The 57,671-nt window shown below is 43.9% G+C and carries 45 protein-coding genes (2 of these 45 only partly in view); 16 read left to right on the plus strand and 29 right to left on the minus strand.

The window, feature by feature from the left end; genetic code table 11:
• Positions 1–1,224 carry the start of a PEP/pyruvate-binding domain-containing protein gene (locus K429_RS0104130; protein ID WP_007217272.1) on the minus strand. 1,746 nt of this gene lie to the left of the window's left edge, so the window shows 1,224 of its 2,970 coding nt (coding positions 1–1,224); it begins with the start codon at positions 1,222–1,224; its stop codon lies beyond the left edge, outside the window.
• A gap of 149 nt (positions 1,225–1,373) precedes the next feature.
• Between K429_RS0104130 and K429_RS0104135 the strand changes: the two genes are divergently transcribed.
• The 5 genes from K429_RS0104135 (at position 1,374) to K429_RS0104155 (ending at position 10,083) form a co-directional block, all read left to right on the plus strand.
• Complete coding sequence (locus K429_RS0104135; RefSeq protein ID WP_231501805.1) at positions 1,374–5,255, plus strand: hybrid sensor histidine kinase/response regulator transcription factor; 3,882 nt, start codon at positions 1,374–1,376, stop codon at positions 5,253–5,255.
• Positions 5,256–5,383: 128 nt separating this feature from the next.
• Positions 5,384–6,325, plus strand: coding sequence for an ROK family protein (locus K429_RS0104140; protein ID WP_007214966.1), 942 nt, complete (start codon positions 5,384–5,386; stop codon positions 6,323–6,325).
• 50 nt (positions 6,326–6,375) lie between these two features.
• Positions 6,376–7,086: a 6-phosphogluconolactonase gene (locus tag K429_RS0104145; RefSeq protein ID WP_007217275.1), complete on the plus strand. Its 711-nt coding sequence runs from the start codon at positions 6,376–6,378 to the stop codon at positions 7,084–7,086.
• A 4-nt stretch (positions 7,087–7,090) separates the two neighbouring features.
• Positions 7,091–8,350 carry an MFS transporter gene (locus K429_RS0104150; RefSeq protein WP_007214964.1) on the plus strand — a complete coding sequence of 420 codons (1,260 nt, stop codon included), beginning with the start codon at positions 7,091–7,093 and terminating at the stop codon, positions 8,348–8,350.
• Between the two features lie 11 nt (positions 8,351–8,361).
• Positions 8,362–10,083, plus strand: a complete 1,722-nt coding sequence (locus K429_RS0104155; RefSeq protein ID WP_007217277.1) for a glycosyl hydrolase family 18 protein — start codon at positions 8,362–8,364, stop codon at positions 10,081–10,083.
• A gap of 161 nt (positions 10,084–10,244) precedes the next feature.
• Here K429_RS0104155 and K429_RS0104160 read toward each other — a convergent pair whose 3' ends face one another.
• The 16 genes from K429_RS0104160 to K429_RS0104225 all read right to left on the minus strand — a co-directional run bounded on the left by K429_RS0104160 (position 10,245) and on the right by K429_RS0104225 (position 25,221).
• Entirely contained in the window at positions 10,245–11,327 is a 1,083-nt protein-coding gene (locus K429_RS0104160; RefSeq protein WP_025726129.1) for a DUF1972 domain-containing protein, read from the minus strand.
• 112 nt (positions 11,328–11,439) lie between these two features.
• The gene (locus K429_RS0104165) at positions 11,440–12,531 is read right to left on the minus strand and encodes a glycosyltransferase family 4 protein (protein WP_025726130.1); all 1,092 of its coding nucleotides are present in this window, start codon (positions 12,529–12,531) and stop codon (positions 11,440–11,442) included.
• A 2-nt stretch (positions 12,532–12,533) separates the two neighbouring features.
• Positions 12,534–13,778: a glycosyltransferase family 4 protein gene (locus tag K429_RS28405; protein ID WP_007214959.1), complete on the minus strand. Its 1,245-nt coding sequence runs from the start codon at positions 13,776–13,778 to the stop codon at positions 12,534–12,536.
• Entirely contained in the window at positions 13,775–14,977 is a 1,203-nt protein-coding gene (locus K429_RS0104175) for a hypothetical protein (protein ID WP_025726131.1), read from the minus strand. The genes K429_RS28405 and K429_RS0104175 overlap by 4 nt, the downstream gene beginning before the upstream one ends.
• Positions 14,974–15,981, minus strand: a complete 1,008-nt coding sequence (locus K429_RS0104180) for a glycosyltransferase family 4 protein (protein WP_007214956.1) — start codon at positions 15,979–15,981, stop codon at positions 14,974–14,976. Before K429_RS0104180 ends, K429_RS0104175 begins: the two co-directional genes overlap by 4 nt.
• Positions 15,974–16,504, minus strand: coding sequence for a hypothetical protein (locus tag K429_RS0104185; protein WP_230324599.1), 531 nt, complete (start codon positions 16,502–16,504; stop codon positions 15,974–15,976). The genes K429_RS0104180 and K429_RS0104185 overlap by 8 nt, the downstream gene beginning before the upstream one ends.
• Positions 16,505–16,760: 256 nt before the next feature.
• Positions 16,761–17,423 carry an acyltransferase family protein gene (locus tag K429_RS30795; protein WP_231501806.1) on the minus strand — a complete coding sequence of 221 codons (663 nt, stop codon included), beginning with the start codon at positions 17,421–17,423 and terminating at the stop codon, positions 16,761–16,763.
• Positions 17,401–17,781 carry an acyltransferase family protein gene (locus K429_RS31260; protein ID WP_369796054.1) on the minus strand — a complete coding sequence of 127 codons (381 nt, stop codon included), beginning with the start codon at positions 17,779–17,781 and terminating at the stop codon, positions 17,401–17,403. Before K429_RS31260 ends, K429_RS30795 begins: the two co-directional genes overlap by 23 nt.
• A 7-nt stretch (positions 17,782–17,788) precedes the next feature.
• Complete coding sequence (locus tag K429_RS0104195; protein WP_044096345.1) at positions 17,789–18,748, minus strand: glycosyltransferase family 2 protein; 960 nt, start codon at positions 18,746–18,748, stop codon at positions 17,789–17,791.
• Positions 18,700–19,833: a Coenzyme F420 hydrogenase/dehydrogenase, beta subunit C-terminal domain gene (locus K429_RS0104200; protein WP_369796055.1), complete on the minus strand. Its 1,134-nt coding sequence runs from the start codon at positions 19,831–19,833 to the stop codon at positions 18,700–18,702. Before K429_RS0104200 ends, K429_RS0104195 begins: the two co-directional genes overlap by 49 nt.
• Positions 19,834–19,836: 3 nt before the next feature.
• On the minus strand, positions 19,837–20,940 hold the full coding sequence (locus K429_RS0104205) for a polysaccharide pyruvyl transferase family protein (RefSeq protein ID WP_025726136.1): 1,104 nt from the start codon (positions 20,938–20,940) through the stop codon (positions 19,837–19,839).
• A 152-nt stretch (positions 20,941–21,092) separates the two neighbouring features.
• Positions 21,093–21,239, minus strand: coding sequence for a glycosyltransferase (locus K429_RS29715; RefSeq protein WP_230324597.1), 147 nt, complete (start codon positions 21,237–21,239; stop codon positions 21,093–21,095).
• A gap of 7 nt (positions 21,240–21,246) precedes the next feature.
• A complete protein-coding gene (locus K429_RS0104210; RefSeq protein ID WP_007214950.1) occupies positions 21,247–22,356 on the minus strand; it encodes a glycosyltransferase family 1 protein in 1,110 nt (369 codons plus the stop codon).
• On the minus strand, positions 22,353–23,912 hold the full coding sequence (locus K429_RS0104215; RefSeq protein ID WP_025726137.1) for a lipopolysaccharide biosynthesis protein: 1,560 nt from the start codon (positions 23,910–23,912) through the stop codon (positions 22,353–22,355). The genes K429_RS0104210 and K429_RS0104215 overlap by 4 nt, the downstream gene beginning before the upstream one ends.
• A 231-nt stretch (positions 23,913–24,143) precedes the next feature.
• On the minus strand, positions 24,144–24,716 hold the full coding sequence (rfbC, locus tag K429_RS0104220; protein ID WP_025726138.1) for a dTDP-4-dehydrorhamnose 3,5-epimerase: 573 nt from the start codon (positions 24,714–24,716) through the stop codon (positions 24,144–24,146).
• A 55-nt stretch (positions 24,717–24,771) separates the two neighbouring features.
• Positions 24,772–25,221, minus strand: a complete 450-nt coding sequence (locus K429_RS0104225; protein WP_007217292.1) for a hypothetical protein — start codon at positions 25,219–25,221, stop codon at positions 24,772–24,774.
• Positions 25,222–25,384: 163 nt separating this feature from the next.
• On the opposite strand from K429_RS0104225, the gene K429_RS0104230 reads away from it, so the two are divergent.
• The 6 genes from K429_RS0104230 (at position 25,385) to K429_RS29720 (ending at position 29,851) form a co-directional block, all read left to right on the plus strand.
• Positions 25,385–25,945: a BT4734/BF3469 family protein gene (locus K429_RS0104230; protein ID WP_025726140.1), complete on the plus strand. Its 561-nt coding sequence runs from the start codon at positions 25,385–25,387 to the stop codon at positions 25,943–25,945.
• Positions 25,946–25,996: 51 nt separating this feature from the next.
• The gene (locus K429_RS0104235; RefSeq protein WP_025726141.1) at positions 25,997–27,796 is read left to right on the plus strand and encodes a DUF3987 domain-containing protein; all 1,800 of its coding nucleotides are present in this window, start codon (positions 25,997–25,999) and stop codon (positions 27,794–27,796) included.
• Positions 27,797–27,995: 199 nt separating this feature from the next.
• Positions 27,996–28,211, plus strand: coding sequence for a DUF4248 domain-containing protein (locus tag K429_RS0104245; protein ID WP_022210886.1), 216 nt, complete (start codon positions 27,996–27,998; stop codon positions 28,209–28,211).
• Between the two features lie 353 nt (positions 28,212–28,564).
• Positions 28,565–29,068, plus strand: a complete 504-nt coding sequence (locus K429_RS0104250; RefSeq protein WP_007214933.1) for a hypothetical protein — start codon at positions 28,565–28,567, stop codon at positions 29,066–29,068.
• 133 nt (positions 29,069–29,201) lie between these two features.
• Entirely contained in the window at positions 29,202–29,336 is a 135-nt protein-coding gene (locus tag K429_RS30180; RefSeq protein ID WP_007217297.1) for a smalltalk protein, read from the plus strand.
• Entirely contained in the window at positions 29,333–29,851 is a 519-nt protein-coding gene (locus K429_RS29720; protein WP_081750829.1) for an N-acetylmuramoyl-L-alanine amidase, read from the plus strand. The genes K429_RS30180 and K429_RS29720 overlap by 4 nt, the downstream gene beginning before the upstream one ends.
• Here the strand turns inward: K429_RS29720 and K429_RS0104260 are convergent.
• The 6 genes from K429_RS0104260 to K429_RS0104285 form a co-directional block, all read right to left on the minus strand.
• Positions 29,766–30,515, minus strand: a complete 750-nt coding sequence (locus tag K429_RS0104260) for a tyrosine-protein phosphatase (protein ID WP_007217299.1) — start codon at positions 30,513–30,515, stop codon at positions 29,766–29,768. The two genes, K429_RS29720 and K429_RS0104260, sit on opposite strands and share 86 nt — an antisense overlap.
• A 5-nt stretch (positions 30,516–30,520) precedes the next feature.
• On the minus strand, positions 30,521–32,908 hold the full coding sequence (locus K429_RS0104265) for a polysaccharide biosynthesis tyrosine autokinase (protein ID WP_025726144.1): 2,388 nt from the start codon (positions 32,906–32,908) through the stop codon (positions 30,521–30,523).
• A gap of 12 nt (positions 32,909–32,920) precedes the next feature.
• A complete protein-coding gene (locus K429_RS0104270) occupies positions 32,921–33,715 on the minus strand; it encodes a polysaccharide biosynthesis/export family protein (protein ID WP_007214929.1) in 795 nt (264 codons plus the stop codon).
• Between the two features lie 49 nt (positions 33,716–33,764).
• Complete coding sequence (locus tag K429_RS0104275; protein WP_025726145.1) at positions 33,765–34,868, minus strand: MraY family glycosyltransferase; 1,104 nt, start codon at positions 34,866–34,868, stop codon at positions 33,765–33,767.
• A 45-nt stretch (positions 34,869–34,913) separates the two neighbouring features.
• Positions 34,914–35,450 (minus strand): UpxY family transcription antiterminator, encoded by a 537-nt coding sequence (locus tag K429_RS0104280; RefSeq protein ID WP_007214926.1) that lies wholly within the window; start codon positions 35,448–35,450, stop codon positions 34,914–34,916.
• A 504-nt stretch (positions 35,451–35,954) separates the two neighbouring features.
• Positions 35,955–37,181, minus strand: a complete 1,227-nt coding sequence (locus tag K429_RS0104285; protein ID WP_025726146.1) for a site-specific integrase — start codon at positions 37,179–37,181, stop codon at positions 35,955–35,957.
• Between the two features lie 334 nt (positions 37,182–37,515).
• On the opposite strand from K429_RS0104285, the gene K429_RS29725 reads away from it, so the two are divergent.
• Complete coding sequence (locus K429_RS29725; RefSeq protein ID WP_081593086.1) at positions 37,516–37,650, plus strand: type II toxin-antitoxin system HicA family toxin; 135 nt, start codon at positions 37,516–37,518, stop codon at positions 37,648–37,650.
• A gap of 58 nt (positions 37,651–37,708) precedes the next feature.
• On the plus strand, positions 37,709–38,119 hold the full coding sequence (locus tag K429_RS0104290) for a type II toxin-antitoxin system HicB family antitoxin (RefSeq protein ID WP_007214923.1): 411 nt from the start codon (positions 37,709–37,711) through the stop codon (positions 38,117–38,119).
• An 82-nt stretch (positions 38,120–38,201) separates the two neighbouring features.
• Here K429_RS0104290 and K429_RS0104295 read toward each other — a convergent pair whose 3' ends face one another.
• Genes K429_RS0104295 through K429_RS0104310 form a run of 4 tightly spaced genes read right to left on the minus strand, consistent with a single transcriptional unit; the run spans position 38,202 to position 46,324 of the window.
• Positions 38,202–39,749 carry a RagB/SusD family nutrient uptake outer membrane protein gene (locus tag K429_RS0104295; protein ID WP_025726147.1) on the minus strand — a complete coding sequence of 516 codons (1,548 nt, stop codon included), beginning with the start codon at positions 39,747–39,749 and terminating at the stop codon, positions 38,202–38,204.
• 20 nt (positions 39,750–39,769) lie between these two features.
• Positions 39,770–42,961, minus strand: a complete 3,192-nt coding sequence (locus K429_RS0104300; protein ID WP_025726148.1) for a TonB-dependent receptor — start codon at positions 42,959–42,961, stop codon at positions 39,770–39,772.
• A gap of 47 nt (positions 42,962–43,008) precedes the next feature.
• Positions 43,009–43,821 (minus strand): ThuA domain-containing protein, encoded by an 813-nt coding sequence (locus K429_RS0104305; protein WP_025726149.1) that lies wholly within the window; start codon positions 43,819–43,821, stop codon positions 43,009–43,011.
• A 37-nt stretch (positions 43,822–43,858) separates the two neighbouring features.
• Entirely contained in the window at positions 43,859–46,324 is a 2,466-nt protein-coding gene (locus K429_RS0104310; RefSeq protein WP_025726150.1) for a glycoside hydrolase family 9 protein, read from the minus strand.
• A 460-nt stretch (positions 46,325–46,784) separates the two neighbouring features.
• On the opposite strand from K429_RS0104310, the gene K429_RS0104315 reads away from it, so the two are divergent.
• The 3 genes from K429_RS0104315 to K429_RS0104325 all read left to right on the plus strand — a co-directional run bounded on the left by K429_RS0104315 (position 46,785) and on the right by K429_RS0104325 (position 51,835).
• Positions 46,785–48,896: a prolyl oligopeptidase family protein gene (locus K429_RS0104315; RefSeq protein WP_025726151.1), complete on the plus strand. Its 2,112-nt coding sequence runs from the start codon at positions 46,785–46,787 to the stop codon at positions 48,894–48,896.
• 231 nt (positions 48,897–49,127) lie between these two features.
• On the plus strand, positions 49,128–50,465 hold the full coding sequence (gene gdhA, locus K429_RS0104320) for an NADP-specific glutamate dehydrogenase (protein WP_025726152.1): 1,338 nt from the start codon (positions 49,128–49,130) through the stop codon (positions 50,463–50,465).
• Between the two features lie 209 nt (positions 50,466–50,674).
• Positions 50,675–51,835 (plus strand): Xaa-Pro peptidase family protein, encoded by a 1,161-nt coding sequence (locus tag K429_RS0104325; RefSeq protein ID WP_007214914.1) that lies wholly within the window; start codon positions 50,675–50,677, stop codon positions 51,833–51,835.
• Positions 51,836–51,911: 76 nt separating this feature from the next.
• Here the strand turns inward: K429_RS0104325 and K429_RS0104330 are convergent, their stop codons facing one another.
• Positions 51,912–52,913 carry a DUF3843 family protein gene (locus K429_RS0104330; protein ID WP_007214913.1) on the minus strand — a complete coding sequence of 334 codons (1,002 nt, stop codon included), beginning with the start codon at positions 52,911–52,913 and terminating at the stop codon, positions 51,912–51,914.
• Between the two features lie 67 nt (positions 52,914–52,980).
• Positions 52,981–57,671, minus strand: partial view of a cell surface protein SprA gene (gene sprA, locus K429_RS0104335; RefSeq protein WP_025726153.1) — the 3' portion only. Its footprint extends 2,776 nt past the window's final position; only the last 4,691 of its 7,467 coding nucleotides appear in the window; the start codon falls outside the window, past its right edge; it ends in the stop codon at positions 52,981–52,983.

Consider the following 57,671-nt stretch of genomic DNA (forward strand, 5'->3'; position numbering starts at 1 on the left):
CTTACGGTATTTTACAATTGCTTCGAAGATGATTTTACGGTGGGCGTCCACATCCTGCAAACTGTTCCAGGTGATAGGTTTCAGAAATTCAGCTACCGGGAACATGGCGCGTGAGTAGAGCCAACGGCTGACATGGTTGCGGCTGATATGATAAAGGAATGACTCTGCCGGTACGGCAAAAAGGATGTTTTGTAATTCCTTCAGGTTCTTTACACGGGCTATCTCTTCCAGTGTGTCGGGATTGCGGAAGATAAAGTCGCCGAAACCGAAATTGTCCGATACGATGCGGCGCAGGTCTACGTCCATCTTCTTGGAATTCTTATCGATAAAGGCGGCACCATATTTTGAAGCATAAAGCGCATTCTCCGATTCGGACGACTGAATGATGAGCGGTACGAAGGGATCTTCCTTACGGATGGCAGCGCAAAGCTTGATACCGGCAAGTCCGTCCTTTTCACCACGTTCCACACGTGGAAAGCGGACATCGGTAATGACTCCTAATATATTATTTTTGTATTTCTCGTAAATGCCTATAGCTTCTTCATACGTACGGGCCAGTACAATCTTCGGACGTCCACGCATACGCAACGTGCGCTGGTGGGCGTTCAATGCTTCGGTGCTGAACTCTTGGCTCTGTTTCAATACGAACTTATAGAGGTTGGGCAATATGGATGAATAAAAACGGATACCGTCCTCCACAACCAGAATCACCTGCACACCTACTTCATTTACGTCGTGTTCCAGGTTCATCTTGTCCTCTATCAGTTTGATGATAGACACCAGTAGGTCCGTGTTTCCCAGCCAGCAGAAGATATATTCGAAAGGACTCAGGTCTTCGTTGGCGATGCGTTTGGTGATACCGTGGCTGAAAGGGGTCAGTATCACCATGGGAATATGTTCGTAAAGGCTCTTGATGTGTCGCGCCACATCGAAACTGTCGTTATCTCCCGTTCCCGGCATACAGATGATGAGATCGAACGGTACGGTAGAGAGTTGTGCCAAGGCTTCCTCGCAAGTCGATACCTGGGTAAAGCGGGGTGGATAGCGCAGAGAAAGTGAAGTATATTCATTAAAGATTTTTTCGTCAATGCGTCCGTCGTCTTCCAGCATGAAAGCGTCATAAGGATTGGCTATCAGAAGGACGTTGAAGATGCGTCGCGTCATCAGGTTAGCGAACTGCGTGTCTTTGAAATAGAGCTGGTTTAATTTAAGCTTGCTGAGCATGGCCTATCACGGTTTATTGGTTTGATGGACAAAAGTAATAGAAATCAAACCTATTTGGATAGTTTTTAAACCACTTTTTTTATATTTGTGTCTAATATTGCATCCGCGAAACCTATAAATGTGTAATGCGGACAGATAATAACGATATTATGATAAAATACATTTTCACCTTACTTATATTTCTCCTTCAATGCTTCACTTTATTTGCCGGTTCGTTTCGTCCCCTGAGTATAAAAGAAGGGTTGAGCAGCCGGCAGGTATTTCAGGTCAGTAAAGATTCTGCCGGTTTTATATGGGCCTATACCCATATGGGGGTAGACCGGTATGACGGCAATGAAATAAAACACTATCAGCTGGACGAAACGGTGGAGTCCAAAGATCATATCCTGTCTTCCACTACCATGACCTGTGATTATTCGGGGAATATCTGGATTGCCTTGAAGAACGGAAAGATATACGCGTACGATAATCGGACGGATGCTTTTCAACTGCGTGTCGATGCATCCGGATATCTTTCTTCTCCGGTCTTGAATAATATCCTTTTTGATGTGGATAACCGCCTTTGGCTGTGTATGTCAACGGGGGTTTACTGTTGGGAAGAAAAGTCCGGCTTATTGCTTGCCGGGTTGAAAGGACAATGCGTCAATTGCATTGTGCAGATAGATGATACTGAATTCTGTGCCGGAACCAATAAAGGTATCTATCGGTTGAAGCGAGCGAATAAAACCGGTTTTTCTTCAGAGGAAGCGATACCTCTTCCCGCGGAAATGCATGTCGAATCATTGTGTGCTTTCGAAGATAAATTATTTGTAGGTACCTTTTCCGACGGGGCTTTTGTCGTGGATAAATCGACAAGGAAGGTGCGGTCTTTCAAAGAGTTCATTCCCCATGTTCCCATTCGCACTTTTGCACAGGCTCCTGATAATACCTTGCTGATAGGAGCTGACGGTGCCGGTGTTTTCCAGATAGACAGAACTACGGAACGGCTTCTGAAGCATTATATCACCAATGAAGATGATGAAAGAAGTCTGAATGGCAATACCGTTTCTGATATTTGTGTAGATGAATTTGGCGGCATTTGGGTGAGTACCTCTACCAATGGCATCAGCTATTTAGACCCCAATATTCCTGATGTAAGGAGAATGAAGCATGAACAGAATAATGCTAATTCCCTGAAATCGGATCATATCAATGTCATATTTCAGGATTCTGAGGGAGATTGCTGGTATGGCACAAACAATGGAGTCAGCCTTTACCGGCACAAACAACGTCAATGGAAGCACTTTCTGGATGGTACGGAGCATGGTTCTAAAGTTGTATTGGCTCTTGCTGAAGATTCAAGAGGAAACATCTGGGTAGGTGGATATGGTATCGGTCTTTATGCTATCCATAAGGGAACAGGCAAGGTGCAAAAGATGGAAAAACGGAAAACCGGTTCGGACAAGGGTGTGGCCACCGATTACATTTATGCTATCCATGCGGAAGGTGATTATCTTTGGATAGGTGGTATTGAAGGCGAATTTACACGCTACAATATGCTGACGGATACTTATACCTATTATCCGATTGATTGTGTAGGAGACTTGAAGTCCGGTAGAGACGGTTCATTACTGATAGCAGGATGTAGTGGTCTGGCTGTTTTCGATAAAGCTACGGGAAAAGCACAGTGGCATCAGAAGTTCGGAGATATTTCCCTGCACTATCCTATCCGATGCTTATTGCAATCTTCATCCGGAGATATATGGCTTGCCACCGACGGAGAAGGATTGGTACGTTTCAACCCTGATAGAGGAGAGGCGCGTGCCTATACTACGGATGACGGTCTTGCTTCCAATTCCATTAATAGCCTGTCGGAAGATAACGATGGCCGTATCTGGTTCAGTACGGAAAAAGAACTCTATTGCCTGGACTTATCAAACGATATTCTGATCAGCGCAAACGATTTTCTGGATATCACCTGGGGATATTATAACCCTAATTCAGCCTTCAAACTGGACGACGGATGCCTTGCTTTTGGTACGGCGGAGGGAGTGATAACCTTTTCTCCTTCGCTGAACTTCGGACAGCATGGCCCTATCGAACTGATACTGACAGATTTTAAATTGCTTTATGAATCGGTGAAGGCGGGTATGAAAGGTTCCCTTTTAAAGACTAATATCAACGACACGCAGAAGATCGGCTTGAACTATAACCAGAATTCATTCTCCATTTCTTTCTCTGCCATCAATTTTACGGCTCCGCACAGAATAAGGTATGAGTATATGTTGGAGGGGCATAATGAAGAATGGGAACATTCCAATTCGGTGCGGAGCGTGAACTATATGGACCTTTCTTCCGGTACATACACATTCCGGTTACGGGCATTCGATAAATATACCGGGCAACAGATAGGGGAGCGCAGTCTGAAGGTGGTAATCAGTAGTCCTTACTGGGTTTCATGGTGGGCATTGCTGTTTTATTTTATATTGCTTTCTGTCTTTGTTTATATCTTTGTGCAGTATCGGAGGCATAAAGCCAATGAAGACCGGGTAAAGGAGAAGATACGTTCCTTTATCAGCATAGCGCATGATATACGCACCCCGATCAGCTTGATAAAGGCACCTCTGAGCGAACTTGAAGCACAGCGGGAGCTTCCGGAAGAAAGTAAGAAGACAGTGGCGGTAGCTGTGAAGAATGCCGAGAAACTGTTGAGTATGGTTACTCAGTTGTTGGACTTACAGAAAACGGAACTGCATGCCGAATGTCTGAAAGTCTCTCCTTACGATATCAAAGCTTATCTGGAAGAAAAGATAGCGGAGTTCCACATGGCCGTCCTGCAAAAGGGAGTGGAAATTCAGTTGAAGGCAGAGGCGGACATGCCGCAGGTGTGGATGGACCGGGATAAGATGGATCATATTGTGGACAATCTCCTTTCGAATGCCTTGAAATATACGGAGAAAGGGATTATCTATATTACGGTAAGAACAACGAAGAAGAAATGGTCGATTGAAGTAAAAGATACAGGTATCGGCATTCCAAAAGAAGAACAAAGAAATATCTTTCATGAGTATTATCGGGCACAGAATGCCATGAACTTTCAGGAAACAGGTTCAGGTATCGGGCTGATGATTACACGGAGGATTGTGAAGCAGCATCACGGTGATATTTCGTTTAGCAGTACGGAAGGTAAAGGGACGATATTTACCGTTACATTCCCGTTGAAGATAAAGTCGGGGATAGTTGTTGAGCGAAAAGAAAATACGCAGGAAATACCCACTGTTGATACCTTCCCGGAACAAGAAGATGCCGGTAAGAATGTGTTGCTTCTGGCTGAGGATGATAAAGATATGAGGGAGTATCTGATGAATAGTTTGTCATCAGAATATAAAGTAATCGGAGTGCCCGATGGCGGGAAGGCTTTGGAGATGGCAAGGGAGATCAATCCGGATATCATTATTTCGGATATTGTCATGCCCGTGTTAGAAGGTGATGAATTGTGCCGTATACTGAAGTCTTCTGTCGATACGAGTCATATTCCTGTGATACTATTGACGGCTCTGAGTGAAAGGGAGAATATCATATTCGGACTCGAAGCCGGGGCGAATGATTATATAATTAAACCTTTCGACCTCTCTGTCCTGAAAGTCCGGATACGGAATATCCTCCAGAACAGGCAGCATCTTCGCGATACGGTGCTGTCCATGGATACTCCACCGGAAGATACGGACTATACCAGCCAGCTGGACAAGGAGTTTATGGATAAAGTGATGGAAGTGATTGATGAAGAACTTTCTAATTCAGAATTCTCTATCAACGACTTTTGCCGTATGCTGGGCATGAGCCGTACTTCCGTTTATAATAAGATCAAGACCTTGACCGGGCAGGGACCTAATGATTTTATCCGTATTGTCCGTCTGAATAAGGCGAAAGAACTTCTGGCTTCCCGAAGATTTTCGATTGGTGAAGTATCTTCCATGGTTGGATTTTCTGATTCAAAATACTTCAGTACTTGCTTTAAAAAGCAGTTTGGTACGAGTCCCAGCAAGATTTAAAGTATTAAAGATAGCTTTTTAACCACCACGGACAGGTATCAAACCTTTTTTGTTAGATAATCAACTCCCGTTTTCCTGATAGTGCGTAATATTGTGGACAGTAAACAATATTAAAAACGCAATAAAGAATGGAAACTTATTTAGGTCTTGATTTGGGTGGAACCAAGCTACTGATTGGTGAGGTGGACAGCCATGGTAATATTTTAAGGTATAAGAAATATGACTCCGGATATTTTAACCAGCAAGCAGCTTCGGAAATCATAAAGTCGTCACTCGATGATTATATCCGTACGGTGGGTTGGTGTGACCAGAAACCTGTCGGTATGGGAGTCGGGCTGATAGGGCGTGTAGATCCTAATCAGGGCATTTGGTTACAGATTGATCCGAGTCGGACGCAACCGATAGCGCTGGCAAAGGAATTGTCGGATATTTATGGTATCCCCTGCCATATAGATAATGATGTGAAAAGTGCCACTCGCGCTGAACGTGTCTGGGGATTCGGACAAATATCCAAGAACTTTATTTATATTAATGTAGGTACAGGTATTGCCGTCGGTACGGTTATCAATGGCAGGCAGATACGTGGCAGTCACTTCAATGCGGGTGAGGTAGGGCACGTGCGTGTGGGAGTGAATCTTGGCATTAAGTGTGGTTGTGGAAGAATGGATTGTGTGGAGGCCATTGCTGCCGGTATCGGTTTTGATAATTGCGCCCGTCTTCTTCGCAACCGGTATGAAACCAATCTGCATATCCCGGCAGAAAAGGGAGAACGAGTACTGATCAGCGAAGTCTTTGCGCTAAGCCAGAAAGGAGATCCTTTGTGTGTGGCTCTGGTTGAAAATGCTTCGGAAGCTTTGGCAAATCTTATCATGAATCTGGTACGGGTTACTGATCCTGATACGGTGGTATTGGGTGGCGGCATTGTGTCCGACGGATATATTCATGAGAAAATACTGGAGAAACTTCATCCTACTACGATGCGCTTTGTAACCAATGGCGTGGTTATCACTAAACTTAACCCGGGTTTTATAGGTTTGTTGGGTGCGGGCGCAGTGGCGATGAATATGTAAATAGTGATTAATGGTTAGTGATTAATGATTAGTGATAAAAAAGTAGACTCATGAAAATAACTATAGCAAAGAGTGAAAAAGAGTTTGATTGTATCGCTGCATGGCGCATTATTGGTGAAATTCTGAATAAGCCGGAAAGTGTTATCGGACTTTCTACAGGGCGTACTACCGGCAACCTGCATCGCCTGGTTGGAGAAATCTATTCCCGATATCCTTTTGATGTTTCTTCTGTTACATTCTTCGGACTGGACGAGGTGACTAATGTACCCCGTGAGTATGCAGGTGCATGTTACACAATGCTGAAGACAGAACTGATCGATACGCTGGGCATCCAAGAAGACAACTTCCTGATGCTACCTACAGTCTCTGATGATTTTGACAAAGCCTGCAAGCTTTTCCAGCAAGAAATAGAGAGCCGTGGAGGCATTGACTTATTGATTTTGGGATTGGGTGAGAATGGCCATCTGGGTTTTAATCAACCAGGTTCTCCCTTAGGAGGAGAAACATGGGTGACTCAAATGAATACGGAACTGGAAGAACGTATCCGACGGGAAACGAATACACCACCGGAGAAAGAACTGGGTGGTGCTACTTTGGGAATCCGGAACATCATGCAGGCCCGTAAAATCGTATTGGTTGCCAAAGGTGCGAACAAGGCGGATATCGTCAGGAAAATGCTGGAGGGACCCGTTACACCGGAAGTTCCTGCATCGGTACTTCAGCTTCACCCGAATTGCGAATTTCTTTTATTTAATACATGATACTATGACACAACAAGAAAAACAAGTGAACTATATGGGGCCATTTATCACAATGGTATTCCTGTTTTTCATTGTAGGTTTCCTTACTACTGCCAATACTCAGTTCCAGGGACCGCTGAAAGAAACATTCCTTGCCGAAGTGGGTGGCCTGAAAAACACATTCGCCACATTGATTACCTTCTCCTGGTTCCTGGCTTATCCGGTCTGTGGTCGGGTAGGGTCGTCTTGGATTAGTAAATATGGCTATAAAGGTACGCTGATGCGCGGACTGTTGGTAATGGTGGTTGGTTTGGGATTATTTTTCGCTTCCTCTTATTTTACGGTTTTCTTTCCGGAAGCCAACTGGCATGCTGGAGGAAATGTTATTCCCGGTGGTTTCTTTATTTTCCTTTTGGGGTCTTTTGTGGTGGGAGCTTCTGCTACCATCTTGCAGGTGGTTATCAATCCTTATCTCACGGCTTGCCATGTGAAAGGTACGCAAGCCATTCAACGTCTTGCCATTGGTGGCTCAGCCAATTCTGTAGGAACCACTTTGGCACCTTATTTTGTTACGGGTGTTGTTTTCGGTGGCCTGGCAATGGAAGATATCCGGATAGATCAGTTAATGATTCCGTTCCTGGTGCTGATAGTGGTGATTTCTTTGATTGTTTTCCTGTTAATGAAACTATCTTTGCCGGATATACAGGGAACTCGGATAGAGAAAGGTGAGAAGCTGGAAAAGAGTATCTGGTCGTTCCGGCATCTCACTTTGGGAGTCTGTGCTATATTCTGTTATGTGGGCGTGGAAGTCTGTATAGGTGCCAATATCAATCTGTATGCCATTGAAATGAATTATGCATCTCCGGCATTAATGGCTACACTGTATTGGGGCGGGATGCTCGTGGGGCGGTTGGTAGGAAGCTCTTTGAGTAAGATTTCTCCTCGTGTGCAGTTGGTTGTAACTACGGTTTCGGCAGGAGCACTTGCTTTGTTGGCTATCCTTCTGAATAATCCGTGGTTGCTGACGGCAGTCGGATTGTTCCATTCTATTATGTGGGGAGCCATCTTTACCCTGTCCGTAGCCCATTTGGGCAAATATACATCTGTGGCTTCCGGGGTATTTATGATAGGTGTAGTGGGTGGTGCCATCCTGCCTTTGTTGCAGGGAATACTGGCTGATGTGCTCGGAAGTTGGAGATGGTCTTGGTTTATTGTACTTTTGGGCGAGATATTCATGCTCTATTACGCATTGATAGGTTCACGTATTCGTCAAACAGCTGATTAATTATAATACTTATGAAAAAGATTAGAATGATGATGGCAGCTGCTTTAGCCATATTGGCTTCATGCAGCACCACCAAGTCGGGGGAAAGCACAGCGAACCCCTTGAGTTCCAAAGTGATTGTGGCGTATGTAACTTCTTGGAGTAACATTGTGCCGGAACCCCAGTACATGACGCATATTAATTATGCTTTCGGTCATGTAAACGAAAGTTTTGATGGCGTCAGGATTGACAATGAAGAACGCTTGAAACAAATTGTGGACCTGAAGAAGCAAAATCCCGAATTGAAAGTACTTCTGTCTGTCGGCGGATGGGGGAGTGGACGTTTCAGTGAAATGGCTGCCAATGATGAATATCGCCGGGCATTTGCTAAGGATTGCGACCGGGTAGTGAAGGAATTTGATCTGGATGGCATCGATATCGATTGGGAATATCCCACGAGTTCAATGGCGAACATTTCAGCTTCACCCGATGACACGGAGAACTTTACACTTCTGATGAAAGATATCAGGGCAGCGATAGGTGATCAGAAGGAATTGACACTTGCCACTGTGGCTTCAGCGAAGTATATCGACTTCAAAGCTATTCTTCCTTTTATTAACTTTGTGAATATCATGGCTTATGACATGGCTTCTGCACCGAAACACCATTCGGCACTTTATCGGTCTGCAAACAGTGGAGGCATTACGTCGGATGAGGCTGTTACTGCGCATCTGAAAGCCGGTGTGCCACCTTCCATGCTGGTGATGGGGATGCCTTTTTATGGTCGTGGCGGAGATGGATACCCCAGTTTCCAGGATTTTAATAAAGTAGGAAGTACCGGTGGTGATTATACTGAAAAGTGGGATACGGTTGCCCAGGTTCCTTATCTGGTTAATAAAAATGATACGCTGGTATTCGGTTTTGAAAATGCCCGTTCACTGGCAATCAAGTGTCAATATATCTTGGATAGAGATTTATTGGGTGGTATGTATTGGGACTATAGTGGTGATAATGAGCAAGGAGATTTGCGTCGTACGGTGGCTGAGAATCTGCTTGGTAAGAAGCATAGAACTAAGGTGCTGGTCTTGACGGAAAGAGGTGGTCAGCATGGTGGATTTACGGATGCGGGTCTGAAGTGGCTGACTGATGAAAGTAGAAAGATGAATTTCAGCATTACCGAGATAAACAATGCCAAACCTATTACGGAGACTTATCTGTCCCAGTTCAATCTGATTATCCAGTTGGATTATCCTCCTTATACATGGCCGAAAGAAGCGGAAGATGCTTTCGTTAAATATATAGAGGAAGGTAAAGGTGGTTGGATCGGTTTCCATCATGCCACTTTGTTGGGTGAGTTTGACGGTTTTCCACTGTGGCAATGGTTTTCTGATTTTATGGGTGGTGTACGTTTCCAGAATTATATAGCGCCGCTTGCTGATGGTACGGTGCTTGTGGAGGATAAGAAACACCCGGTGATGAAGGGAGTGCAGGCTTCTTTCGTGGTGCCTGATGATGAGTGGTACACTTATGACAAGAGTCCACGTCCGAATGTGCGTGTGCTAGCCAGTGTTGATGAGGCTACCTATACGCCTGCTTCGGATATCAAGATGGGCGATCATCCTGTGGTATGGGTGAACGAAGGTAAAAAAGCGCGCAATGTTTATTTCCAGATAGGGCACAGCAAGAGGCTGTATGAGACGGAAGATTTCACGAAGATGTTCAGGAATGCTATTAACTGGACGTTAGGAAAATGATGAATGTTTTCCTTCTTATGGCTCTTCTATAAAGAAAGTGCCGGAAACAATCGCCAGGTAGGGTGATTGTTTCCGGCACTTTGCTGCTATAAATAATTCGATCAGTACGAATAGCTTATAAAATATTTTACTGATGAGTTTTCTTTTGTGAAGATGGTTAGTTATTTGGGGGATGAAAGTAATGCTTTATATTGTTGAGCTATAAAAGCCCAGGTATAATGTTGCTTTGCAATCTCCCGCATCTTGTATCCGTCCTCGGGGCTGTCATGTAGCAATTCTACCAGTTCTTCATTTGTTTTGAAGTAATGAGCTTCGTTTTCTGTTGTCTCACGATTATAAATCACGTCGTAAGCTAAAATCGGTTTGCCGAAAAACATAGCTTCCACTAACGAAGGGTTTGTGCCGCCTGCGCTATGTCCGTGGATATAGCACCTGCATTGGTTGCGCAGTGCATAGAGTATATCAAGGTCATACACAGAATCTACCATCTGTATATTTTTCCGACCACAATATTCTTCTTTGAGTTGTCGGCTGTATTCGCTCCGTTCCCAATTTCCCACAAACACCAGATTCTTTCCAGAAGTAGCAAAGGCTTTCAGGATCAGATGACAGTTGTTTTCCGGTTCAATACGGCATACACTGACAGCGTAGTTTCCGGGAGCGATTCCGTATTGCCTCAGAATTTCGTTCTGCCTTTCTTCGGTGACATTTCTTTGTGCATGATCTCCTCCATAGGCTACTAATTCGGCTTTCTTATGATACGTATTCCATACGTAGTCCTGTATTCCTTTATTATCGGCTATGATTACGTCAGCATAGCGCACGGCCATCGCTTCACTTGTTCGTAGAAACCATCTGGCAAACTTACCCCATTTGGCCCTCCGGTGTTCCAACCCGTCAATGTTCACTATTAATTGCTTCCGATACAACAGTCTGAAGACGGGCAAAAAAACACAGCCTGACACACCTAATATGATTACGGTATCATAACCTCGCAAACATCTAAGCATCGACAAAATATCATAAGGAGTGCTTTGCATCCCATTGGCATGGAATAGCGGGATGTACTTCAGTTGTGCTCCTTTGTAGGTTTTCATGCGTGTGGCATAATCCTTACCACTACAAAAAATCGTGTATTTTACCGTGTCTGCACAATTCCTGCCGATAATGTTCTCTACCAGTGTTTCAAAACCACCGTATTGAGCCGGCACTCCCTGAATGCCAACGATAGCGACGTGTTTCATATAAAAATAGTTGATTAAATTTTGAGTTTATTGAAGCTCCTGACATATTTGGCTTCCAAAAAAGAAATTGCAAATTTTCCTAATGAAAAAAGCATGAAATGTTTCAAATACTTTATTTATTGCCATACACGACGTCCTCTATGCGTTGCAACATAGCTTGCTCGTTAAATGCAGCCGAATGGCTCAACGCCTCAACAGACAAAGATAGATATAAATCGGAGTTGGTCAGCATCCGCCTTATCGTTTCCTCTATTTCATCCAGTTCCTGTACATCCATCTTAAATCCGTTAACGCCGTTCTCCACCATTTCAGCGATACCGCCTTCAGTCGGTACTATCACAGGAAGCTCGGCACTCATGGCCTCTAATGTAGTAAGACCGAATGTTTCTACCGCCAGTTGGGGATTGGTTAGACAAACCACTACCGATGCAGCATTATAGAAAGAAGTTACGTCAGCTTGTCTTGGGTAAATCGTCAGCCCCTTAATATTTGTTATTTTATTATCGGATAGGTATTTATCTATGTTCTCTTGCGTATCATTAATCACTAATACGAATTTATATTGCGGTAGCCTGTCAGCCAATTCAATGAACTCACGCGTACCTTTATATTCTTTCAAAGAAGATAGCATTAGCACCGTCTTGCGGTTAAACGCCGCTTCCGCATCAGGATGCAACCTGCTAACAAACTCTGTAGGCAACGCATTCGGTATCACCGTCACCCCTTTTTTCCTCTTCAAAAAAGAAGCCTGATAAGCCGACACACAGATTATCTCATGTGCCAACTTTTGCATACAGAAGGCCAATGCCTTATAGAACACCCCTTTAGCAAAAGCATTTTCATGGTAATGATACACCACTCGCTTTCCCATCAGCCTTCCGGCCAGTGCCGGACCTACGGGCAACAACGTATTGATGTAAAATACTGTGTTCTTGCAGAAGATATATCGGAAAGCATAGAAGAACGTGTAGAGTTGTACCCAGCTATATCTCAACATCGTTAGCGCCGGGTTCGTGGAGAAACGATACGAATAAGAATACCGCTTCATGTTAGGATGCGAATTAAGTTCGTCCAGCACTCCCCCTTTTGAGGTGACTAACTCTATGTTTTCCCCTTTCTCAAGTAACCCTTTCAGCACCATATTCAACACCTTTGGGCTGCCGCTGTAGTCGTTGAAGAGATGGAAACAAACTATTTGTTTCATTGCTATAGATGTATGTTATTATCTAAACGATAGATTACATCTCTAATTTGCTCCCCTTTTGTCTCCCACAGAAACTGTTTGCCTGTTCTTTGAGCTTTTTCGCCCATCAATTTACGCAATTCTATGTCGGAAGCTAATCGTATAATAGCATCAGCCAAAGACTGAATCAGTGATTCACGGTTTTGTTGAGGAAGTACCATTGCATAATCATTGTTGAAATATCGGGTATATCCACCTGTATCTACACAAATTAGTGGCTTACCGTATCGCATAGAATCGAAACTCACAGTCACCGCCCCCTCTTTTAGGCTACTATTCACCACAAAATCGCATTGAGCTATTTTCTGACGATATTCATCCATGGGGATATTTCCTAAGAAATCTACCGTCTTCTCAATACCCAACCGTGAACGCATATTAAGCAATTCTGCCTTATACATACCATTGCCCAGTATAGTAAGGTGCATTTGAGGGTTTTGTTTGTACGCGATAGCAAATGCTTCCAGCAGAAGGTCAAATCCTCGCCAAGCATCCAGCCTACCGACGGATAGAAGTTCTATTGTTTTATTGGGAGAATTGTTTGAAGAAATCGAGCAATTAGTGTCTGCATCCTCTACAGCTACATCTGTAAAAAGCACAGCTTTCTGTCGCCATTTCTCTGGGACAGCCATTCTCATTGCTTCTGTTTTGCACAGTATCAAATAAGCGTTCTTGCATCTTTGATTAAATCCGATTCGATACTTCAGACTTTTCACCATAATTCGACGAATGCTTTCTAAAATACGACTTTTAATATCATAGTGTTTAGTGAATTCTTCAGGTATTGTTTCCACTCCACCTATCGGTCCCCAAATGAACTTCTGTGTTTGACCAAATTTACTAACTGGCCAAATGGCATTTCCAAAGGTTAAGTGATGGAAGATATTAATACCATTATCTTGCATTGTTTTTTTTACTATTTTATTGGAAAGAATCGTCCAAATATAATAGTAAGTACGAACCCACTTGAAATTTCCATTTTTGAAAAATAGAGAATTAAGAGGTATGTCATAGTATATAAAATGAATAGTTTTGTTTAATCCATTTTGGATGACAAAACTTTCGATATCATCTATCTGTTCTTTATGAACTAAGACCCACAATTCAAAGTACTTTGACATCTCCAGGACCCAATGCCATCCCACTCCTGGTTCTGACCCCATATGTGGCATACAAGAAAATGCGGAAATAAATATTTTCTCTTTCATACTGAACTTTCTTTCATTTTTTTGTTTATATATAGCAACATCATTGTAGACCAAGTGATTTGAAGATTCACTCCAGACAGCAATATTGAAAAAGTCCAAAATGTGATGGTGGCTATTTTATTATCAGAGTCATAACAATACCTAAATGAAGATATGGCGAATATTAGGAATGACAGAAAACCATACTCAAGGGCATATAACATTAAGCCGCCACCAGTATATCCTTTTACAACTCCAGGAATATACCTGTACAAAAATGTACTAGTATAGTCAACTCCGTATCCGAACCACCCATTCAAAGAAGTCATATCTAAATGCTGCCAACAGATTATGGATGGAACAAAACGCAATGCACCGCTATGATCGGCTTGAAACATCTTCATAGTGTCAAAGGTAAATACTGAAAGAACCAGCTTGTATGTTCTCATAAAAGTCTCGCCTCCCATTATTGTAACAATGAATGCTAAAACAAGAACAAGGGCAAGGAGCGAAACTATGGTTTTCCTATTTAGCAATTTTGATAGTACAACCAGCAAAAATAAATAAGCACCAGCACTTACCATTGTCAGCATCACCCATAAAAAAGCACACCACAAAATCTTATCTTCATTCCATGATTCTTTGAATGACAATGCAGAACCCTTTTCTATTTCTTTCATCGTTAAAAATGAATACATAAGTAAGGCCACCATTCTGCCACTATGTTCAGGCTCTGACATCAGTGAATTCAACTTCCAAGGTTCTAAAGGAGAGTAATTGCTTACATTGAATATTGGAAATCCGAATAACACACATGTCTGTTGTATTAGCAAAACGAACAGATAAGCATATATTATCGACTTAAACAGAATCTGCATATCATTTAACTTGGCATCCGAAAAATGGAATAATCGAGTCATTGCCATAAAAAAGACACCAAACATTCCAGAATACAAAGCCGTACTCCATCGCATGGTTAAAGGATGGAATATTAGGGGGAACGAAATAGTACATAGCAAAAATAGCATCAAAGGCCAATCAACCCTCTTGTTGAATATTGGATACTGGACTAACAATAAAGGTGAAATAGCCATTGCGCCTATTAACAGCATATTTCTGGCACCTGCGCCTAATGCAAATGCCGGTGAAGTTACTAAAATGGCTATTCCAAAGAACAGCATAACTTTAGTAATATGAGAAGGAATATTATTGACTATCATTTGAGTACGAATGACAAAGTTTCTTCCAGCAAGCAGGACAATACTTTTGGCGATTTTGTTTCTTTTATCATTTTGCTCAATTGCGGCTGAAATGACTTCCCGTCAATAAACGATTTCACGGCAGTTCCTATTTCATCCGTATCATATGGATTCACCTCTAGTGCCTTTCCTGAATAATATTCTTTGGGACCGCCTAATTTTGTTATAACAATGTCGCATCCCATCGTCGCTGCATCAAGAGCCACAATGCCTACACCTTCATAGGTGGATGGTAGGGCAAAGATTTTGGCTTTAGAATAAAGCTCAATCATTCTCTCTTTCGTCACATAGCCTAAATATGAAACGTTAGGTTTACCTCTCATCCAATCTGCCAGAGTCTGTTCTTCCTCCTTGCTTCGCAATAATCCACAAAGCACTAACCGAAATTGATACTTTACAGACGCATCAATAAGTCTCTTTACATTCTTCCGCGCGTCACAAAGCAAACTGATATGAAGGCAGAAAGGCTCGCGATTATGGTTTATTTCACCAATAACTGGAATACTATATGATAAAGGTACAATCTTACATTTTTCGCCCGATATTCCAAAACCTTTCGATAAAAAACGTTTTTCGAAATTAGACCGCACTAAAAAGACTTTTATCTTGTCTTTTATTGACCGTAATGAGTGATAAGGATTAGTTAACCTGAGCTTTGAGCATCCCCATCGGGCATAACACTGTAAAGCCAATAAGCTATAGTTAGGATCTAAAATGGGTGCTACCGCAATATTGGGATTGATTGGGTAAATCCATTTTATTATATCTCGCATATACTCATTGAAGCCAAAGAAGAGGATTACATCAAACGACTTCCAATCATAATTGTTCCACATATTGACGAGTGTCACAACATGATTCAAATCTTCGAGTCCTTTTTTCCAAGTCATAGCCTGACTATATACGCCATCCGATGGCACTATATGCGGATAAGAAAAAATAAAGGCTATATTCATTTTATTCATTTTCAATAATTATGCTATCATCGTTTATATCTCTCCAGCTCCCCGATTTTTTGTATTTTGCAGGGATTCCTGCATAAAGGCCATAACTACCATGCTCCGAATAGTCTTGATTGCAAAGTGAACGTGCCGCAACTACAGAATAAGGGGGAAGCTTAGTTCCTTGCATAACAGTTACATCTGTGGCCAACCAAGTATGTGAACCTATGATGACTTCATCATAGCCACGTCCCACAAATAATCCTTGCTTATTTTTTAGGCGATGCATAGCACTGTCCATTATCTGTACATTACAACCACACCGCACTGCACCGTACAGTATTATCCTGTAGTCACAGTTTATTCTTAGGGTTGAAGAATTACCAAATCGTTCGCCAATCTCCACATAAGAATTATTGCGCAACACTGTAATTGCACTGTTGGCTCCAATGCAGGCATCTCCTTTGAACAGAATGGTGCCTTTGTTATAAAAACTGATGCCATTATTGGGATATTGGTTTGTAATGAACAATCCTAATCGTATCATTCCGAAACGAACCTTTGTTGCATTTATAATAACCTTGCCTTTTATACAGTACAATTTGGGGTTGTACAATATGATAGGTATCTTTATCGCTTGACTAAACGGTAAATACCAAAGACAAAAGAAAAGGGATATTGGCAGAGCCAATAAAGTCCTTATTTTATTCATCAAATTCATTAGGGTAATTTGCTAAAAATATAGCGTTCAAGGATTCGGGCTAAAATAGTATCTCTACATTTAATACTTTGATTCCTTTCATTTATAGTGTATTAGAAAATAATTTAATCAGAATGAGAAAATATGATGCCAACTTTTTTAATGCGACTGCTGTTGCAACAGATGCCACGAAAAAAAACAGAAAACTGATTTTCGTATTATAACGAAACATTAAATCTATTAGCATTATATGCGTAAGGTATAATTCAAGGCTGTGTTTTCCTATGTACCTTAAAGAACGACTTAAATAGGTCCCTATTTTCCGCTGTTCCATCCACCGAAATAAACTTGCCAAAGCGATAATCACCCCCGGGGCAATAAAATATAGTAAGACAAAATTAAGCCCATACGAGGTAATCACCCTACCACCTAATACCATACTTCCGATTCCTAAAATAAGATATGTCAGTAAGGAGATAAGGCATATTGTAAAGGTGTTAAATCGTATATCTGTTATCTTAGAACCCACATATAATCCACTGAAGTATATGGGAATACGTGCCAAAAACAGATGAATGCGACCAAGCGTATCCTGACACCATATTATACCCAAATAAAACAAAGAAATGTCAATCAATAAAATTAGACTTGTTATGGTTCGTGGATATTTCTTTAGTATAGGGAAAAGGGGGACAGATAACAGGTAGAATGCAAATGCCGCACTGATATACCAAAATGTTACATTACTCCCCCCCTGTAGTGCCAATAATTAGCGGGTACCAATAACTTAATGTCAAAAATTCGCCAAAATAATCTCTGAATGACCCATTAATCAACAAATAGAAAAAAGTCAGAATAATCCAATAGGCAGGTAGTATTCTACTAACCCTACGAAAAACGAAATTCATAAAAGTTGGCGACTTGGATAGTGATAATGCAATGCCAACGCCCGAAAGAAACAAAAATATTTCTACACCACCATATCCGTATGCCAACACTGGGCGAAAATAATTCAAAAAAGTCCATTGGTCAGAACAGAAAGACAGACAATGCCCACCCGTTATCCATAATGTCGCAATAGCCATAATCTCTGACCTGTATTTTAAAACCGAGCGAAAATTCATGCTTCAATCATTTATAGTAAGCAACAAAAATCAACCTCAACAATTGTTTGTAACGCAACACTTCCCCTTTATTACTCCTAATATAATAAAATAGAATGCGGAGGCAACACGCCGTAATCAGCATGATGTTTGCCAAATGGAAATAAAAGATATTTCTTGTTTTACAATAATTCTTTTTCCTCCCATCCAATTCCATGAGTTGCTTACGCTCGCTTACCTGTGAACTTTTACCTTCTAAATGTACGATTTGTGCTTGGGGCACATTCATATTCTTAAATCCTGCCTTGCGTATTCGCCAAGATAGTTCCGATTCTTCTCCATACATAAAGAAATCGGGGTCGAACATACCTACCTCTTCAATCACGCTTCGCCTAACCATAAAGTTTGCACCAGATACATTTCCAACCGGGATTGGCTTTTCTGACGTGTTATAAAAAGGATAGCTGACATATTTTCTGCTTAATCCAAAAGTAAGTTCGGATAGTTCATACGACATTATACCAAATGGTATGCGATGATAGGAATAAGTTGGTGTCATATCTGCATGGAGAAGTGAACCGCCGCAACTGCCGACTTCAGGATGCTCATCTATATAACATTTTAATATGTAGATAGCATTGTTAACCAAATAAGTATCAGTGTTGAGTAAGAATAGATTACGACCATTAGCTATTTTTATCCCTTCATTATTTGCCCGGCCGAAACCCACATTTTCTGCTAATGGAATGTAGATGACACGGCCTAAAAAGCAGTCCTTTAAAGCCTGTTCGGGGCTGGATTGGGAATTGTTGTCCACCACGATTATCTCATAAGTAAACCCTCTACTTTTATCATACACGGATTGGATGGCATTTACCAAGAGTTCTGTGGTGTTGTAATTGACAAGGATTATACTTACATCAATACCACTGTTATTGCTCAATGATTGAAGACGCTTTGAATCTTCGCCTTTAATATGCTTTTCCATAAACTTTTTCTTATTGCCTTTTTCCAACCGTATTTTTCATAGTTGTATAAGAACTGTTCTCTTTTGGGATTGCGTGTGGCGCAATTCCTAAAACTACCTCCTCCGCTTACGGCTTCATCAATTGCTCGCTCTTCTTGCTGTAATGATGATGATTTCACTTTGTCCCAAAACTTAACACCTTTATCGGAGTTAAGGGTGACCACCGAAATGTTTTGGGGAGGAGTTCCGTTATGTGATTGCAACTCTCCTAATCCTAAAAAATCTCCAATTGTTATATCTGCCACTCTTTTTCTATCTGAGTATTTGCAATGGTAGCAGCTTTCTCTAAGGGTAATTGAAGTTAAAAAGCCAGTGAGATAGTAAGAATGTACAGCCTTTTTCCCATATAAAAGCTTATCGCCATTCCATAAGGTCAGCCAATAGTTATATTTGTCATTCCCTCTAAATCTACAATTGGTAATGTTCTTCAAATGTTTTGAGGGAATAAGGCTTTTTATTTCTTTAACCAGATAGTCTTGAGGTGGCACACCATGACACAGCAAGTCACATGTAATCAGATTGGCATATTCTTTATGAAGATAGTTCTTAAGACCTGCTATTTGGCAGGGGAGTCCTATGAACAATACCGTACGTTTTTCATATAGATCCATCTTTACTTGACCATAGATATTACCTACAATTGCCTGTACATATTTTGATCCCTTTAAAGCATCCAAATGATATTCATTCGCCCGGACGAAATGTGCCTTTAACTCATCTCCCCATTCAACCCCATATCCAATTCCTTTGTACGTAGATACCACGGTTCTATATAAAGCCGCAGCCACCCCACCGGATGCTGAATATTTTCTATCGTTCAAAGATTTCTCCCATACAGCCAAGCATTTACGCGGCTCCAACCTTTCAGTATCTTGATTAACTGGACACCGATTTATACAGAGACCACAACCGACACAATTTGCCATATCAACAACAGGGTGTAACTCGCCATGTTTGTCCGACTGCATAGATATCGCTTTGTGCGGACAGACATTCATACAGGTTGCACATCCAGTACATAAATGATAATCACATATATTCATCATATATCAACAACAATCAATAATCGTTTTCAAATACTCCAAAGAATCGTTTCTGTCTTTCTCTAAAATATGATTTACTTTTATGTATTGTTCTCCTATTGGTGGAGGAAACTTTGTGCCATCGAATAAACGGTCAGATAACTGATAATGTTTGAGTAAGTCAGACAATCTGGAATTTTGCGATTGAATATCTCCGTTAGCAAAACGCATCAAAGTAACAAATTCCTTGTTTAGATTTATACTGAGAGCTGTTGCGTGGAAAGAATCAGTGCACACCATTGAAGAGTGAAGGATTAAGTAAATAAAATCTTGAATACCGGCATCCTCTATCGTTTCGCTTGATTTTTGAAAATGGCCCGGTTGCATAGGCAATACTACTATACGTTGAATGCCTGTTTCCTGTTTAATCATTTTTACTGATTCCCAATAGGTTATGTTGTCCACTATAAAGTAGCATAGGATATATGGTTTTTGGGTGTCAAATTTTCGAAGAGTATAACCATTGCTAAAAAATACCCACTCATTCATATCTAACAAGAAAGTAGGGTCAACCACTTTCTTGATAGGCTTGTTAACGATATCTTCTAATATGAATTTTGCGGTATCTTCTCGTACGGAAATATGTTCAAATGAAGACAAACAACTTTTGTACAGATAAACTTGGGCTTTCGGTATTGCTCCGACCCCTATACTGGAAGCGTAAGAGTATTTTTTAGTGTTCAAACCTTGTAACATTAAGAATGGCTCTGTGTGTGCCGGATTCCATAACTGGTCACTTCCTGATATTACTGCATTCATACTTGAAATCTGCGACTTATATAGGAAGCGTCCTAAATATCCTACACATCGACAGAACTCATTGAATGTCTCACTCTTAAAGTGTCTAATTTTCTTTGCTTTATTGAAGTTATATCCATGCAGCCGATTGTATTCTGAAGAGGTCGCAAAACTTCTAAGAATGTTACCAGCCCAGTTTCTCCATGTGAAATATTTCTTTAACAGATAGGGCTTAGCCCCCAACTTGCCAACCGCATGCGCCAATGCAAAGGCCTGTAACGAAGTTCCATAATTACTGCCTCCGTACCATGTAACAATACCAATTTTTTTCACTTCAATACAAATGTAAGTATTTCAATAATTTCATTACAAAATCTATAATACATGCATAAGGAATCGCCTTAAACAGAAAGGCGTAAAAGGATATTTAGCTTTCATTGTTCTGATTCTCAGGCGACCACATATTATATCTTTCTTGTATCATTTTATGAATTATTCCCATCCTTTGTGGCTTGGGATATATCATTTATTAGCAATAGTTCAAAATCATCGTATGATTGATTTAAGATGAAATCAATACATCTTGCGAGATATTGTGAAGAGTTGTATACTGGGACTATAACACTTACCATAATGAAATTACTGATTAAAAAGTTCGATAAATTTGCCTGCTTGCTTTTGAGGGGAATATGTTTGAATATATTCTTTAGCTATATTTTTCAGATATTCCGGCTCATATTCAGTGTTAAGTACATCTAACATTTTTCTACTCAGATGTTCTGCGGACATAGCGGGTTCATAGTAGTTGAGGAGGCCTTTTGTTGTTTCATAAAGAGCTGTTTCTTTGGTGCAAACAACTGGAACACAATGAATAGCCGCTTCTATAGGTGTAAAGCCGAAGCCTTCCATTAGCGAAGGAGAAACAAATAAGCTTGCATTACTATATAATTTATGCATCTCAGCCTCAGAATATTTATTATCAATTAGCTTTATTCTACCATCTATTCCTAACTCTTTTATTAAAGGGAGTACTTGTTCATCCCAATATGGTAATCTTTTTGCTTTGATTATTAAATTGTGACTAATTTCTTCTTTTATTAAAGCAAAGGCTTTTATAAGCGTAATTATATTCTTATACGGTTCAAGGGTGTTAACATTAAGAATGTAGGGTGAACTTGATGAAACTGTACGCTCCTGGAAATATTGAGTATTGGGAATGCTATTATATACTACACTTATTTCCACTCTAATGTAAGGGCATTTATGAAGAATATCATTTCTAACATAGTTAGAAATCGTAACCAACCTTTGCTGTCGGGTGAGTATATGTTTCAAAGTGGTTTTAAATAAAAGTCTCTTCAATCGACCATGCTTCAACTTAAATCCTTGAGTGTCATGAAATACTCCTATGCATGGGACTTTTGAAGTATACAACCCTGCTATATTGATAAATGGCGAAAAGAATTTGTCAATCTTGTTTTTTGCAATCAATCTATTCATTCTATATAGATTCAACATACCATGTATATGAGGAATCTTTGAAATATTAATATCGTCAAAAACAAGAAGCTGAAATGAATTTCCTGTCTCCTTTTTAATAGCATGAATGTTATTATGGGTACATAATAATATTATATTCTCAGTATAATGGCACTGAGCAAATCCACTTAGCAGCCTATAAATATATACACTTACACCTGCCATTACATCAGGATTTATATATGTCAAATCAACCAATATATTTTTCATGATTTAAATTTTCGAGTTACACTGCTAAGACTCAATTTCGAAGCTATTAATCTGTTTATATATTGACGTTCATTATGACTTAATCCTAAATAGTAAGAGCACAAGCATACGGAAATCATACAGAACAGCATAGATATACAAAAGTTTAGGATTGAGCTTTCTCTACAAATAGAATACAGGAACGGCAGTAATGATGCCATAAACAAAACTTTGATTATAGGTATGATGACCTCAGTTATATATTCAGATACCTTGATTGATATAATAGGTAAGATTAGTTTAACTCTTATAATCTGAGTGAATATTTCTACCAAACAACCGATTATGAATACAGATTCAGGCGGATAATTAGAAAACATTAGTACTAGGAAAGAAATGGGAAGGGTTAGTATCTGACAGAGGCCTTCTATTATTTTGATTTTCTTTATTTTACCGGTGGCTTGAATAGAAATAGATAATGGATTGGACAGAGCCAACATTAAACTTTGGAAGAGAATCAAACGCACAAACCATATCGTATGTTGAGGAACACTCTTCAACCATAAATCCAAAACAATTTCAGTTTCCAATACTATAGGTAAAGTCAACAACAACAATAAATAAAAAGAGAATTTGGAACTGATTATTAATAACCTACGCATATTTATCAAGTCCCCGTCAGCATAACTTTTAGTCAATTGAGGATTCAATGCCATTTGAAAATTGTAACAGAATTGCATAATAACGCCCTGCACTTGAACTGCCACTCCTCTCGCCGCATTTACTACTGTACCGTAAAAGAGATTAAGCAAAATATTAAGTCCTTGAGTCGTTCCCATAACAGCAAAATGGCCAACTAACGTCCAGATAGTAAATAGTGAAATTTCATGCAGTAAGCTTTTATCAAATAAAGGTTTTGTTTTAGCTTCTACAAACTTGATTCTCGAATATGTAAGAAATAAAAGTCTGGTTATTGTTGTAATTAATAAAAACAAAAAGGAATAGGCAATTAAACTATCATACTGAATATATGGCAGTACTATGACAATCACTAATTTCAATACGGTTTCTATAGTGGTAAATACTGCATATATGCCCAATCGCTCATGGGCAATTAAATCCGAATAGTATGGTAGGGATAGAATTCCGATAAGTGCCGAGAACATAGCATACTGATAGACCCAAAATGATGCTGCTTCACGACCTGCCGGAATATTTAATTGAGTATTTAAAAACCATAATCCGATAGTTTCCGCCAAAACAAATATAACTAAGGCTAATAGAATATGAAGAGTTTTCAGATTTCCGAAGACTTTTATTAGCTCTTCTACATTTTTCTTCCCGACATGATATGTTATGTATCTTGATGTCGCTCCTCCCAAGGCTCCCGTTAGGAAACTAAAAAGCACAACTACTCCACCAACAACATTATATAGTCCATAATCGCTTACTCCTAAAACGTCAAGAATAATTCTGCTGGTATAAAGTCCTACCATCAAATTAATCAGCATCCTCAGATATAGATACAAGGTATTTTGGGCGATACGCTTTTTTTCAGTATTTACAGGGCTTCCCACTATGATTTACAAAAAAATATTAGAGAAATATTCGAAATTAAGATTGTTAAGAGGTTTTCGAGTGACATTCAGTTTATAAAAATCCTCTCTGTATTACAAATCAACCACATGTAACTTACCGACTTAAACGACAAAAAGTGAAATGTGGGAATGTAGAGTGTCTTGTCACCAATATATAGATAAAGAGATGCAAATTCAATTATTCATGGGACCCTGTTAGAAGTGTCTTCATCATTCATAAAGCCCCATCCCATACTCAAACGGACTCTCAAAATCCCTCAATAACGGATGCTTCGTATCTTTCTCACTCAGTATCGCTTTATCAGCCGGTATTTTCCAGTCTATTCCTATGCCTTCATCCAAGATACTGATTCCACCGTCGGCTTGTGGAGCATAATAGTTGTCACATTTGTACTGAAATACAGCCACTTCACTCAATACGGCAAAACCATGGGCAAAACCTTTGGGAATGAAGAATTGCAAATGATTATCTTCTGACAATTCTACAGCCACATGCTCACCGTATGTGGGCGATCCTTTGCGAATATCTACCGCCACATCAAGCACGCGGCCTTTGACGACACGCACCAGTTTACTTTGCGCAAAAGGCGGCTTCTGAAAATGAAGCCCTCGAAGTACTCCGTATGATGACATACTCTCATTGTCCTGCACGAAATTCACCTTGTGCACCTTCTCTTCAAATTCCCGTTGGGAAAAAGACTCGAAAAAGTAGCCGCGTTCGTCTTTGAAAAGGCGTGGCTCAATGATGACCAAACCCTCTACATTTGTTTTTTGTATAAGCATTGTTTCTTATAATAGTTTTAAATACTAAAAGGTTACATTCTCTAAACTGCCTCCTTTATTTTCCTCCTCTCCCTTGCCTCATCAGCATATTATTAATCTGTTGTCTCACATTGTCCACCTTTGCCCCCGATGTCAGTCGGGAAGCGAAAGGAAGAAGAACCTCGATGAAGGTGCCTTTCACCACCGTGTCCTTGCCCACGCGGGGTTCGCTGAGCATGATGCTCACTACACCCGCCAGATCGTGGGCGGTGGCGCATTCGCCCAGAAGTCGGGTGTACTCATGCACTTTTTTCACGTCGGGCACGTAGGTGAAGAGAAGGCACTCGGCATCGTTCAGACTTTCAATGCCCTCGGTTTCTTCGGGACGGATGGCGACCTCGGCAAACTGATCGCCGTAAAAATTCTGAACGGCGGTAGCGCCTGCCGGGGCTATCATGTTCGTACCGCCGAATATCTTTATCTCTATTTCCGGTTTGTCGTTCATATTTATATTTTCTCTCTCCATTCTATTTAATTATTTTAATGATAAATCAATAAGCACTCAATGATTATAAATGCTTAGTAAATGGCTTTTAATGCAGTGTATAGGATGAATTATATCCTGTATCTTTGTTGATATAAATCTGTTAAATATAAAATATAGTTTTAATTAAATCAGAATCAATTTCATGAAAGAATCTATCATGTCTTTTTTCAACGCTCCCATCACCAACAAAGTGCCTTCCGGAGTGTGTAGCGTAGTGGGGCTTCATGCCTATATCTCCTCTGATTCCCATCTGAAGGAGCTGACACAAAGAGTAAGGGCCGATACGGAAAACGATAAAGCATTCCGTGGAAAAAAACAGACTTTGCTGCCCTACGTCACGCCTGCCGGAATCTTTTCGTACTGTCGGGAGCAGTGCATCATGCTGCCGTCCGGAGACTTTGTGATAGACATCGATCATCTAGCCTCTGTCGAAGAGGCCATGATGTGGCGCGACCGACTTTTTGCCGACGAAGTGCTACAACCCGACCTTGCCTTCGTAAGCCCCGGTGCCAAAGGAGTGAAACTCTTTGTACCCTACCGGCTGAATCTCACAGATACGCTGGAACACTCGTTCGACAATGCTCTACACACTGCCTGGGACTATCTGGAATGGCGTCATGGACTAAAGGCCGATACCGCCAATGCCGATATGTCGAGAGCCTGCTTCCTGGCATACGATGAAGAAGCGAAGTGCAAAATTTAGGGCGAGTTGCGAATTACAAATTACGAATTACAAATTACAAATCCTATCATCGTGAACGAACTTGACATTATCGAACAGTTGACTATTGCCGCAGAACAGGCCGGAGCCAACCTTGCACCTACGTATCAGGAATACATGCCGCTGGCCTTCGCCATTGCCAACAGTTGCGGCGAGGCGGGACGCAGTTTTTTTCACCGGCTTTGCAGTCTGTCTGCGAAGTATCGGCAGGCCGACGCTGACAAACTTTACGACCACACCTTGCAGAATGGGCGAGGGGGCAATTCCTTAGGAACGGTGTTCCACCTGGCCCAGTTGGCAGGCGTGCGTTTCGACAAGAAACTTGCAAACTTGCAAAACTTGCAGCCCCTCCTCACACCCACCCACACGTACGTGCGAGAAAACGATGTGGAAACCTCCGTCTCGCTGCCCTGTTTCCCGGAATACCGATGGCCGCTCTTCCTGCAACAAGTGGTGGACTGCGGCGAATCGCCCGCCCAAAGGGACATCCTGCTGCTGGGAGCACTGACTGTATTCGGAGCCACCCTCAACCGGCTGTTGAGCTTTGTCTATGGCCGCAAGATCAAATTTCCGTGCCTGCAAACCTTTGTCATCGCTCCGCCCGCTTCCGGCAAAGGAGCGCTGACCTGGGTGCGCCGGCTGGCTGAACCCCTGCACGACGCGCTGATGGAATCGTACAGCGAAAAGATGAAAGCCTATCGCCTTGAGAAGGTGCAATGGGACATGCTGGGCAAGGAGAAGGCAAGCAAGCCCGAACCCGAACAGCCTTGCATGAAAATGTTCCTTATTGCGGGTGACAACTCCGGAGCCGGCATGCTGGAGAACCTGATGGATGCCAACGGTGCCGGACTGATATGCGAAACCGAAGCGGACACCGTGAGCACTGCCATCGGTACCGACTACGGACACTGGAGCGATACCCTGAGAAAGAGTTTCGACCACGAACGCCTGGCTTACAACCGCCGCACCAACCACGAATACCGGGAGTGTAAAATATCCTATCTTAGCGTATTGCTTAGCGGTACGCCTGCCCAAGTGAAGCCGCTCATTCCCTCGGCGGAGAACGGCCTGTTCTCGCGCCAGTTGTTTTACTGCATGCCTCCCATTCGTGAATGGGTGGATCAGTTCTGCGAATCCGGTATCGACTACGACCGTATGTTCACCCTTTGGGGAGAACGTTGGAAATGCCTGCTCGATGCCTTGGCGGCTGTCGTAAGCGGCATCAACCTGAAACTGACCGAAGAGCAGAAAGAGGAATTCAACGTTCACTTTTCACGCATATTCGGTCGTGCGGGTGCGGCTCATGGCGATCCTATGAAAAGTGCGGTGGCACGTATCGCCATCAACATCTGCCGTATCATTGGCATCGTGGCATTGATGCGCTCGCTCGAAGCCTTGTTAATGGCAACGGACGGTATCGACCGTACTGCTGCGGAAAAGCCGGTGGACGACCTTGTAAAAGCGCTGAAGTCATGCCCGGGCTTGTTGCCTTCACCTCACATTCCGCATGAGAACGTGCAGGATGGCGTGGTACCTCAGTTCGATCTCACCGTCAACAGCAATGACTTTCATGCCGTGTTGTCACTCACGGAACCTCTGTACCTGCATTCGTGTCATATCCTGTCGTTCCTTCCGGCGGGCGACTCCATGCAACAGAAAACGTCGCAGGAGGCATTCCTGGATTTGTTGCCTCTCAACTTCACCCGTAGCCAGGCCCTTCAAGCGGGTGAACAGTATGGAATACCTGCCAACACGCTCGACTCGCTGTTGAAGCGAATGCTGAACAAAGGGCAGCTGGTGAAAAGCGGGCGCGGAGAATACAGGTTCAAATGAAACGTCGTTCGGAAAAAGGATCCCATCCGCTTCATGCACGTGTATGTACGTGTGTGGGTGTGAGGGGGCTGCAAGAAATGCAAGTTTGCAAGATTCCGCTTTTTTTTCTCCAACTGGGAAAAAAAAATTCTCCAGTTAGGAAGAAAAAACTCCCATATCCGGAACGCCTTTAATTCTTTAATTTTTAATTTCTCCCACCATGTCCTTCCATCCCATCTCCATGAAGAAGAGCGAACTGGCTCTACTTTACTTTCCGGATTCAACATCCGCTGTGGCCACCAACCGCCTGATGCGCTGGATTTATGATTGTCCTCCGCTGATGATGGAACTGGAAACCGTCGGTTATCATCGTTCGCAGAAGTTGCTCACATCCCGGCAAGTGTCGCTGATTGTCCGCCATTTGGGCGACCCGTAAGGCGAAACCCATCGGAACCCATCGAAACCCATAAGTCGGTTTCCGGTCCGTCCTATCTTTGCCACAGATTATTAACCGAATCAGTTGACGGGATTTATTCTTTCTGATGTAGAAAAGAACAAAAGTGATTAGTGTTTAGTGATAAGTGATTAGTGCCATTCGGTATATTATTTCTTAGACGCGGATGACACGGATAACGCGGATTTAAAAGGCTGCGCTATAAAAGTGGATAAAAAAAAGATCCGCGTCATCCGCGTCATCCGTGTCTAAAAGATTATTTATCATTTAACTCATAACCCTACAGAACGGAATAAAATAAATTTCGCCAACTGATTAACTAAATTATTAAACTTATGGGAATCAAAGTAAAAGCCCGTCAGACCAAACTGTCGGTAGGTCCCTCGAAAGGGGAATATCGTTTCATCATGCAGGCAGAAATCTACAGCACGCTGAAGCAGGAAAAAGTCATATCCGAAGCCTCCATCCGCTCGGGAATCCCGAAGGGAAGCCTTCAGGCTGCCTGGGAAGCCATTGGTGAGGTTGTCAAGGCATGGACCACCGAGGGACATTCCGTTGCCCTGCCCGGAGTGGGTACCATGCGCTTCGGCCTGCAAGCCGCGGCTGTCTCCAAAGTGGAAGATGTAGGTACGGGACTCATCACCACCCGCAAGGTCATTTTCACTCCCAGTACCACCATCAAGCAGGAACTGAAGGATACCTCCATCAACATCACTTGTTACGACAAGGACGGAAAAGTCATCAAACAGGTGACTTCGTCCGACCCGGGCAATGTGGATGATGAAGGCGGAACCGACAATCCCGGCGGAGGCGGACTGGACGAAAATCCTTTGGGATAGAATTATTCAAAATTAATAATTAATAATTAACAATTAAAGGCTGCGCGGTGCGTGGGCGAAGCGTATGAGGTTTCGCAAGCGCACATTGCGCAGCTTATAGATTATAGATCATAAATTATAAATAATAAATCTCATGACCGACTCTGCAAAAAAGAATAAAATCACCTGGGTGTCCCTGCTCAATGCCATTATCCAGGCAGCCATTGCGGCTCTTACGGCACTGGGAATAACCAGTTGTTCAACCGCCATCGAATGTCTGTTGCCATGATACAGGAAACATTTCCCATGATTGTGGGCGAGGAGGAAGTGCTTAATGAGCGCGAACTCCTCGTCCGGGTGGAAAGCGGATTGATGATGGACTCCACCGACTCCGTACGCTATATCATTCTGCACTGTTCCGCCACACGCTGTAACAGCGACTACACCGTAGAACAACTTTTGCGCGACCATCGTGCCCGTGGCTTCCGTACTATCGGTTATCACTTTTACGTCCGTCGCGATGGCACCGTCAGTCAGCATCGCCGACTGCTCGAAGTGGGTGCCCACTGCCGTCCTTTCAACCGGTGCTCCATCGGTGTATGCTATGAAGGCGGACTGGACTCGGAAGGACATCCCGCTGACACGCTTACCCCGGAGCAGTTCGAAAACTTGGAACAACTTCTGACAAAGTTGCTGAAACTCTTCCCGAAGGCGCAACTCAGAGGCCATCGCGACATGCCGGGAAGTGTGCCCAAAGCATGTCCCTGTCTCGACTGCCAATCCGTGTTCCGAGCCATTCTTTGAAATGTTTTGAAGAATGCATATCGGTTCCTGTCAGGTCGTACATCCCTGCTTTCAACAGGGATACGGCCTTTTTTTGTATATATGTGCCGTATGCTCCCGTCAGTGACGGAAGGTTCAACTGGAAAGCAACCTGTTCTTGCTTCAACATACAGTAGTAGGACGTGCCCATATATAGATAACGTTCGGGGTGTGCCAGTAAAGGCCGGTAGCCCTTCGTCTGAATGCGTTTCAGGACGGGCAGCAGGTTCATGGGCGGAGTGAAACCGGTGGTTTCAACCAGCAGATACCGGTAACCGCCTTCGTAGATCGGAAGCAGATCGTCGGCCTCCAGACGCTCCGCGAAGAGGTTGTCCATCATGTATTCAGCGGCCAGATTCAGTTCCACCGTACCGCAATAGGCATCTTCCGGCTTCCGGAATTTCTCTTTCAATTCTTGAAATCGTTCTCTCAGCCCGGCGTTGGTATTGGGTATATCCTCCATGATATGGGGAGTAAACCACACTTTGCGGACTCCTTGGTGTTTCATCTCCGCAAGAATCTGAAGTGACTCGTTCATTGTCTTCACGCCATCGTCTACCCCGGGCAATATGTGGGAGTGGTAGTCGGTCATTTCGCAAAGGATGCCGCTTGCCGCGACGGGCTGGGATTTAGAAAATGGCCACATGAGTTTTATTTATCTTTACTGCCATAATAGGAAGCATAACCGTAATGGTATCCGTAGCGATAGCCGTAACGTCCTCCGGTACTTTCCGTTCCGTTCAGTATCATGGAGAGGTTTTTAAATCGTTTTCCGGTATACATATTTTCCAGTTCGGAAAGCATGGACCGGTCCAGCAAGCCGGAGCGGACTACGAAAATGGTGCGGTCCGCCCATTTTTCAATAATTTGTGCGTCGGCTACGATGTCAACAGGAGGACAGTCTATGAAGATATAATCATATTCCGGTCTTAATGCCTCTATCAGCATAGACAACTTGCTGTCTTCCAGTAGTTCCGTTGGATTGGGAGGTACTGTTCCGATGGGCAGGATGTGCAGGTTCGTGTATCCCTTGTAGGACACTATGATTTCCTTCCAGTCTTCAATCTGATTGTTCAGGTAGTCGCTTAATCCCTTGTTCGGAGAATCGACATAAGAAGAGACGGTTCTGTGCCGGAAGTCTCCGTCAATGACCAGGATTTTCTTCTTTTTGATGGCGAAGCTTATGGCAATGTTTATGGCTAGGAAACTTTTTCCACTGCCGGGATTGAATGAGGTTAATACGAAAACATGTTGGTTGTTGTCCTTGCTTGCCATGAAATCCATGTTGGAACGTAACACACGGAATGCCTCGTTGATGATGTTGCGGTTGCCCTCATTCACCACTATGGTTTTCATGTCCTGCCGCTTCCGGTGCTTGAATTCCCACCATTTTTTCTTTGTGCCGGAGTATTGGGGAATCTCGCCTATGAATGGGATGCTCAGATTTTCCAAGTCCTTCCGACCTCGCACTTTGGTATTCATGTTCTCCTTCATGAAGATGCCTACTGCCGGAACCAGTAATCCTACGGCAAATGCCACCAACAGGATATTCATCTTGCGGGGAGCGGTAGGAAACATACTGCCGCGCGGAGCGGTAATCAGGCGGGTGTTGTAGGCGGTAAATGCTTGTGAGAGTTCGTTTTCTTCACGCTTTTGTAGCAGATAGAGATAAAGTTCTTCCTTTACTTTCTGCTGGCGTTCCACCGACAGCAAATACTTTGCCTGGTTCGGGTTGGATGCCAGCCGGTTGGTAGTAGCCTCTTCCTGACGGCGGAGACTACGTATTTGGGTATTCAGTGAAACGATCAGATTATCGACCGACTGGATAATGGTTCGCTGCATACTCTGTAGGGAACTGGCCATGTTCTTTACTAACGGATTTTTTTCGCTACTGTTGGCTATCAGTCGGTTGCGATCCAGCACCAGATTGTTATATTCACTGATTTGCGTTTCTATATTGGCGCTGACAATACCTGAATTGGCGGGCAACGTTTGGTCCAACTGTTTTGTATTCAGTTCTCTGCGGATATATTGGGCGGTGGAGAGCTGGTTGTTCAGCGTCGACAGTTCTTTGTTGTTTTCAGCGGACTGCGCCATGTAGAGACTGGATGCCGCCTGTACGTCGGGTAGCAAGTGCTCGCTTTTGTAGCTGGAGATATTTTCGTCGACATGCCCCAATTCGCTCTCTATCACGCCCAGGCGGTCGCTAATGAACTGCGAAGTGCTGACGGCAATCTGGTTTTTGTCCCGAATCCAGTTCTCATTATAGACTTCGATCAGGGTATTCAGGATGTCTTCCGCTTTCCGGATGGAAGTGTCATTGATGCTGAGGTTGATGATAGTGGCATCTTCGTTACCCAGTTCAGCGACCAGTGCATTTGAATAGGTATCGACGGCAGCGCGCACGCTTCCCGAGACGTACCGGATAGATGTGCCTATAAAAACGTCGGTAAACTCTTGTGTAGGGGATACGATCATGATCCCGGCAGAGGTCTGTATGGAGTCGCCCATTTGGGCGGAGAGTGTTTCGCCTATGTCTTCTCCCGATATTTCAAGTTCGGAGATGGCAAACGTCTCTTTTGAAGAGAACTTGATGGTGAAACTTAATGGCACTTCTATTTTGTCGCAGAATGTAATGGTGACAGGAGATACTTTGTACAAATCTACGTTCTTTAATCCTTTGCGGATGGTAAAGGTTTCGTTCAATCCCAGCCGGTTGACTACCTCTGTCATCAGTGTGGGCGACTTTAATGTCAGCAACTCGTTGTTGATGTTGGTATTGGACTTGAAGATACCCAAATCGGAAAAGTCGTTCATAGCGTTGGTAGAAGAGCTGCTTTTCGAGTTGTCCTTGACGAGAATGGCAGCGGTACGGGTGTAAATAGGGGGAGTACTCAGCAGGTACAACACCGCTATAGTCAGGGTAATGAACAGGGAGATGGCGAACCAGTACCATTTGGGAACGAACATGCTCCACAGATCCTGTATCCGTATAAAGTCATCGGCGGGTTTGCCGACAGGCGTTTTCTTTTCAACCATAATAATAAGTAATTATTTAAACAGCAATACACCCAGGGAGGTGAGGAATGATCCGATGCTAATCCATAATCCTACGCTTTTCACGCTGTTTTCATTCAGTGTGGATTGTCCGGCACGTACCTTGTTGGGCTGCACATATACCACGTCGTTCTGCTTCAGGTAATAAACGGGAGATTTGAATAGATCGCAGGAGCGGAGATCCACCCAGTGCGTCACCCGTTCTCCTTTTTCTTCACGGATCACGAAGATGGCATCCCGCTTACCGTAGATGGTAAGGTCACCGGCCATGCTGATAGCTTCCAGCAAGGTTATATAGTCTTTTGAGATACTGTATTTTCCGGGAGTCTTCACTTCACCCAGGACGGAAAAGCTGAGGTTCATAAACTCCACGGTGACCACCGGGTCGTTCACCAGGTTTTCCTCCTTCAGTCTTTGTTTTACCAATGCGGCAATCTGGCTTCGGGTCATGCCCGCCACAGTGAGGTTTCCCAATACGGGAAAGTCGATGGCACCTTTGTCATCAAGCGTATATCCGGAAATTTCTCCGTTGTTGTTGCTGTTGTTCAGTCCCGTGGAACCTACCCTCTGCTGCACGCGTGTCAGGTTGAACAAAGCCGCCAGTTCGGGGTCCTTGCTCGACACTACGATGGATATCTGATCCTTGGGTTGAACGGTGATGTCCTGGGGTGGGGCCACCGCTTCGGGGCTGTTTACCTCCACGTCCTGAAAATAGATTATCTCTTTCGATGTGTTGCACGATGAGAGCAACGCCAACGAAAATAGCAAGTATAAAAGATGATTTTTCATGTTTTAATTTTAATATAAAATAGAAATATGAAGTATAAGGTATGAAGTCTTAATTTCTTGGGTGTTTTTTTGTAATTTTTGCTGTGATGTAGAAGTGCATCGCTGTCCATACCGCTACGTCCAGCAGGAACAGTACGGTGACGGACAGGTAAGAGGCTAAGAGTGTATTGACAATAATAAAAAGCCAGGCGATACTCAGGATGAAGCAGAGTGCCTGATGTTGAGACATACCCAAGGCGATGAATTTATGGTGGATATGATTTTTGTCGGGGAGAAACGGAGGTTGATGGTTGCGCAGGCGGTGAAGCACTACCCGAACCACGTCCAGCATTGGCACCAGCAGGAAAGAGAAAGCCGTCACGATAGCACCGGGAAAGAGTTCTTCCTTGACGGGATCGGACATACTGAGATGAATGGCCATTACAGCCAGCAACAGACCGATAGTCAATGAGCCGGTATCTCCCATGAACACTTTCCGTCCGCGGCGGGTCTGTCCGAACATATTATAATAGAAGAATGGTATCAGTGCCCCCAAAGCTGCAAAGGAGATAAAGGCATACAACCACCAGTGTAGACAGACGAACATGCAACCGAAAGCGAAGAATGCTATCATGCTCAATCCGGAAGCCAGGCCATCGATACCGTCTATAAGATTAATTGCATTCATGATATAGACAATGATAAAGACTGTGAATGGTATGCCCACATAATAGGGTAATTCGTAGATGCCAAACAGTCCGTAGAGATTGTCGAAACAAAAGCCGGAGGCTACCAATAGAAGGCCACAAAGTGTCTGGATGATAAATTTGGCACGGTAGCGCATACCTATCAGGTCGTCTCTCATTCCCATCAGATAGAGCATGAAGAGGCAGCTGAATAGGGTGAGCAGACAAGTGGATTGTTCCCAACTGAGTAAATTGCTGTCTGTACAGAGATTATGGCAGGCAATGACGAGCGAAATGGGCATAATGATACACGGAAAAAAAGCGATTCCCCCCAGACGGGGAATGTGCGTCGTATGCAACTTTCGGTCGTCCAACGGATCGAAAAGTCGCCGCCTGAAAGCTATCAGCGATATCTTGGGAATAATCATTGCACTGAGCAGGCAGCTGACGGCGAATGCCGCCAAAGTTTCAAAATAGCAGGTTGTCATTTCTGAAGGATTTGATTAGGTGAGAGCTTGTTTAAATGTATTGATTTATATCTTCCTGAGAAAGCATTGGGGAATATAGGCAGTTGCCACCGCACACACACCTTGTATTGCCACTATCAGGCGACGATTTCCTTTGATGCGGTGTATACAGCCTTCTGCTCCCTTGAATGGACCGTCCGTAACAAGCACCCGTTCACCGGTGCTGTACTCCATGGGGACGTCGCCGAAATAGTCCAGCCCTTTCTCGCCGGAGGAAGTGACAAGCATGAAAATTTTCATTTCCCGTTCAGGAATAGCTATTGGCAGTTTTTGCCAATTGACAAGACGGGTATATAGGAGGACTCGGTCTGTCAGTTTCTGCTGTAACGCCAGTGCTTGTTTCTCTGTGGAATAGAAGAACAGCAGGGAGGAAATGATCGGTTTTCGCACGTACTTTTTCACTCCGCCACGTTCCACAAGAATTCTTTCACAAGGAATATAGGTCTCGATTTTGTCTCTATTCAGCGAGTCTTCTATCTCAAATACCTTATTGTAAAAGACTTTGAATGCATACCAATGCATAATTGAAGATACCTCTTCCATATTTGTCGTATCTCACCTAAAAGATATTCCTTCCATTCCTGCGTATCGGAGTATTTCTGATCTTTAAAGCAACTCTGATGCGCAGCAAGCAAGGTTAATCCAATTCTTCGTTTTGTCTGTCGATTTTTGGAACTCGGAACTTCTCCTGACCCAGGAGAAGGTATCCGTAACCCTGTAATTGTACCGTTTCTAAGTAAGAAACGGCACGACGTTTTAATGCGTTGAATTCCTGTAGGATAAAAAATATCTTTTTATCCTATTTTTTTAGGTTTTGTAGATTCGGTACGATGTATGGATAATTTTTTTAGAATATATCTATCGAGTTCTATATTAGCATCTGTTTTAAATATCTATTCATTTCTTTTTTGTATAAGTAGTTGCTTATTGTATTAAAAATCAATATTTTATACTTGTTTTGAGAGTAAAATATAAACAAATATTTATAGCATTATGTTGTTTTATTCTTTTATTTGTTATATCTTTGCGCCGTAATTTTAAGGTTTCTTACTTAGAAACGTTACGACATAATGCCTCTAAAATTTCTTCATTGGCCTTGTCTATCAGTGAATTTTCTACAGAATCCAAGTATATGAGTGTAGTCTTCTCGGAAGTGTGTCCCATACCTGCACTTATGACGGACAACGGGACGTTGTGTTTGCGTGCAACCGTCGCCCAGCTATGCCTTGCGGTATAGGAGGAGAGATGTAGATTTTCTCCTGTCAACTTCCCCAGTTTCTTCAATTTCCGGTTATGATAACCCAGCGCCGTCTGATATTGTCGGAAAGCCTCTTCCGGATCATTAGATGTAATAATTGGAAAAAGGTAGGGACTGTTGTGGACAAATGGCTCGTAGCGCTCGATAATCTCTTCAATAAGAGGCTCTATGCGAACAGTGAGGCGCTGTCCCGTCTTATGGCGGACATAACTAAGTATTCCTCCGCTTACATCCTCCTTTTTCAGATAGGCAATGTCTACAAAAGCCATTCCACGGGTGCAATAACTGAAAATAAACATGTCGCGAGAAAAGGCAAGCGGAGCAGAATGTGTCAGGTCTAGTTTTTGTAAACGAACCATGATATCTTCGGGTACGGCACGTTTGCGGGTACGCTCTACACCGGTATAAACATTTCGAAAAGGAAATGTTTGTTCCATTTGATTCCGGTTTATCACTTTATTATATGCAGAGCGCAAAGTCCGCATATAAAAAGAACTGCTGTTTTTGCTCACTTTTCGTATCCGGAGCCATTGTTCATATTCCATGACAAGTCTTTCGTCTACCTGCTTGAGTGGTCTGTCTAAGCCTCCCAGGAAGTCGGAGAAGCTGTTCAATGCCCGTTGGAGATTGCGGGCATTTCCCCACCGGCCATCGTTTTTAAGCTCATCGATCAGGGTTGCCAAACAAGACAGCACTGTGTCTCCGTTTTCATTCAAAGTACGAAAGCGGTCAATGACATCCGCTAAAGTGTAGTCTCTTCCTTCTCCGTCCCATTCGCATAGAATCCGACGGATGCACAGCAAGTCTTTCTCTATTTGCTGTTGGTAGCGGGCCGACAACCCATTGTTGTCCGCTTCAGCTATGAATGTTTCTTTTTCTGCATCCCACCAATGGGGAAGTACGCGCATTCGGGTGGTTATCTGCCTGTTGCTTTGCTTGTGGCATAGCTGGTAATAGATTGTACCGGCTTTTCCCTCCACCGATGATTTTCTGAATTTTACTTTTACAGTCGCCATAGTTTTATTATCAATTTATAGAAATATATATTATGTACGACAAAAAATAAGGCAATCTGTTTTATTTGTTTCCTGCTGGTATCCATTTGTTAAAACCGGAAAAATCAGAATATTCCTCTTTTCCGGATAGGAGGGAAGGAAAAAACAAAAAGGAGGAACTATTGCTCCTCCTTTTTCCCAATATTAATTAGGTATTTTTAATGATGCTGTTCATGCGGGTGCTGTATTCATGTACAATGTAAAATCCAAATGATATTAAAATTAATACCATAAAGGTTGTGTGTGATATTAATTTTCGTATCTTTGCATCATATGAAAAAGGAAAGAATATGAAATAACAAGGAAAGGAGGGCATCCTATTTGGTTCAGCCCCAAGACTGGGAAAAGATTTCAAACCAGCCACCACGGTTCAGAAGAAGTTAAACCCGGTACTTTAAGAAGCATTCTAAGGGATGCAGGGATTAAATAATTCTCCATCTCTTGAAGATAATTAGAAAAAAAACGAAACCATTAATAAAGTGCAAAAGATGAGTAGTAAGAAAATCAATGTTGTTATTGAGCGAGGAATTGACGGCAGTTTCTCCGCTTATATTGCAGATGATAACTGTGAATTTGGTTGCATCGGCGAAGGGAAAAGCGTTGAAGAAACCAAAGCTGATTTTATGAAAGCCGTTGGCGAAATGCAAGAAGTGTATGCTGAAGAAGGATCTAAATTTCCTGATGTGGAGTTTGATTTCATTTACGACATGGCATCTTTTCTTAATTACTATGCCTACGCCTTCTCTTTAGCAGGTTTGGCTAGAATAACAGGTGTCAATCAAGGTCAGTTAAGCCACTATGTTACAGGACGCAGAAGACCTTCTAAATCCACTGTCGAGAAAATAGAGCAATCATTGCATGATTTTGCAAATGAGATTGGTCAAGTTAAGTTTGCGTGAGAAAAGATAAGGGATGGCGAACCCTTCAGCAAGGTTCGCCATCTTTTTTAACTGTTTTGAATGTGCTATGTGAATATAGAGATTATTTGCTCCATCCCGGATTCTGTGTCAGGTTACCATCCGCTTCATCCAAATCCATCTGGCTGATAGGCATGTATCTGTACTTTTCCGTCCATCCCTTCTCACCCAAAATTTCGGCTCCCTTATCAAAGCGCATCAAGTCTATCCAGCGATGCAGTTCGTATGCAAATTCTAACCCCCTTTCATTGAAGATCACATCCAGTGCTTCCTGTTTATTCATCTTTGTCAGGTCAGGGGTGTGGTTGTCATCCCCAAAGGCACGCTTTCTGATGCGTGAGTACCAGCCTTGTCCTTCGGCACTTGCAGTTCCATTAGCGCGGATGTCGAGTTCCGTACCCAATAGGAGTACGTCGGCAAAACGTAGGAAACGGAAGTTATTGTTATAATTCAGATAAGAAGTGGCGGAAGTATATCCTTTACGCGCGTGATACTTATAGTTACCGAATCCGTCAAAAGACATCTGGTTGTCGTCTACATGAAAATCTACCTCATAACCCAGGTCCCTGACTTTCTGTGCTTCCACCGCATAGTCGATGAAAGTACCTTCGCGACGGGTGTCACCTTCTTCGTACCAGTCGTACACGTTACGCTTTACGGTTGCTTGTCCCCAGCCGTCGCCTAAACCGCCCTCTTCGGCGCTACGCGGGTCGACAATGCCGCGACCGCTACACCACGTCGGCAAGTTGTTACAAACACCATTGATGTAGCCGCCCCAGTCATTGGAGTTTGCTTTCTCGGTATATACAAATTCCATGATGGATTCCTGGCAGAATTCGCCTTCCTGCAACCAGATCCGGGTAAAGTCGGGCAGCAAGTCGTAGCGCTTGCTATTGATAATCTGGCGCATATCATTTAGAGCTTCGGCATAGCGTGATTCGTCACGTGCAAAGAGGATCATCTTGGCTTTCATAGCGATAGCCGCATCGTTGATGTAACGTCCACATTCTTCATCGGGTACTGTTACCGGTAAGTTACCGATGATGGTATTGTCCAGATCGTTCATGATGAACTTATAGCAGTCTTCGCGCGATGCTTTGGGTACGGAATACATTTCGTCCGGCAAAATGATGCGGTCGATCAGTACGAACTGTTCATAACCGATAAACATATAATAGTAGAATACCATGCGTGCGAACGTGATTTCAGCCCTGAGGCGTGTACGTGCGGCATCTGTCATGGTGGCTCCGTCCAGTTTGCTTAACAGAAGGTTGGCGCGGGCGATACCTTCGTACATTCCCAGGTTCCATTCACCACCCCACCAGTTGGGACAGTTGTTGGAGTCGAACTGAAAAAGATCGAGGCCATAGCCACCTTCACCCGGTCCGCCACCTGTATCGCCTTCGTCCGACATATAGATAAAGGTGGAATAGATATTGTCTACACTATGTTGCAGAGTATTCATGAGGCCGTACAGGCCCATCTTAACATCGTCTTCTGTCTTGTAGAAGTCTCCGTCGTTCAGTTGCGTCTTGGGATATAATTCCAGAAAATCGCCGCAAGAGGTGAGCGACATTGCAAAAAGCAATATATATAAAAGATTCTTTTTCATATCATTGATATATTAAGATATTAGAAACTAACACTCGCACCTAAAGTGAATACGCGTGCCTGAGGATAGGAACCTGAATCCAGACCGCTACGTGAACCCACTTCCGGATCGTAGCCGCGATATTTGCTGAACGTCAGCAGGTTATCACACTGGATATAAATACGTAGGTTACTGATAAGAGCTTTCTTGGTCAGCAGGCTGGGAAAGGTATATCCCAGTTGCAATACTTTCAGGCGCAGATAATCCCCGTCTTCAACGTAGAGGTTGCTGACGCGTGAAGTGTTCTGGTTGGCACCATCATCTTCTACAACACGCGGCCACCAGTTTGAAGTGCCCTCACCGTGCCAGCGGTCCAGCCATTTGCGGTGCCAGTTGGCGTATGGGACATTGGCGCGGCGGTCGTAATTGAATATCTGATTGCCGGCTACACCCTGGAAGAAAACAGAAAAGTCAATGTTCTTCCAGTCTATGTTCAGTGAGAAACCGTAAACCCAGTCGGGGTTTGGATTACCGATCATGGTAAGGTCTTTGTCGTCCAGCAAGTCATCGTTGCATAAGTTCTTGAAACGGATGTCACCCGGCTTTGCATTGGGCTGAAGTGGCTTGCCGCTGGGGCCTACATGAGCGTTGACTTCATCCCAGTTCTGGAAGATGCCGTCGTGTACATATCCGCGGAAGTATCCATAAGGCATTCCCGATTCCACGATGGCTACGTTCGGATTGGCCATACCGGCACCCAGGGTAGCGATAGATGAGAAGCCGGGACCACGGTCGGTTACTTCGTTCTTTACGTAGGAGGCATTTCCGTTTACTGAGAAGTTCACGCCACCGGCTTTGAAGCGGTAAGTGGCATCCATTTCAACACCTTTGTTGCTCATAGTACCGGAGTTGGCATTCATACCCCAATAACCCAGATATTTGGGAGTTTGCAACCAGAGGATCATATCCTTGGTTCGTTTGTCGAAGTAGTCTACAGAGAAGGATAAACTGTTGTTCAGTAAGCGCAGGTCGATACCCAGGTCCGTCTGTTCCGAAGTTTCCCATTGGATGGAAGGGTTGGCATATCCGGCGGATACGATACCTACATATATCTGATCCTTACTGCCTTTACCCAGAGCCAGGTTATTGCTACCCATATTCAGGAGGCTGGTGTATTGGAAAGCGCCGATGGACTCGTTACCATTCCGCCCCCAACTGGCACGCAACTTAATGAGGTTCAACCATCCGGGACGGTTTTTCATAAATTTCTCTTCCGTCATGTTCCATCCGGCAGATATGGAAGGGAAGCTGGCATATTTGTTATTAGGACCGAAGTTGGAAGAACCGTCACGGCGGAACACCAAGCTTAACATATACTTTTCGGCATAGTTGTATGTGGCGCGGGCAAAGAAGGAAGAAAGGTGGTGCTGGTTGATGTAATCATCTGTTCTTTCCAGCGAGCGTTCGGCGGCGGCACTGTTGAGATAAGCATATTCCATGCCCAAACGCAACAGGTTGTAGTCTTCACCGGTCAGACCGGTGCTCTCTTCGCTCAATGCGGACTGCCCTACCAATACGGAGAATGCATGTTTGCCGATTGTCTTTTCATAACTCAACACATTTTCTACCTGCCATTTATAGCTTTCATTCTTTTTATGGAACACGCTGGACGTTTCGTTACGGTTGTTGGTCGTAATGTAATATTCCGGAGTGTAGCCTCTGGAACCCCAGAATGCCCAAGCAAGCCCTACATTGGTACGGAATTTAAGTCCCGGCAGCAGGGTTGCTTCTAAATTCAGGTTGGCGTTGAAATTGTTGGCTGTGTTAAGTGTATTATTGCTGACGTCGCGTACTGCCAGCGGGTTACCCATTTCACGCATGTAGTTAATAATGTTGTAGGCACGGCCATCTGCGTCTTTCACATAGCCGGCGTACAGTTGGTCGTAGATTTTCAGTTGTTCCGGATCGGTCTGGTAAATAGGCTCATTAGGGGGAGTCAGTGCCATGGATGTAAGTACACCGGATACGTCGCTGTTGTTTCCGATACCCATAGATTCCGTGTGCGAATAACTGATGTTTGAACCGAAGGTCACTTTGGGAAGCCAGAAGCGGTTTTTATCTTCCATTACCGTGTAGGTATTGTTGAAGCGGGCATTATACCTCTTGTAGTAAGAGTTCTCACTGGCAACCACGCCGTTCTGGTTCAGATAACCAAAGGAAGCATAGTAGATGCCTCTGTCCGTACCACCCGAAAGGGATACTTTATGGTTGTATACCAGCGCATGGTTGTTCAGCAGCTCATCCTGCCAATCGGTTTCCGTGGTGGGATAGGTGGAAGGGTTGTTGATGTCGAAGTTTGGGAACTTCAGCTCCTTCCCTTCGTTCTTGTTCATTTCATTCACCATCATCTGATATTGGGCCGCATTCATATAATCCAGTTTTTTTGTAGAACTTTGCCAGCCGTAAGAGACTTCATAAGTTAGTACGGGTTTCTGAACCGATCCTTTCTTGGTAGTGACAAGTACTACACCGTTGGCGCCACGTGTACCATAGATGGCAGCGGAGGCAGCATCCTTCAATACTTCCACGGATTCGATGTCCGAAGGGTTAATATTATTGATGTCATCCACCGGCATACCGTCCACTAAATAGAGTGGATTGGAGTTGTTGATGGTACCGACACCGCGGATGCGTACAGTAGAACCGGCTCCTGGTGCTCCGGACTCGCTCATGATCTGTACGCCTGAAACTTTCCCTTTCAGGGCGTTCTGGAAATTGGTGGGGCTGCCTTTTGCCAGTTCGTCGCCGGATACTTGGCTGATGGCGGCTGTTACCACACTCTTTTTCTGTACACCGTAGCCGATGACTACCACTTCCTCCAGGGCTTTGGAGTCTTCTGTCAAGGTGATGTCATAAGTGTTTTTTCCACTGATCACTTTTACTTCCTGGTTTGCAAAGCCGATGTATGTAAATACCAGTTCTGAGTTACCGGGCACCGTCAGCGTATAGCTTCCGTTGATGTCGGTGATCGTACCGTTGGAGGTACCTTTTTCAACTACGTTTACACCAATCAGGGGCAAACCATCTGTGGCAGACTTTACAGTTCCGTGGACTCTCGTTTCTGTTTGAGCTGTAGCAGTCAGGCAGTTAGATGCTAACACAAGCATGATGACTGCTGTTCGAACAAGCCATAAGAAGGGCTTGAACGAAAGAACTTCATGTTTTTCATTCATACAAAAGATACTAATAAGATTAATAAATTGGTTTTTGTTTTAAGGGTCTATTTTTTGAAAGGATCTCCTTGCTTGTCCGTACTTACCACCCAGCGGAAGGCATTGACAAACAAAAGATTTTGTGTGGCGTCAATGAATTCTTCATCGCCATGCCCCATATTCAGATATATCATTCTGTATTTGGTATTGGTCCATACGATGGGGAAATCACCGAAGTTTACTACATCTTTGATGCCCAGGGGATAGTTCTTGGGAGAGAGGGACAGCAGAACTTCCACATCTTTATTGGCTCTCGGACTGGGATTCCACTGATACCATTCGCTGGAAGGTGCCACAAAAGAGGCGGGCAGGTTCTTGGTGACTGGATGGTTCTCGTTGTCCACTTCAACCAGGACTGGTTGGGGAGGCCAGTTGTTGCAATAGAAGACTCCACCGCCCAGGAAGTTGACGAACCAGGGCCATTGGGTGTTCTTGTCATTGTAGGCGGCTACATGGAAGCCTACCCAGCCACCACCGTTTTCCATATACTTCTCAAAAGCATCCCGTTCGGCTTTTGTATTGGGGTAGCCGTCGAGCATCACCACTACGCTATACTCTTTTAGCTTTTCGTAAGTATAGGAAGACAAATCCATTGTGAGATCGAGAACGAAACCGTCACCGTAGTTCAGTTTCTTGAAGAACTCTACGGCTTGCAGGGAGAACTGATAATGTGCTTCTTCTGCATGCTGCGTATAGTAGACTAATGCCTTGAAGCGGGGGCCCCGGGCATAATTGGCAGGATAGCCTTTAGGAGTTTGAGCGTTTACCAGAAGGGTGCATGCTGTAAATAGGAGGACAAGATAAAACTTAATAGTTTTCATAGCTTTTTTGATTTTATGTAATTAATAATTTCTTTTGTTAGTATTCGGCAATCAGTGATAGCCACTTTCCTGCCGATGTCACCCAGACCTCTTTATAACAGGCATTGTTGGTCTGTGGCCAGTAGGGGATGTCATCATTGCCCAGGGTGCGGATGCCTACGGGCATTTCGCCTGTCATCTCACCGGAAGAAAAACTGTTCATCTGCGGATAATTGTACCCTTCGCCGTATATCAGGGATTGTCCGAATGGGTTCTTTCCGACTGTCCAGTAGAGCTGTTCCCGACCGATGTTCAGCAACTCTTCGTCTTTAAGGAAGTTGCCGCAAATGGCAGCGGATTTTCCGGTGGAGAGATGTATGGCTGTGTTTCCATTGAAGATACTGAACCATACAGGGAAACGTTTCAGGTAATGTTCCTTGTCGAGTTTGACTCCCCGTTTCACCTGTTCCGTGTATAGCTGCCGTGCATTGGCGGGCGGAAAGAGATGAAGCGCGTAGAAACTTGCTGAATCACTGTACTCTTCCGCATGATATACTCCACTCGGAATCATTCCATAAGGTCGGGTGTATTTCATCAGACCTTTCAGATAGTTTCCGTATAGTTGTATGGAGTTCACCCACTTCTGATAATCAGGGTGCTGTTTCTGTGTTTCACAAAGCAACGTCATTGCCTGCATGTAGACTTGTTCGCGTGATTGATGGATATAGTGTACGATGGATTTTCCAGACTGATCCCGATAGAAGAATCCGCAGGTTTTTTCCGGATCCTGTAAAGGCTTCGTACGCTGGCAGGCAAGTACATATCGAATGGTCTCGGCAGCCTTTTCGGCATAATATGCCTTGCCCGTGAGCTTGTAGAGCATACTGGCAGACCAGGATATGGTTGCCATATATTGGCTCTCGGAGGTGTTGTAGCTATGTTCGTACATCTGTTTGAATAAGTCGAAACCCTCTCTTTCGAATTTTTCTGTAGCAAAAGCAAAGTCTTCCTCCGCTACCTTTCGCAGATGCTCTTGTAGCATAGGGTCCCGATCTATGGTCATTGCCGCATATGCTTCGTATCCTGCGTACAGGAAATTGTCGAATGCCATGTTTTGAACGCGTACGGAATGAATGTCATCCAATGTATTCAGGATGCCGTCTTGCCAGATAAGCAGTCCCATACTGCTGGCACGATAGCCGTCTCCATAACGGTTTTTCAGTATGAACTCGATCCCCCATTCCGCTTCTTCCAGCAGACGGGCTGCCAACGGAGTATTTCTGGTTTTGAGCCGGTTGTATGCTTCCAGTAGGGAGAAAGTCACATCTCCGGTCTGTAACGTCTGCTGTGACAAATCGCCTGCATCATGCCATCCGCCTGAATAGGCGATACTTTTTCCGTCATGCCGGGAAAATAGATCCGTATGACAAGCGGCATGTTTGCCGGGGACGGGATGTCCGCAACGCTGGCAAAACAGGAAATTCAGTACTTTCCAGAGAGAATTATCCCACAACTTTTCACCGATCCGAAAGGCAGGAGTGATGTTTTTACCTACTTTCAGTTGGTAGTCTCCCGGTTGGTTGAAGTCGGTGAAGTCCATGACTCCGAACTGTCCGATGGTGGTTTGTTCCTGTTTCAGCGCACCTTCGTATGCCACTTCTTTGCTGACGGAGTTTATCAGTTGGAATTGTTTCCACTGTTTGCATGAATTGGCATGAGCGAGGGCTGTTTTCGGGCTATTTATGGCATAGCCTGTTGTAGAATATATGATGGTATGCTCCGCCGGTTCCCATCCGCTCACTTTTTCCGGATTTTTGATTTGCTGCAACCGGATATCGTCCACATAATAAATGGCAGAGTCTCCTGTTGTCCGGTCTTTCCCTTTCAGTGCGGTGTCGAAGCTGATGGATATTACCTTATCCCGCTGATATTCGTCTATTTCCAGAAAGCAATGGTTCCATTGCTTATTTACCAGATTGATGAGATGGGAACCGCTGGGGAGATTATAACCTTGTTTGGGTGTGGAACTGTCGTTTGTAAAAGTCAGGTTCATATTGACTACGCGTGCGCCGTCGCAATCAGGATAGATAGAAAAGTAGATTCTGTTGTACTTTTCCCAGTTCCTACCATCGACGTGATAGGTGATACGGCTATTTCCATAAGTTGCATAGTCAGGATCGGAAAGAGAACCAGCGGCTCTTTTTCCGGTATAAGTAGGAAAAGATAAACGGATGCTCCCTTTGCCCGATGTGGTTTTCTCTTTTGAGAAAGACATTTTTCCGGCTCCGGAATGAGTCCATCCGTCTGCTCCTTCAGTTTCCGCAAGCGGCTGGCTGGATAACACCTCTTTCTTCAAAGCATTCTCTTCGAAAGAACGGGAGGTGTTCAAAGGCAGCGGGGCATGGATCAGTCCTGTTTCATAGATTTGCTTCTCTAATAGGGCATCCTCCGTCAGAGGATTTTGACTGAATAGGGAAGTATTGCTTATGAACAACAAGAGTAATATGAATGATTTCTTTCTCATGATTATGATAACCTTTTGTTTCTGATGCAAGGTTAGCCATAATTTGGCAAAAGAAGGTTTGATAACCGCCATAAAACCTTTAAAAACCATCAAAATGAAGGAAAATGATAGATTCTCGACTTCTGTTGATGATATTTAAACCCCTTACATTCGGTGTTCCACCATGATCAGTCGTAGTGAAACACTATTTCTGTCGTTATGGGAGGTAGCCTCAATCCTGATGGGAACATATCTCAGTATAGCATAATGAATGAATCCGGCTGGAAATGCTATTTGAAGTATAATTATGGGAGAAATCCTTGTTTGCTATTGGTTGTTTTTGTAATTTTAACGCCTAAACTAAATTTAGTTACGAGCTACAAGTGACAAGTGGCTACGCAGTAACTCGTCACCAACACCCACAGCGCAGCACTTGTAGCTCGTAGCTTGTAGCTCGTACACTCTTATATATATGTATAATATGAAAAAAGTAACTTTATTTGCAACCGGTATCATCATGATGTCATGTGCACAACAACAACAACAGAAACTTATGTATCCTGAAACCGCGAAAGTGGATACTGTAGATGTCTATTTTGGAACAGAAGTACCCGACCCGTATCGTTGGTTGGAGAATGACACTTCCGCTGCAACTGCTGCATGGGTGGAAGCTCAGAACAAAGTAACGAACGACTATTTGTCTAAGATACCTTTCCGCGATGCTCTGCTGAAGCGACTGACGGATGTGGCTAATTATGAAAAGATTGGTACACCGTTCAAGAAACACGGCAAGTATTACTTCTATAAGAATGACGGTTTGCAGAACCAGAGTGTACTGTATGTACAGGATAGCTTGGACGGTGAACCACGTGTATTTCTTGATCCTAATAAACTTTCGGATGATGGTACGGTAGCTTTGACAGGCATTTATTTTTCGAATAATGGAAAATATACCGGCTATACCATTGCGCGTAGTGGTTCAGACTGGCAGGAAATCTATGTAATGGATACCGAAACCGGCAAGTTGCTGGACGATCATATTGAATGGGCAAAGTTTACAGGAGCTACCTGGCAGGGCGATGGATTTTACTACAGCGCTTACGATGCTCCGGTGAAAGGGAAGGAGTTCTCTAACGTGAACGAGAATCATAAGATTTACTATCATAAGATGGGTACACCGCAATCGCAGGATAAGCTGGTTTACCAGAATCAGGCATATCCCAAGCGTTTCTATACTGCCAGTGTGAATGAGGATGAAACCATCCTGTTCCTGTATGAGAGTGGCGACGGACGTGGCAATGCCTTGTATATGAAAGATCTGCGTAAACCGAATGCACCGTTCGTTGCAATGGCTACGGATATGGATTACACTTATGCTCCTATAGAGGTGATCGGTGACAAAATCTATATGTTTACGAACTACAATGCGCCGAAATATCGCCTCATGACGGCGGACATCAATAAACCCGCTTTGAAAGACTGGACGGAGCTGGTTCCGGAAAGTGAGAATGTACTTTCGGATGCCAGTGTGATAGGTGAGAAGTTATTCCTGACGTATGATAAAGATGCTGCCAATCATGCGTATGTATATGGCCTGGACGGCAAGGAAATACAGGAAATTAAGTTGCCTTCGCTCGGTTCCGTAGGTTTCAGTGGCGACAAGGATGACAAAGAATGTTTCTTCGGTTTTACTTCGTTCACCATCCCCGGTGCTACGTATAAATATGATATGGATGCGAATACCTATGAGCTCTTCCGTGCTCCGAAGGTTGACTTCAACTCCGATGAATTTATAACGGAGCAGGTATTCTACCCCAGCAAGGACGGCACAAAGATACCGATGTTCCTGACTTATAAGAAAGATCTTAAGAAAGACGGTAAGAATCCGGTGTATCTCTATGGTTACGGCGGTTTCAATATCAGCCTTAATCCGGGTTTCTCTACATCACGTATTCCGTTCCTGCAAAATGGAGGTATCTATGCACAGGTTAATCTGCGTGGTGGTGGCGAGTATGGTGAAGACTGGCACATAGCCGGTACGAAGATGCAGAAACAGAATGTATTCGACGATTTCATCGCAGCTGCCGAATACCTTATTAATGATAAGTATACTAACAAAGATAAAATAGCTATCGTAGGTGGCTCTAATGGTGGTTTGCTGGTAGGTGCCTGTATGACACAACGTCCAGATTTGTTCCGCGTAGCCATTCCGCAGGTAGGTGTAATGGATATGCTCCGCTATCATAAGTTCACTATCGGTTGGAACTGGGCAAGCGATTACGGTACGAGTGAGGACAGCAAGGAAATGTTCGAGTACCTGAAAGGCTACTCTCCGTTGCACAACCTGAAGCCCGGCACCAAATATCCTGCAACCATGGTGATTACTGCCGATCATGATGACCGTGTAGTTCCCGCACACTCATTCAAGTTTGCCGCTACCCTGCAAGAATGTAATGACGGTACGAATCCCACTATCATCCGCATCGAAAGTAAAGCCGGACATGGTGCAGGCAAACCTATGACTAAGGTTCTTGAAGAACAGGCTGACACTTATGCCTTTATCATGTATAATATGGGAATGAAGTTTGAATAAGTTGAGAGTCGAGAGTTGAGAGTGACTGCGCTGTGTTGCGACTATATGCCGCATGGTAACTCTCGACTCTCCACTCTTAACTTATCTGACGTTTTATCATTATTTAATCAAAATATCACTGAAAAGTATAGGTGAATCCAAAAGTTTTCCTATATTTGCAGTGTTATTCGTTGACAATTTGCTCGAATAACCTTAAAGTCACGAAGGAATAAACCTTTAAAACGTAATATTATGAATATCGAACGAATTATGTCCTCTTTAGAGGCAAAGCATCCCGGCGAGTCTGAATATCTTCAAGCCGTAAAGGAAGTACTTCTTTCCATCGAAGATATCTATAACCAGCATCCAGAGTTCGAGAAAGCTAAAATCATAGAACGCTTGGTTGAACCCGACCGTATCTTTACGTTCCGTGTTACTTGGGTGGACGACAAAGGTGATGTACAAACCAACCTTGGTTACCGTGTGCAATTCAACAATGCCATTGGCCCGTACAAAGGCGGTATTCGTTTCCATGCTTCCGTAAATCTTTCCATCCTTAAATTCTTAGGCTTTGAACAGACGTTTAAGAATGCACTGACTACTCTGCCTATGGGTGGTGGTAAAGGTGGTTCCGACTTCTCTCCGCGCGGTAAGAGCGATGGTGAAATCATGCGCTTCTGTCAGGCATTCATGTTGGAGTTATGGCGTCACCTTGGTCCGGATATGGATGTTCCAGCCGGTGATATCGGTGTAGGTGGTCGTGAAGTGGGCTATATGTTCGGTATGTATAAGAAGTTAACCCGGGAATTTACCGGCACATTTACCGGAAAGGGTTTGGAATTCGGTGGTTCTCTGATTCGTCCTGAAGCTACAGGTTTCGGTGGATTGTACTTCGTTAACCAGATGTTAGAAACTAAAGGTATTGATATTAAAGGTAAGACCGTTGCTGTTTCCGGTTTCGGAAATGTAGCTTGGGGTGCCGCTACCAAAGCAACCGAGTTGGGTGCCAAGGTGGTTACTATCTCCGGACCGGACGGATATATTTATGATCCGAATGGTATCAGTGGCGAAAAGATAGATTATATGCTTGAACTCCGTTCATCGGGTAATGATATAGTAGCTCCGTATGCAGACGAATTCCCCGGTTCTACATTTGTTGCCGGCAAGCGTCCATGGGAAGTGAAAGCTGATATTGCATTGCCTTGTGCTACGCAAAATGAACTGAATGGTGATGATGCCCGTCAGTTGATTGAAAATAAAGTGATGTGTGTGGGTGAAATATCTAATATGGGCTGTACGCCGGAAGCTATCGACCTGTTCATCGAACATAAGGTGATGTATGCTCCGGGTAAGGCAGTCAATGCCGGTGGTGTTGCTACTTCCGGATTGGAAATGTCACAGAATGCAATGCACCTCAGTTGGTGTGCTGCCGAAGTGGACGAGAAACTGCACGCTATTATGCACGGCATTCATGCACAATGCGTAAAATATGGGACAGAACCTGACGGTTACATCAACTACGTGAAGGGAGCCAATATTGCAGGCTTCATGAAGGTGGCTCACGCAATGATAGGTCAGGGAATTATTTAAAGGAAAACTTTGTTTAGTTGTATTTGTATTTGTGGTTTGTGCTGTCCTGCCTGTGAAGGTGTAGGGCAGTACTTTTTTTATAGGCATACCAACAATTAGGTATATTCACTTCTACAGCGCAACTATCAGTCAAACTTAATACTTAATACCTCGTACTTAATACCAAAATTATTACCTTTGCACCCGGAAAATCATTAAATAACAAAGAGATGTTACAACCGGAACTAAAATTAAGACGCGATAAGATACGTGTCTTGATGGCTCAACAAGAGATTGATGCCGCTCTTATCACTTGCAATGTAAACTTGATTTATACGTACGGACGCGTTGTCAGCGGCTATCTGTATTTACCATTGAATGCTCCGGCACGCTTATTTATCAAACGTCCTAATAATATTGAAGGAGAACATATACATTCTATCCGTAAACCGGAACAATTGCCCGATTTATTGAAAGAGTGCGGTCTACCTTTACCTGCGAAATTGATGTTGGAGGGAGACGAACTTTCTTATACGGAGTATACCCGTCTGGCAGCTTGCTTCCCAGAAACTACTGTTGTGAATGGTACTCCCCTGATCCGTAAGGCACGTAGTGTAAAGACAAATATTGAAATTGAAATGTTCCGTCGTTCGGGTATTGCTCATACGAAGGCTTATGAACAGATTCCTTCTGTGTATCGACCGGGAATGACAGATCGTCAGTTGTCTATTGAAATAGAACGCTTGATGCGTTTGGAAGGTTGTCTGGGTATTTTCCGTACATTTGGTCAGAGTATGGAGATATTTATGGGTAGCTTGCTGGCGGGAGATAATGCCACTGCTCCTGCACCTTATGACTTTGCTTTAGGTGGTGAAGGACTTGATCCGTCTATACCTATCGGTGCAAATGGTGCACTGTTACAACCCGGTCAGAGTTTTATGGTTGATATGGGTGGAAACTTCTATGGATACATGGGTGATATGAGCCGAGTATTCTCTATCGGTAAGTTACCGGAGAAGGCTTATGCTGCGCATCAAACATGTCTGGATGTACAGGCAGCTGTGATTGAAAAGGCAAAACCGGGTGCTGTTTGCGAAGATCTCTATAATACAGCTATTGATATCGTAACGAAAGCCGGATTTGCCGATTACTTTATGGGAGTAGGACAGAAGGCGAAATTTATCGGTCATGGCATTGGCTTGGAAATCAACGAAGCTCCTGTACTGGCTCCGCGTATGAAGCAGGAATTAGAACCGGGTATGGTATTTGCCCTCGAACCCAAAATCGTATTGCCGGGTGTCGGCCCCCTGGGTATTGAAAACTCATGGGTAGTGACGGCAGACGGGGTAGAGAAGTTGACACTGTGCAAGGAAGAGATTATAGAAATGTAGAAATAATGATTAGTTGTTAGTGATAAGTGATTAATGTTATGCTTACAATTTATCACTAACAACTAATCACTTATTTTCACTCTCCTTCGTAATACTCACACAAGAAGTATCGTGCAATGAAGTCCCAATTATCGTGCAATACTTCTTTTCCACCAGGGAAGGGAAGTTGCATATCAGGAAGCAGGCCTTTTGCCATACCATACTTCAGGAGGTCAAAGGGGCAGGTGCCCGGATAAGTGAATAATTTGTATCCTTTGGCAGCTGCTTTTTCTGCATTATAAGTCGGATTGCGTGGATCGCAGAAGCAATAAGAAACATTAGAGGCTATCAGCATACCTTTGGCATTGGCATAGATCACAAAGTTTCTTTCATCTCTTAATTCCGGTAACAGACTTTCATTTTTATCTTCCCATTTTAGTTCTTCCACAAAGAAACGGCGTAATTCATCATAGGTGGTAAAATAAAGCAGCGGTTCTCCTTTGCTGTATGACAGGCAGTTCTCCACATCTTTTTTAAGTGTCATTCCGGGAGTGATTTCGGGAAGTGGTACTAATGGCATTTCCAATAAATCAAGTCCCATCACCCAAATGGGAGAAGACGGCTCGTCGCAGATGGGAGCTTCTTCAAAGGCGGTATCCATCACATCATATACCTTTTGGCTGAATTCTATCAGGTCAGAATCATGAGGATTCTGGATAATAACTTCGTCCTCTTCGAAGATGGCATAGCGGGAGAGGAGCGTCCACTGAATGAATGAGATATCCTCTACATTGATTTCGTCGGGAAGATACTCGTCGGTCAGCGTATAGAAAGGAAGATAGGACTTGTACAATCCGTAATAGGCATTGGAAAACTCTTTCCAACCACCGGACTGGGCGATGGCGTCTTGCAGATAAATAGCCAATGAAAGGGCAGCGTCTACTTTCTCTGCTTCAAACTTTTTACTGTATAAAGGGGATTCATCGATCAAAGATAGTAGTTGATTGGCAAAGTTCAAATACCAGGTGTCGGTCGAGAGCTGTTTACTGCGTTCGTTAATTCCTAACCAACGCTTCATGTAAATTCTTGCTTGTTTCATATTGCTTGTTGTTTATCTCACAAAGATAGGACTTTCCCTTGAATTGCTCCTTAATAGTCGAGTATATTTACCGCGTGAGAGAGAATTTCATGCTGAAACCAAAGTCAGCACTGACTACCGGATATGAGCTAGAGGACACTAACGGAGTATTCTGTTGGCGGTCATAGTAGAGGCGCAGGGTTAACAAGCGACTCAGGGTGTAGTCTGCCGAACATGATATTTTCAGAGCTTTGTTGCCATTGGTAGCTTGTGCAAAACCTTGCTGGATGTCCCGGCAGAGGGCGGATTGGTTGCGGAATGAAATATCTGCACGGAGAGCAAGGTCATGGCTGACACGATTCTTGCTGTCTTTTACATTCCGGCCACTGAATAAATTGAAGTTTACAATCTTATATCCCAAACCGATAACGAAATCGCGGGAAGCGGTTTCTACCAGCTGACAAGCACTCATACTGAGATTTAATATACGGCTGGTTTTATATTCCACTTTGGCGGTAAGTCCGTTTTTGAGGGTGGCATCCATACCGATAAGGGGGGAGAATTGCTCATTAATGGATACCATGCTGATGTCGAAGCGCGATGAAGGGATAGGATTTCCTGATTGCACATCTTCTACAAAGCCTATATCCCCCATATAGCTCATGAAACTCTGGAAAGTGTTGTAGCTGCCGACGCTGTAGGTGCTGCGATAGGCATGATTCAGATTGACACTGCGGAAGTTCTTTTTGAACCAGGCTATCTTGGTAAGTCCTGTGTAGGTGATACGCCAGTTCGGCATCATGGAGAACAGGCTGGGAAAGAAGTCGAGAGCGGAGTTCCGAGCGCTCTTTCCGGTGTAGGCGGCGAGGAAGGCAGGGATCATGACATCCGGTGAGTGCTTGCTGATTGTGCCGTTTGCCGGATCGAATGTCTTTCCGGCAAGAGTGCTGCCTTGCGGATACTGTGCACCGAGGAATTGGGATTCCACACGGTCACGGATGACGTCAAGGTTGCGGCGGAAACGTTCGAATGTACCGGAATGGTAACCGTCACCGGCGCTGGGGCGTTCGAAAGCACTACCGATAGAAATGATACTCATTGAGAAGTTACCACTGCGGGTATCTGGCATACCTTCGAACATATATTGTATTTCGCGGCTGCGGTTTCGGGTACGATTGGCGGTAAGGTCTATTTTGAGGTCGCGTATCGGTTCAAGGGAGATACGCAATTGAAGATCTTCAAGGGCATTGCTGCTGGCAGGGCTGACAACGGAGTCGTTGCAGATGAGCCAGTCGTTTTGCAAGGCACGGTCGATATAGTCGTCTCCGGTGAAACCGAATGCAAAGTCCATTCCCGGAGCAAGGAAGCCTCCGTGTTTCTTCTGGCCGAACATGTCACCGACTTCAGGACGGAAACCGGGAAGGGTCATGGCATACGTATTTTTGTAGGTAAAGCTGAAATTGCGTACGCTCATGGCAATGCGGGTAGCATGCTGGCCGAATTTATACCACCAACCATCTTCTGGATCGGGACCGGGGATTACAGTGAGCTTTATGCGTGCCGTGTCCTGCGTATCAATACGTAGTGAATTAGCATTTATAACTTTATAACGTACGGGATAGCGACGTCCGTCCACTGTGAGAGCGGTGACTTTGGGACGACGGGAGTTCATACCGTGTTGAATGGTAACTGTAGTGTCTGCACGCAATTGTACTTCCTTGTCGAAGCGACGGGGCTTTTGTTCTTTGGGTGAGGCGGGTTTGCGATAGGAAGCAGAAAAGCGGCGGTTTACTTTCTTTAAATAAGGCACCTTGTTATAGAGTGCTTCGAGATTGAAACGCGAGTTTACGTCGATGCTGCGCTGATTGCTGACAGTATTGCCCATCTCTATGCCATCGGAAAGGGAAACACCCCGGTCCCAGTTGTAAGAAGAGGCGAAACGAAGGTCAGCGCTGACCCAGTCGGTAGCGGGGAACTTGTCGAATGGGAGCTTATAAGTGGCATTGAATGTCTGCTGGAAATCAATAGGGCGGCCGAGTGAGAGCAGGCTGCGGCGTACTGTATCTTTCCAGGCTGAGTATTCATCGGGGTAAAGGTCTTTATTTACTACACCGTAAGGTTCTTCAATCTCGGCGTGGGTAGCAGAGGTAAAGTTCAGTTTTAGGTTTTTTGTAGGGTCCCAGCGCAGGGCAAAGTCACGGTTCCATAGAAATTCTTTAGCGACGGAGATGGGGATGCCTTCGATACTGAGATCCCCGCTGCCGATGGAACTGCTTCCGGCAGTCAATGCCTCCAGGTCGCGGAGTTGAAGTTCATAATAGTGACGCGTCATATCGGTATTGAATGAGATGCTTTGAGGCAGCCAGTTCAGATTGATTTCTTTGATGAAACGCATCCATGGAGATTTGCTTTCCATAGCTTTGAAAGGTTCCCACGGGCGATAGACGGGAGCATAATTATAAGTCATTGCAGCGCGCCAGTCCGTTTCGTTTTCGTAAGCTGTGGTGCTACCCTGATTGTGGCGGAGGGAACGGGAATAGCTGAAAGTAAAGTTCCCCGGATCATAAGGCATGGGGGTTTTACTTGTAATACCCAGTCGTGCATTGCTGAGGCTGAAATTGCGGTAGGTAGTAATTTCACGGGCGATATTCATCAGCGAGTCTCGTTCCCAATCGGTGGTACAGGCATCCAGCGCATCATCCAGCAGCATATCTTTGTCCAAAGGGTTGTACTTTGGCGTAGTGGCCTCTTTGGAGTAAGAGAAGTAAATAGGAGCGGCCAATTTAGCCTTTTTAGGAAAGAAACGTCCCAGATCGAATGTAGTGGTGAAACTATACTGATAATAATCGTCCAGTCGACGCTCGCTGACACTCTGTTCCAGTCCACCGAAACCGGCTGTTTCCACATGACCGGCTAGGTTGATACTACCGATATCGGAAAGCTGTAAGTTGAGATTGCCTTGTGCAGCCCAACCGCCGTCTTCGTTGAATTCGGTTAGGCGCAGTTCGTTCACCCAGACCTCTGCCGATTTAATGGTGCGTGAGTTGTTCCTCACACCAATCATCATAGTCTTGACCTCTGCCAGTGAAGGATTACCAATCACGCTTATCTTATTGGAGGGTTTATCCGGATCGTATTCCGAATACACTTTTGCATAGCTGACACCACTGTTCGAGATATTCTTCAAGCGATTACGGGCCTTCTTGACATTGGTGAGTACACTGAGGTCAATGTCAAGATTGTTGTCTTTGGGCCAGACGGCAAGGCAACCTGCAACGGTGCTTCCGTTGTATTCTCCGTGCGGAGTGAGTGTGAGGGGAATTTCGTATTCATAATAGTTGCTGCGGTAATCTGAGCCGAGGCGGATGAATACGGAAAGTTCGCCATTTTGCGGATCTGTGGAGAGATCGGGCAAAGCTTCGGCATGAGCAAACATTTGCAGCCGGCGGTATTGCCGCATATCCATACCGGTATTTTTGTAGACGGCACGTGCATCGCCGGGAGCCAACTTTTCCAGCTTCAGGCTCATGGCTTGCTCATTCTGTTGACGAAGTTGCGGTTGTCCCGGATCGATGACACGGGAGATGCCCGGAGGCATTACATAGTTCACCGGAGTACGGTCTCCATTTTCTTCGATATTGACGGCAGAAACGTCCAGTGCAGCAGAGCTGGTGGTAGAGGCGCCTTGTTGTGTATTATTCAGTGCATCGGTATAGGTGCGCCATTCGCCGCGTACCAACTCTAAGGTTGCAAAACGTAGCACGATGGGTTTCTCAAATCCGGTCAGGAACATGCGCATGAAACGGATGGACTTGAAGTCTTTGATGCTTCCCACCGCCTCGCCACTGCGTACGGGAACTTTGAACTGATACCAGGTCACTTCTTCCGTTTGTCCGTTGCGCAGGCGGACACTGGCGGTTCGTTTATCCGTGATGTAATTCTGTCCTACTTTCAGGTCGGAAGGTGTCAGGTTGATGCGATATTGGAAATATTTCTCAGTCTCGTTCAGTGTATTGTCCTGATTGATATCCTCTACATCGGGTACGGTCTTTGAAGATATATCGTATCGTTCCGGAGAGTCTTCACTCGCGGTGGAGTTCCCCTCGGTATTGTTATAGTATTTGTAGCGTTCCAGAATGCTACGCTCTTCCCGGTCATAGTCCGAGCCACGGAAATAATGATAATTGTCGCCTGCCGGATCGTTGTAAAATTTCTCGTAAGTGGAGGCGTCCACTTTGCCCTGTACGTCTGCCAGATATTTCTGATAAGTGGAGAAGGTACGTTCGTCTTCAGTAGAGAGCCCGTTCAGTCCGACATCTTGCTTACGGCGTGCGCCGGCTGCATTATCAAAGGCATATACCACACTACGATCGCGGGGAACACGCCCCCAAACTGTTTCTTCGGTCTTTGTTGCATCTCCATCAATGGGCAGACCGTTTTCAAAGAACTTCTTGCCATCTTTGAGGATGTCTTCAGATACTTCGCCAAGGTTTATGTAGAGAGTACCTTTGGGGGAATTTGCTCGTGTTGCCTTTTCCGAACCTGTTCGTGTTATTCCTCCCTCAATACTGCCTTCTTCGTAGATGAATGGATCCAGTAACCAGAAAGAGATGTATTCAATGTTCGCCGCTTCGAAATCACTGGTATCCAGTTTACGCATCATGCCTCCCCAGCGATTCTCCGGATTTTTCAGAGTACCGTCGGAATTCAGGTCTGTATCCAGATTGTATGGCCCCCGTTCCTGTGGATAATAGGCTAGGTTCAGTACGTTCATGGAAG

This window comes from Bacteroides sp. 14(A) (assembly GCF_000526555.1).
Lineage (GTDB): Bacteria > Bacteroidota > Bacteroidia > Bacteroidales > Bacteroidaceae > Bacteroides > Bacteroides cellulosilyticus.

Coding starts and splice junctions, on each gene's coding strand:
- K429_RS0104135 (WP_231501805.1), top strand. CDS start 1,374: ATGATAAAATACATTTTCACCTTACTTATATTTCTCCTTCAATGCTTC.
- K429_RS0104140 (WP_007214966.1), top strand. CDS start 5,384: ATGGAAACTTATTTAGGTCTTGATTTGGGTGGAACCAAGCTACTGATT.
- K429_RS0104145 (WP_007217275.1), top strand. CDS start 6,376: ATGAAAATAACTATAGCAAAGAGTGAAAAAGAGTTTGATTGTATCGCT.
- K429_RS0104150 (WP_007214964.1), top strand. CDS start 7,091: ATGACACAACAAGAAAAACAAGTGAACTATATGGGGCCATTTATCACA.
- K429_RS0104155 (WP_007217277.1), top strand. CDS start 8,362: ATGAAAAAGATTAGAATGATGATGGCAGCTGCTTTAGCCATATTGGCT.
- K429_RS0104160 (WP_025726129.1), bottom strand. CDS start 11,327: ATGAAACACGTCGCTATCGTTGGCATTCAGGGAGTGCCGGCTCAATAC.
- K429_RS0104165 (WP_025726130.1), bottom strand. CDS start 12,531: ATGAAACAAATAGTTTGTTTCCATCTCTTCAACGACTACAGCGGCAGC.
- K429_RS28405 (WP_007214959.1), bottom strand. CDS start 13,778: ATGAAAGAGAAAATATTTATTTCCGCATTTTCTTGTATGCCACATATG.
- K429_RS0104175 (WP_025726131.1), bottom strand. CDS start 14,977: ATGATAGTCAATAATATTCCTTCTCATATTACTAAAGTTATGCTGTTC.
- K429_RS0104180 (WP_007214956.1), bottom strand. CDS start 15,981: ATGAATAAAATGAATATAGCCTTTATTTTTTCTTATCCGCATATAGTG.
- K429_RS0104185 (WP_230324599.1), bottom strand. CDS start 16,504: ATGATACGATTAGGATTGTTCATTACAAACCAATATCCCAATAATGGC.
- K429_RS31260 (WP_369796054.1), bottom strand. CDS start 17,781: ATGAATTTTCGCTCGGTTTTAAAATACAGGTCAGAGATTATGGCTATT.
- K429_RS0104195 (WP_044096345.1), bottom strand. CDS start 18,748: ATGGAAAAGCATATTAAAGGCGAAGATTCAAAGCGTCTTCAATCATTG.
- K429_RS0104200 (WP_369796055.1), bottom strand. CDS start 19,833: ATGATGAATATATGTGATTATCATTTATGTACTGGATGTGCAACCTGT.
- K429_RS29715 (WP_230324597.1), bottom strand. CDS start 21,239: ATGGTAAGTGTTATAGTCCCAGTATACAACTCTTCACAATATCTCGCA.
- K429_RS0104210 (WP_007214950.1), bottom strand. CDS start 22,356: ATGAAAAATATATTGGTTGATTTGACATATATAAATCCTGATGTAATG.
- rfbC (WP_025726138.1), bottom strand. CDS start 24,716: ATGCTTATACAAAAAACAAATGTAGAGGGTTTGGTCATCATTGAGCCA.
- K429_RS0104225 (WP_007217292.1), bottom strand. CDS start 25,221: ATGGAGAGAGAAAATATAAATATGAACGACAAACCGGAAATAGAGATA.
- K429_RS0104230 (WP_025726140.1), top strand. CDS start 25,385: ATGAAAGAATCTATCATGTCTTTTTTCAACGCTCCCATCACCAACAAA.
- K429_RS0104245 (WP_022210886.1), top strand. CDS start 27,996: ATGTCCTTCCATCCCATCTCCATGAAGAAGAGCGAACTGGCTCTACTT.
- K429_RS0104250 (WP_007214933.1), top strand. CDS start 28,565: ATGGGAATCAAAGTAAAAGCCCGTCAGACCAAACTGTCGGTAGGTCCC.
- K429_RS30180 (WP_007217297.1), top strand. CDS start 29,202: ATGACCGACTCTGCAAAAAAGAATAAAATCACCTGGGTGTCCCTGCTC.
- K429_RS29720 (WP_081750829.1), top strand. CDS start 29,333: ATGATACAGGAAACATTTCCCATGATTGTGGGCGAGGAGGAAGTGCTT.
- K429_RS0104260 (WP_007217299.1), bottom strand. CDS start 30,515: ATGTGGCCATTTTCTAAATCCCAGCCCGTCGCGGCAAGCGGCATCCTT.
- K429_RS0104265 (WP_025726144.1), bottom strand. CDS start 32,908: ATGGTTGAAAAGAAAACGCCTGTCGGCAAACCCGCCGATGACTTTATA.
- K429_RS0104270 (WP_007214929.1), bottom strand. CDS start 33,715: ATGAAAAATCATCTTTTATACTTGCTATTTTCGTTGGCGTTGCTCTCA.
- K429_RS0104275 (WP_025726145.1), bottom strand. CDS start 34,868: ATGACAACCTGCTATTTTGAAACTTTGGCGGCATTCGCCGTCAGCTGC.
- K429_RS0104280 (WP_007214926.1), bottom strand. CDS start 35,450: ATGGAAGAGGTATCTTCAATTATGCATTGGTATGCATTCAAAGTCTTT.
- K429_RS0104285 (WP_025726146.1), bottom strand. CDS start 37,181: ATGGCGACTGTAAAAGTAAAATTCAGAAAATCATCGGTGGAGGGAAAA.
- K429_RS0104290 (WP_007214923.1), top strand. CDS start 37,709: ATGAGTAGTAAGAAAATCAATGTTGTTATTGAGCGAGGAATTGACGGC.
- K429_RS0104295 (WP_025726147.1), bottom strand. CDS start 39,749: ATGAAAAAGAATCTTTTATATATATTGCTTTTTGCAATGTCGCTCACC.
- K429_RS0104300 (WP_025726148.1), bottom strand. CDS start 42,961: ATGAATGAAAAACATGAAGTTCTTTCGTTCAAGCCCTTCTTATGGCTT.
- K429_RS0104305 (WP_025726149.1), bottom strand. CDS start 43,821: ATGAAAACTATTAAGTTTTATCTTGTCCTCCTATTTACAGCATGCACC.
- K429_RS0104310 (WP_025726150.1), bottom strand. CDS start 46,324: ATGAGAAAGAAATCATTCATATTACTCTTGTTGTTCATAAGCAATACT.
- K429_RS0104315 (WP_025726151.1), top strand. CDS start 46,785: ATGAAAAAAGTAACTTTATTTGCAACCGGTATCATCATGATGTCATGT.
- gdhA (WP_025726152.1), top strand. CDS start 49,128: ATGAATATCGAACGAATTATGTCCTCTTTAGAGGCAAAGCATCCCGGC.
- K429_RS0104325 (WP_007214914.1), top strand. CDS start 50,675: ATGTTACAACCGGAACTAAAATTAAGACGCGATAAGATACGTGTCTTG.
- K429_RS0104330 (WP_007214913.1), bottom strand. CDS start 52,913: ATGAAACAAGCAAGAATTTACATGAAGCGTTGGTTAGGAATTAACGAA.